Source organism: Acinetobacter junii, assembly GCF_018336855.1.
Taxonomy (GTDB): domain Bacteria; phylum Pseudomonadota; class Gammaproteobacteria; order Pseudomonadales; family Moraxellaceae; genus Acinetobacter; species Acinetobacter junii.
In genome coordinates this window covers 1,038,086-1,095,756 of record NZ_CP059558.1, presented here as the reverse complement: position 1 = coordinate 1,095,756, position 57,671 = coordinate 1,038,086, and the positions used below count along the sequence as shown (strand labels likewise).

Here is a 57,671-nt window from a genome sequence, read left to right as displayed (position 1 = left end):
GTATTACCTTGTGCTGATTGTGAAGGTATTGAAACTGAATTAGAGTTAAATTCAGATAAAACATATGAAATTAAAGAAACATATCTCGGTAAAGGGGATGGTAAACCTTTTGAAAGTAAAGGTAGTTTCCAATTCGATAGCAAAAGCCCTTCAGTGATTGAACTAGACCAAGCAGGTGATGGACGCAAATATTTTGTCGCTGAAGGTTATCTTAAAGCTTTAGATTTAGAAGGTAATGAAATAACAGGCGAGTTAGCTGATAAATATCAATTGAAGAAAGAAGCTGAATAATAGATTTTCTGCTTAATTATTTTTTTCTAGAAACATAATAAAAAAACCCTGCATAAGCAGGGTTTTTTCGAATCAATCAGAAGCGATTAGCCACCGAATTGGTTCATTGTATTTTTGCTAGCATCACCAGCTTTAAGTGCGTTTTCACCAGCAAAGATTTCTTTGTGATCATCACCGATGTCAGAACCAGCCATTGCTTGGTGTTTAACACATGCGATACCACCGCGGATTTCTTTACGTTGTACGCCAGCAACATAAGCCAACATACCTTCTTCACCGAAGTAACCTTTAGCAAGCTCATGAGTAGAAAGAGCAGCTGTGTGGTAAGTAGGAAGAGTGATCAAGTGGTGGAATACACCTGCTTCACGTGCAGCATCAGCTTGGAAAGTACGGATCTTTTCATCAGCATCAGCAGCTAATTCAGAGTTATCGTACTCAGCGCTCATTAATTTAGCACGGTCGTAACCAGATACATCTTTACCTTCAGCAACCCAACGGTCATACGCTTGTTGACGGAAGTTTAAAGTCCAGTTGAACGATGGAGAGTTGTTATAAACAAGTTTCGCATTTGGAACTTGTTTTTTGATGTCGTTTACGAAACCAGCAATACCAGCAACGTCTGGAGTTGGAGTTTCGATCCAGATCATGTCAGCGCCGTTTTGTAAGCTAGTTACACAGTCAAGCACAACGCGGTCGTGTTGAGTGCCTTCACGGAACTGGTACAAACCAGAAGCTAAACGAGTTGGGCGGTGTAATTTGCCATCACGCTTGATAAGGATTTCGTCATCAGAAGCTTCAGAAATATCGATTTCTTTAGTGTCTAAGTAGCTGATGTATTGAGAAGCTAAATCACCTTTCTCTTTAGATACAGGGATCTTTTGAGTTAAGTCAGCGCCTTCAGAGTCAGTACGTGCAACGATAACACCTTCGTCAACACCAAGCTCAAGGAATGCATAACGTACAGCATTGATTTTAGCTAAGAAGTCTTCGTGTGGAACAGTTACTTTACCAGCTTGGTGACCACATTGTTTAGCGTCAGAAACCTGGTTTTCGATTTGGATTGCACAAGCACCAGCTTCGATCATTTGTTTAGTTAACAAATAAGTTGCTTCTTCGTTACCGAAACCAGCATCGATGTCAGCAATAATTGGCACAACGTGAGATTCAAAGTTGTCGATTTGTGAAATGATTTCAGCAGCTTTAGCAGAATCACCAGCTTGTTCAGCTTTTTGTAAAGCACGGAACAAATCATTTAATTCTTTAGCGTCAGCTTGACGTAAGAATGTATAGATTTCAGCGATTAGTTTAGGCACAGAAGTTTTTTCGTGCATAGATTGGTCAGGAAGTGGACCAAATTCTGAACGAAGAGCAGCAACCATCCAACCAGAAAGGTAGATGTAACGCTTGCTTGTAGTACCGAAGTATTTTTTGTTCGCAATCATTTTTTGTTGCGCGATGAAACCGTGCCAGCAACCTAATGATTGAGTGTATTTGCTTGAATCAGCGTCATATTCAGCCATATCTTTACGCATGATTGCAGCTGTATATTTAGCGATGTCTAAACCAGTGTGGAAACGGTTTTGAACCATCATACGAGCAGCATCTTCTGGGCGAATCGCACCCCAAGTACCACCTAATTTTTCTTTAACGGCACGAACGTGCTCTAAAGCTGATTGATATGTCATGATATTTTCCTTTCAGGGATTGGCATCGAATGCACGCTGAAAACCATGCTTTTTTATAGGCTAGATTTCAAGCACTTCATCAATATGTTGCACAGCTTAGTCTTTGCCAAGAGATTAATCCAATATTCTTGGGTAATTTTCGGTATTTTTTTTTGAAATATACCTTTGAACATGAATTTATAGCGAGTCCGAGTCATTACAAACCATTGTTTTAAATAATATTTAATTAAGCTTAATAATTAGATTAGAAAATCAAAATTTTTAAAAATGAATATCTTTTAATCGCTCATCTTTCAGAGTTCCACCCCTAAAATTTTATCAAATTGACATTTTTTGCCATTTAATAGGTCATTTATTTTGTTATTTACTAAACGATTATGCTTGATATCTTTGGCTAACTCTAAACCAAATTTAGATGTACTTTAGTTTTTCTCAAATTGCGTTTTTAACTGCGCTTTTTGGCGGATTAAATTACACAAAAGCCTTTAGATATGTCATAATTCAACACAATTTAAATATTTTATTCTCGGTATTTTTTTTATGAATCTGGAGCGGGTCGATCTCAATTTATTAATTTATCTTGATGTACTACTTCGTGAAAAAAATGTCACACGCGCAGCAGAACAATTAGGTGTTACTCAGCCTGCGATGAGTAATATTCTAAGAAGATTGCGTAATCTATTTAATGACCCCCTGCTTATTCGCTCTTCAGAAGGTATGACTCCAACTGAACGTGCCTTAGAACTACAACCCCGTATTCGTGATGCCCTTTCTGATCTATCAATGATCTTAGAGCCGCGAACTGAATTTAGACCCTATACAAGTAATCGCGTTTTCCGAATCATGACATCGGACTATGCTGAAGCAACTTTAGTACCGAGATTAGTTAAAGCTCTTCGATCTGAAGCACCAAACGTTGTACTCGACTTTTTAACTCCAAGTGATGTTTCATATCGTGATATGGAACAAGGTAAAGTTGATTTAGCAATTAACCGTTTTAATGAAATTCCTCAAAGCTTCCACCAAGTCTTAGTTTGGCGTGATAGCTTTAGCTGTATCCTTAATGACAAACATCCAGCTGTCACCCACCTCAATTTAAAAAGCTATTTAGATGCTCAACATATTTGGGTTTCTAAAACTGGCATGGGCGTGGGTTTTGGCGTTAACCCCGATAAACAAGCTGGTTTGGGCTGGATTGATCAAGCCTTAGAGCGGATTGGTCAACGACGTAAAATTTCAGTATTTACACGTCATTATCAAATGCCAGCGCTTTTAGCTCAAAATGTAGATTTGATTGCGACGCTACCAACACGTATGGCGCGCCTTCAAACTCAAAATCCGAAATTAGTCATCAAAGACCCTCCATTTTATATTCCAGAATTTGAATTAAAAATGGCATGGTGTCCTTTACTCCACCACCATCCTGCACATCGTTGGTTAAGACAATTAATTTTATTTGTCGCACGCCAAATGATTGAGGAAGAAAACCGTGAATTTTTTATAAATAATTCACAATTTTCACAATACTAAAACAAGCTATTGTAAAAATATTGCGAGTTTGTTGAAATATCAGCAGATTCTACTTCTTTTGAGAATATGCTGTTTTCATAAATAAGATTATTACACTGAGGTAAGGATTGAGTTACCTCAGTGCTTTTTTTGTGTTACAACATATTCATAATAATGATGAACCACAGGTGATATGTGAGTCTCTTCCAAAATATTATAGTTATTATTCTACTGATTTCAGCAGCAGGTTTTTTATCACTTACTGAAATTGCACTTGCAGGTGCTCGAAAAGTTAAATTAAAAATCCTCGCTGAATCAGGTGAAACTCGCGCACAAAAAGTTTTGGATTTACAAGAACAATCCGCTGATTTCTTTGCCGCATCACAAATTGGTTTAAATGCAGTTGCTATTCTGGGTGGTATTTTAGGTGAAGCAGCTTTTCGTCCATTTTTTGTAGAAATGATTAAAGGTTTTTATGCTGGTCCTTGGTTAGAAACCATTGGTTTTGCCCTATCATTTACTATGGTCACTTCACTATTCATTTTATTTGCTGATTTAATGCCAAAACGCTTGGCAATGATCGCTCCAGAAAAAATTGCAATTAGCGTTATTGATCCCATTCAAGTTTTTATCAAGGTTTGCAAACCCTTAGCTTGGGGAATTAATGCGATTGCAAACTTGTTATTTCGCTTATTTAAAGTAAATACCATTCGTGATGACAACATCACCTTTGATGATATTTCTGCGGTCATGGATGCAGGTGCACAAGCGGGTGTCTTACAAAAGCAAGAACATCACTTTATTGAAAATGTATTTGAACTTGAAGAACGAACTGTTCCCTCAAGTATGACTACACGTGAAAACGTGGTTTATTTTACTTTGACGGAACATGAAGATAGCATCCGTCAAAAGTTAGCTGAATATCCTTATTCAAAATTTGTCGTGTGTAATGAACATATCGACCAAGTTATTGGGTATGTCGATGCTAAAGATATCCTGATTCGTATCTTAAACAAGCAATCCTTCACACAATTGAATGAATCAACTATTCGTAATGTACTCATTATTCCAGACACACTCACCTTATCTGAACTACTAGACCGTTTTCGCTCAACTAAAGAAAAATTTGCTGTTGTTATCAATGAATATGCTTTAGTCGTTGGTGTTATCACCCTGAGCGACATTATGATTACCGTTATGGGTGATTGGGTCACACCAATGGATGAAGAGCAACAAATTATTAAACGTGATAATCACTCTTGGTTAATTGATGGCAGCACACCAATTGAGGATGTAAAACACGTTCTAGAAATTGAAGAGTTTCCAGAAAATGAAAACTACGAAACGATCGCTGGTTTCATCATGTATCGTTTGCGTAAGATCCCTCGCCCTGCGGATGCGGTAGAATATGCAGGATTTAAATTTGAAGTCGTCGATATTGATCATTATAAAATTGACCAATTGTTGGTGACTCAGATTATGCCAAATCAAGAGAATGCTTTAAAAGATCACGAAGAATAATGTAAATATAAAAAGCCCAATATTGGGCTTTTTATATAAAAATAAACCAAACAAGCATAGCGATTAAAAAAAGAACAGTAACTAAAAACTGAATACCACTGCGACTACGTTGAGCCAATTGTTCTTGTATAAATACTTGCTCATTTGGGTGAGTATCTAAATAACGATCTACTAAATCTTTAGACTCTTTCAGACCTAGACCCGTTTTTTCACGTGTTATTTTTATTGCATCAATTAATTTACCTGACCTTAAGGCAATTAAAGCTTCATGTGGTAACTCTTCCATTTGACTCATGTGCCAAACATCCTTGTTATTCTAATTCATTAATTTATAAAAATTTTTAATTTAGTTACCACCATACAAAGAAATTAGTTCATCTAATGTCGCTTGATAGTGAATAAGAATATCTTCTGATAAAATTTTATATGCATTATCAAATTGCACCATTGGCCAACCTTCTTTCCAAAATGGGAAAATATTATGCAAACCTTCTGTCACAATTGCATCTTCGCGTGTGATAGCTTGAGAAACCTGAGATAAAACTTGAGCTGTTTCTGCCCCATCAATTGCTAAATAATCAATACCACGTACTTTTAAGATTCGGATACGATCTTTTTTATAACGTATTTTTTTGGCCTGTCCTGCATTTAGCCCCAAAGCTAAAGTAACAGCCTCTACAAACTTCTCTTCAAAACTATTATTCAGCGCAACCAAAGCATTTTTGTGTGCTTCTTGACGACCAACTTTCCCACCATTACGAATGATCTCTTTAGCTTCAACATCAAGCTCATCTTTTTTCATAGACTGTAAAATGTCTAAAATTTCGATATCGCTTAAATACTCAGGAGATTGCTCAATCATGGGAGACCTTATACACATAAATAAAGAAACATTGTCTCATAAAAGCGATGTCAAAGCAGAATAAAATTAAAATTGGATTGTATTAACTCACTATCTATTCATAACAAAAAGCAGAGGTTTTCCACTCAATAATCAATTTTTCATTTCCAATTCTTATCACACTCAATCATTGAAGCAACAATCTGCATACCAATCTCGTTTTTTTTTGATTTTTTTTAAACAAGCAATACATTTCTCTTTCAATTCATTAATCATTTTTTGTTGCTTTACTTTACCATTCTCAAAGCTAATCCAAATATCAATTTCATCCATACATTCAATCACATACTTTAAATCATTAGAAATAATTGGAGATTTTAAAATTTCATTAGAAAAACTCGGTCTCGCCAAAGACCATATTCCCACCTCAGGATGAATAACACCTTGTTTCATCCCTTCTAAAAGACCTAAAGCCAATGAAGCAAGATAAAATTCCGCATTTTCATTATTAGTTTCCAACTTCATTAAAATTATTTCCCAAATATCAAATTAAAAAACCCGCTTTCTTATAAAAACGGGTTTTCGTGTTAAATCAAGCTAAGCAATTACAGGCGAACCAATTCCACTATTTTTTCAGCAGCTTCTTCAACAGTTTCAGCCGTAATATCAGTATCTGTACCTTCAACTGCTGTAGTGATTACCACCACACCTGTTTCACGTAACAGTGCAATTTGCTCAGCCGTTAAATTGGCTTTCGCAATCGCGACCACACCTTGCTGAATCAACAAGCTCTCTAAAGCTTGAGCTTTCTCGACTAACTGTGCAGAAATACCTATCACCGCGGGTTTCTGACCTAAACGAGCAGCTCGATCTTCTGCAGTAACTGGATTGCTATGCGCAGTCCACTCAACAGCAGCTTCAACCATACCTGCACCAACCGTAACGTTGCTTAAACGGTCAATAAAGATAAATGAACCTGTATAACGACTGTCTTGGTATTGATCAAATACAACTGGCGCATCAAACTCAATAACCACATCAGCAATTGCATTCAACTCAAGCTCTTCAACTTGTGTATGTTCAAGTGTATTGACATTAACTCGGAAATTAATCGCTGTAACTTTAGCTGGTACAGTTTGTGTACCAATCTTCACGTTATAAAGTTTGCCTTTAACTAAAGGATGTTCAGTCATCCAAACAACTGAAGCACGAACGCTACGTGAAATTAAAGGTTGCTCGCCTGCACGAACCAATACATTACCACGTGAAATATCAATTTCATCATTCAATGTAAGTGTCACTGCTTGACCAGCAGCTGCGCTTTCAAGATTTCCATCAAAAGTCACAATTTCTTTAACTGTTGATTTCTTACCTGACGGTAGTGCTACGATTTCATCGCCTACTTTGATTTCACCAAGCGCAATCGTTCCTGCAAAACCACGGAAATCAAGGTTTGGACGATTCACATATTGAACAGGGAAACGGAATTCATGTTTATTCGATTCACGTTTGATTTCCACTGATTCAAGAATATCCATCAGTGTTTGACCTTTGTACCAAGGTGTACTTACAGATGGATTTACAACATTATCGCCATTGAGTGCTGAAATTGGAACAAAGACGATATTTTCTGGACGACGGTTGCCTAACTGATTTACAAACGCATCATATTCAACTTGAATTTCATTGAATCGAGTTTCAGAAAACTCAACCAAATCCATTTTATTGATCGCAACTACGATATTTTTAATACCAAGCAAACTTGCGATAAAGGTATGACGACGTGTTTGTGTTTGAACACCATATCGCGCATCAATCAAAATGATTGCAAGGTCAGCAGTTGAAGCACCAGTCGCCATGTTGCGCGTATATTGCTCATGCCCTGGTGTATCCGCGATGATGAACTTACGTTTCTCAGTTGAGAAATAACGATACGCAACATCAATAGTAATACCTTGTTCACGTTCAGCTTGTAGACCATCTACAAGAAGTGCAAGGTCAGGTGCATCACCCGTTGTACCTACTTTTTTACTGTCTCGAGTAACTGCTTGCAATTGATCTTCATAGATCAACTTTGAATCGTAAAGTAAACGACCAATAAGCGTTGATTTACCATCATCCACGTTACCGCAAGTCAAAAAGCGTAGCAGGTCTTTATTTTCATGCTGTTTTAAATACGCCAAGATGTCTTGGCTAATAAGATCTGATTGATGAGACATTGCTCAAAACTCCACATATTCTTTAGAAATCATTTTTAATCTCCCTAAATCCCTCTTTTTAAGAGAGAGATTTACTTTAGGAAATTAGAAGTAACCTTCCTGCTTTTTCTTTTCCATCGAGCCAGCTTCATCATGGTCAATCATTCGACCTTGGCGTTCTGAACTAGTGGCCAAAAGCATTTCCTGAATAATTTCAGGCAAGGTATCTGCTTCCGATTCGACTGCACCTGTTAATGGATAACAGCCTAATGTACGGAAACGCACCGATTTCATTTGTGGAACTTCACCCTCTTTTAAACGCATACGCTCATCATCTACCATGATCAACGTACCACTACGCTCTACAACTGGGCGAACAGCTGAGAAATAAAGAGGAACAATTTGAATGTTTTCTAGATAGATATATTGCCAAATATCTAACTCAGTCCAGTTAGATAATGGGAATACACGAATGCTTTCCCCTTTGTTTACTTTACCGTTGTAAAGATTCCAAAGTTCTGGACGTTGATTTTTAGGATCCCAACGGTGTTTCGTATCACGGAATGAATAAACACGTTCTTTCGCACGTGATTTCTCTTCATCACGACGTGCTCCACCAAAGGCAGCATCAAACTGGTATTTATCCAAGGCTTGTTTTAAGCCCTGAGTTTTCATGATATCCGTATATTTTGAACTACCGTGATCAAATGGGTTAATCCCAGCATCACGTCCTTCTTTGTTCTGATGAACAATCAAATCAAAGCCATGTGTTTTCGCCATGTTATCGCGAAAAGCAATCATGTCTTTAAATTTCCAACCCGTATCTACATGTAGTAATGGGAATGGGAGTTTTGCTGGATAGAAAGCTTTTAATGCTAGATGAAGCATAACCGCCGAATCTTTACCAATCGAGTAAAGCATCACAGGGTTTTCAAACTCAGCAGCAACTTCACGAATGATGTGAATACTTTCAGCCTCAAGCTGTTTGAGGTGAGTTAATCTATTCTCAGTCATGTACACTTCCTCCTTTATTCATGCTACCCATAAAATCTATAAGCGGTCTTACACCACCACTTGGAAGACCGTGTGGAGGAACGAGTATCATAACAACTCCAATTTTTCGTGATATCGATGTTATTACCAGAACTTAATTAATGATCTAGTAAGGTTTATTCATTATAATAATTTAGAGAGAGTTCTTTAGCTTGTTTTTTCATATCAATATGCAAAATTATGATATGAATATATAACTTCATTATAAAAGTGAAACCATCTATTTTAATTCTAAAGTAAGAAAAGAAGCCTGTTTCAGCTTCTTTTCTTGGGATTATGATGTTTAAAATTAGAAACGGAACATGTTACGTTCTAATGGAATTTCAACACCTACAGAAACACCACCATCATTGCCATTTAAATCTGAATCACTCAACCAACCATTAATCTTAAGTGGGATTGTTGGCTTTAAATAGTGTGTCCAAGTCAAGTCTAAACCTTTCACAGTATCATCTTTTGGAAATGCAGCATTAATCGTCAAATTAGACTGATTCACTTTGGCATAGATCGCACGCCCACTTAAGCGATTCATTACATCAAAACGAATATCACCGCCGACTGAGTACATTTGTCCATCGCCACCCATTGCATGACCTAATGGGAAACCATGTTGATAATAGCCATCTTTATATATTGAATGGTTGTAAGAAATTTTTCTTACTTCGCCATTTGTACGTGTGTCAGCCCATTCAGCATAAAGTTGATATGGCATATTTTTATAGCTAGAAGAGAAATCTGCACCGCCTAAGTACATATATTTTGCTGGTAGTCCACCTGCTTCATCTTCACCAACAAACTGTGTATATAAACTTACAGGCACATTAAATAGAGGTTGCAAAAATAATCGACCATCGAATCCTGCAATTTGGTTAGAAGGATCAGCCTCGCCAGTTCCTCCATTGTCTTTACTACCTGTCCAAGCATCCAATAATGAGCTTAGACTCTCTGGTCGTCCTTCTCCACCCCATTGAATCGCTCTTGAAGCTCCTAGCTCTAAAGCAGGAAAAGGACGAGCAGTTAAACGTAATCCAATCAGTTTTGCGTCTGGTATAGCTTTATAGTCATCTAATTGACCTGCAAAAGCCTGATATTGCCAAGGTCCAATCCAAGACAACCATTTTGTTTCAAAAGCATCTTGAACTGCACGTTGTACAGTCACACCATATACAGGACGACTTGCATCGCCACGAATTAAGCTACCATCATGACCTGGTCCCCAATAAGTTGGAATTTGACCTGCAATAACCCATTGATTCCAAAGCTTACCAGCTATATAAGAACCCTCTACATTTGCATCATTTCCATTATCAATTAATGGATCTTTTTCACCATTTACACGAAGTTTAGCATCCCAATTGTCACCACCAGCATTCAACTCAGCTGCGATTTGATATTGAGATTTTTGGTTATCACCAAATGCTTGAGGAACTGTCTTTAAATCCGTACCAGCATGCAAACCCACTTTTACAGTTGCATTGTCTGCCTGCAAAGTATTTATCACAGAGTTCACAACTTTTTGCTGTGTATTATTAGTCACTTTCGCTTGTGACAACGCTCTTTGAATTTCATCACCACTTAAGGGCCATGTAGATGTACTGATTTGAATGACGCCTTGCTGATTTAACCAATTTAGATCAGTACGTAAATTTTCATCGTTGAGCACTAAGCCTTGCGCAAAAATAGTCGATGAAAACGAGGCAAATAATGCTATAGAAAGCGATTTTTTTAGAAACATGTCCAAACTGTTCTCAAGTTTATTTATGAGCACATCATCGTTTTTTTAGAGACACATTTCAATCCTCTAACCAAACAATTACATTTCTTAACGCAGAAAACAAAGAAGCCACTCTTAAGAGTGGCTTCTTTTATTAATCAGTCAAATGTTTAGTCTTTACGACGCATATGCGGGAATAAAAGCACATCACGAATACTTGGGGCATTCGCAAACAACATAACTAAACGATCAATACCAATACCTTCACCTGCTGTTGGCGGTAAACCGTATTCTAGCGCTTCAATAAAGTCCGCATCGTAATGCATTGCCTCATCATCACCAGCATCTTTCTCAGCAACTTGGGCTTGGAAACGCTCTGCTTGATCGATTGGATCATTTAATTCCGAGAAACCATTTGCGAGCTCACGTCCACCGATGAAAAACTCGAAACGATCAGTAATATGTGGATTATCATCATTACGACGTGCAAGTGGAGAGGTTTCAGCAGGATATTCGGTGATAAATGTTGGCTGACGCAGCTTAGTTTCAACTGTTTCTTCAAACACGATGGTTTGTAACTTACCTAAACCAAAGCCTGGCTTAACCTGCTCTTTTAATACTTCTTGAGTAAACTTAGCCAAGAAATCACGGTCATTTACATTTTCAGGTGTGAAATCTGGATTGTGTTCAAGAATCGCATCAAACATTGAGATTTTCTTGAATGGACCTTTAAAGCTATATACTTCTTCACCATAAGGTACATCTGTTGTACCCAAGATGTCGATTGCAAGTTTCTCAAGCATATTCTCAGTCAATGCCATCAGATCTTTATAATCTGCATATGCTTGGTAGAACTCAATCATCGTAAATTCAGGATTATGACGAGTCGAAACACCTTCGTTACGGAAATTACGGTTGATTTCAAATACACGTTCAAAACCACCTACCACTAAACGTTTTAAGTAAAGCTCAGGCGCAATACGTAAATAAAGCTCCATATCTAAAGCGTTGTGGTGTGTTACAAATGGTTTTGCAGATGCGCCACCAGGAATAACATGCATCATTGGCGTTTCAACTTCCATGAAACGCTCATTGGTTAAAAATGCACGAATACCTGCAACAACTTTGGCACGAATTTCAAATGTTTTTCTTGTTTCTTCGTTGACAATAAGATCTAAATAACGTTTACGGTATTTTGCCTCGGTGTCAGTTAAACCGTGGAATTTATCTGGTAATGGGCGTAATGATTTGGTTAGTAATTCAAAACCTTCAAGATGCACATATAAGTCACCCTTACCTGAACGACCAATATAACCTTCTGCTGCAATAATATCGCCAAGGTCTAAACTTTTTATTGTTTCTAAAATATCAGCAGCTAAACCTTTACGATCAACATAAAGTTGGATACGGCCAGTCATATCCTGAATCACCATAAATGATCCACGGTTGAGCATGACACGACCAGCAACTTTTACATAAACCTTTTCACCGCCTTCAATTTGCGCTTTATCTAAATCTTTAAATTGCTCTTGCAAATCAGCAGCATAGTGCTCACGTTTAAATGTGTTTGGCCAAGGGCTTTTGCCAGTTTGTTTGGCAGTATCTTGGATTTGCTTTAATTTGGCATGACGCTGTGCGATTAAATCGTTTTCGGAAAGTGTCTGTTCAGAAGTCGATTGAGCGTTTTGTTGCGTCATCTCTGCCTCGATTAAGTAAAAAATGAAGTGACATAGAATAGCAGATCACAACCCATTTTCGTATTGTTTCAACCAGACAATTCAAAAAAATGAAGATTTTATAAAATTTTCAAACTGATACTTTGCAAATTTAGAACAAAAACCCAAGCCGAATTAGACTCATTTTTCTGCTAAATGTTTAACCATCGCCAATCCTTGATCAAAGCCATTATTCATCATCTCTTCGTATTCAGGTTGAATATCGACTTCTACATGAAGTTGCGTTTCTCCATTGTAATCAACCAACAAATATTTTTCTAAAGAGCCAGCCCAAGCTTTCACATCCTCACTATCAAAATCCTCTTGACCATCTTTAATCATCCCGAGGTGCTTGAAAACAATTTCATTCGGCTCATCTATTCGTTCTATTGTCGATACCATCCCATTTCCATCGCCATCAGTAAAATAGGTTTTACCACTCACTTTCCAATCAGACTTCATTTGGGAATCACAAGAAAAGAATTTTGTCCAAACATTATAGGTTTCAGTTCCCCATAATATGTCCCAGACTCTTTCAGGGGTCGCATAAATTTTAATGTTGTAACTCAGCGTTTTCATAAATATAACGTCCTTATTATTGTGATAATTCATCATAACTGATTTTCAAATGTATGTTTTTTATTCAAACCAAACTTATACGTTTCATTATTTTCAGCAAATAATAAAGTCCTCGATATAGAAATAATTAGAGCAATTGCTCAAATAACAAGACTTTCGGCCCAAATTGCCATACCACTTTTTACATAAATGATTAAACTCTTGCATTTACTTTACTTAAATGTCGTTCTGCGTAAAAATCTAACTCCCGATCAACACAAGTTAGTTCTATTGCAGCGATCGTAACGACATTATGGAATAGTTTTACTGAAAGGCAATTTGAGCATACCTATCAGTTTGGAGAGTCACATGAAAAAATATCAATGTATCGTTTGTGGTTGGATTTATGACGAAGCAGAAGGCTGGCCACAAGACGGCATTGCAGCAGGGACAAAATGGGAAGACATCCCAGATGATTGGACTTGCCCAGATTGCGGCGTTTCAAAAGCTGATTTTGAAATGGTTGAAATCTAAATAGAACTAAAAGACCATGATCATCATGGTCTTTTTTTCTTATGTTTTATTTTTAAATTAAAAAAATTGGAGAATGTAATGCATCCTATCGTCATCATCGGATCAGGCATGGCTGGTTATACTGTTGCACGAGAATTCCGTAAACTGAGTCCTGAACAAGAACTCATGATGATCTGCGCGGATGATGCGGTAAACTATGCTAAACCAACATTATCCAATGCTTTTGCAGGTAATAAAGCACCTGAACAAATTGCTCTAGGTGATGCTGCTAAAATGGCAGCCCAACTCAATATGCGTATTGAAGCGGCAACTTTGGTAAAAGAAATTCATCCTGAAAACCATGAAATCACGTTAGAAAAAAATGGTGAGATTTTCAAACAAGCCTATTCAAAATTAGTTCTTGCAGTGGGTGCAAATCCGATTCGTTTAGCAATTGCGGGCGATGGTAGTGAAGATATTCACGTGGTCAACTCATTGGTTGACTATAGTGTATTCCGTGAAAATCTAGCAAAACGCAAAGACAAACGCGTTGTGATTCTCGGAGCTGGATTGATTGGCTGTGAATTTGCGAATGACTTATTGCATAGCAACTATGACGTTACCGTCATTGATTTAGCACCTCAACCACTTGGACGCTTATTACCGACTCATGTTGCTGAAGCATTTAAAACTAACTTAGAAGAAGCTGGGATTAAATTTGCACTTTCAACTACAGTTGAGAAAGTTACCAAAATTAATGATGGTGAAGACTACGCTGTGACTTTGGCGAATGGACAAACTTTGGTTGCAGATATTGTTCTTTCTGCTATCGGTTTACAACCAAACACTGCTTTAGCCAAAGCTGCCGATATTCAAACTAGTCGAGGTATTATCACAAATACACTACTAGAAACTAATCAAGCTGACATCTATGCAGTAGGTGACTGTGCTGAAGTAAATGGGACTTTGCTTCCATACGTCATGCCAATCATGCAACAGGCACGTGCATTAGCAAAAACTTTAAGCGGTCAAAGCACAAATGTTCATTATCCTGCTATGCCAGTTGCGGTAAAAACACCAGCTGCACCTCTTACTGTTTTACCTGCACCAATTGATGTTGAAGTAAATTGGGAAACTGAAGAGTTTGATGATGGTATGCTTGCTAAAGCAACTGATGCTGAAGGGACATTAAGAGGTTTTGTTTTATTAGGTGCAACTGCTGGTAAACAGCGTTTAACTTTAACTAAACTCGTACCGGACTTGATTCCTGCTCAAGCTTAAGGTTTAAATAAGAGAGTTTATTGAGAAATGGGTTCCAGTAAACTCTCTTCCGAAAATAGATAAAAACAATTCAACTTGGAATGAATACCATGAACAGCGCACTTCAATTTAATGTCTCTCCTTATGCTCCATTTATGCAAGAAACCAAAGTTACTTTGGGTAATGGCATTGAGTTACATGTTGAAGTTGGGGGAAATCCTGAGCATCCAACAATTTTGTTGGTGATGGGTTTAGGCGCGCAAATGCTGTTTTGGCCAGATTTTTTTTGCAAATCCCTAATTGATCAAGGATTTCGTGTTATTCGATTCGATAATCGTGATATTGGTTTATCTTCAAAAGTTCGTCATAAAGGACAACGGCTGAATACCATGAAACTCATGAGTCGATTCATGGTCGGATTAACCAATGAAGGTGCGCCCTACACGCTTTATGATATGGCTGATGATGTGGCTATGCTAATAGATCAGCTAGGTTTAGAAAAAACCTATATTATCGGTGCCTCTATGGGTGGCATGATTTCACAAATCGTAGCAGCTAAATATCCAGAAAAAGTTGAGAAAATCGGCCTTTTATTTACAAGTAATAATCAGCCGTTTTTACCACCACCTTTTCCAAAACAGCTTTTTAGCTTAATTGGAAAACCTGAAGCTCATGATGAAGATGCGATCGTCAATCATAGTTTAAAAGTATTTCATATTATCGGCTCTCCTGGATACGTTAACCAAGTAGAAGCAATTCAGACTATTCGTAAATTATATCGTCGTAGTTTCTACCCAGCGGGTGTACTTCAACAATTTTTAGCAATATTATGTACAGGTTCATTGCTGCCACTTAATAAGACTATTAATCAACCAACATTAGTGGTACACGGTTCAAAAGATCGCTTATTACCGCCAAGTCATGGGAAAGCGGTTGCAAAAGCGATTTCTGGTGCTAAGTTTGAATTAATTCATGGAATGGGGCATGATATTCCTGCACATTTCATTCCTCAACTTAGTGGTTTGTTTGCACATCACTTTAAATCATCACACTAGGACACTATGGCTGCATTACCCTCATTAAGACAGCTATCATATTTAGTTACGTTGTCAGAAACTTTACATTTTACTGAAGCAGCTCGTCGATCATTTGTTACCCAATCAACATTATCGGGTGGCATTATGGAATTGGAGCGTCTTTTAGGTGGCGTCTTAGTTGAGCGTGATCGTCAAAACGTCCGTTTGACTCCTCTAGGTGAACAGGTTGTTGCCCGTGCGCGTGTATTACTAGCTGATGCACAAGATTTGATGCGCCTAAGCAGAGAAATGAGCGAACCATTAACAGGTGATTTGCATCTTGGAATTATTCCTACAATCGCACCTTTTATCTTGACGCAACTTTTAGATGAAGTTCATCGTCAACTTCCTAAAATACAACTTCATCTACATGAAGCACAAAGTGAGAAAATTGTCGAAAAATTAGAACACGGCAATTTAGATATGATCGTTCTTGCTTTGCCATTCGATACTCGTGGTTTAAAAGTTGCTGAAATCGCTAAAGAAAACTTATTTGTTGTTTACAATAAAAAAGATAAGAATGCAGCTGAAGCAACTTCATTAGATGATTTAGATTTAACACGTCTCATGCTTTTAGAAGAAGGACATTGTTTACGTGATCATACACTGAGTGCTTGCCCAGTCGGCGAACGTAAAAATGATCACCGTTTAAAAGCGAGTTCACTACCAACGCTTGTTGAAATGGTGTCTTCTGATTTAGGTTTTACTTTATTACCTGAGATTGCTTTGAAGAACAGTATGATTCACTTTAATGAAGAAATTGCTGTCAAATCGATCGGTGATGCCCCAAGCCGCACACTCGCTTTAGTGACTCGCAAAAGTACTCCACTACAAAGCGAGTTCGATGTGATTTTTCAGATTTTGAAGAAAATCACTGCGCATCTAGAATGAAATAAAATGCCTGTAATATGAATTACAGGCATTTTTTAAAGAAAAACAGTAAAAAATTCTATTTTATTTCCAATAAATTTACTTGCTCAACCTGTACATCACTCATGCGTCGACCTTGATCTAATAATTGGTCAAAATAAGATTCAACCACTTTGGCTTGATCAGCTGTATTTTCAACTTTATACATGTTTTGACGAAATTCGTTGCTAGAGCGTAAACCTTTCGTATACCAAGCAATATGTTTACGGGCTATGCGGCATCCAGAGTATTCACCATAAAATTGATATAGTTCGGCTAAATGCCCCATTAAAACTTGTTTCACTTCTACAATTTCTGGTGCCGCCAAGTGTTCCCCTGTCTCAAGATAATGCGCAATTTCTCTAAAAATCCATGGTCGTCCCTGAGCAGCACGCCCGATCATAACAGCATCAGCACCAGTATAATCTAAGACATATTTTGCCTTTTCAGGACTATCGATATCGCCATTCGCAATCAAGGGAATATTTATGTTGTCTTTAACTTCACGAATTAGTTCATAGCGAGCAGTATTTAAATACATATCTTCACGTGTACGACCATGTAAAGCTAAAGCTGCTATACCTGAATCCTCGGCACGCTTCGCGACACGAAGAATATTTTCCTCACCATTTAAAAAGCCAAGGCGTGTTTTTAAAGTTACAGGTACATCCACTGCTGCAACGACAGCATCTAAAATCCTTGCCACGAGATCTTCATCTTGCAGTAAAGCCGAACCCGCGAGTTTATTACATACTTTTTTCGCAGGACATCCCATATTAATGTCAACGATTTGCGCACCATTCGCAACCTGATATCGTGCAGCTTCAGCAAGTTGCTCTGGATCAGAGCCAGCTATTTGTGCTGAAATTGGAGCAAGTTCACCGTCAAAATTAGCTCTGTACAAACTTTTTTTGCTCATGCGAAGCGTTTTATCAGCGGTCATCATTTCACTAACCGCATGACCTGCACCAAAGTATTTACATAAGGTTCTGAACGGCCTATCGGTTACACCCGCCATAGGTGCGACAATCAAATTATTTGACAGTTGATATGGACCAATATACATATATTTTCTTACAAATTCTGATCAACATAGTATACTTCATTCGCCCATTCAGCTCATCTTTTTATGCGGTGTTGCACTGATTATGAATAAATCGACTTCGACCCGTCCCTTTTTCAAAACTATTAGCATCTTAACTGCATGCATAAGCTTAGCCGCTTGTGGTGATAATGCTTGGTGGTCAAGTGACAAAGATCCTGAGATGGAGGCTGATCAAATCAGAAAGGTCATTCCTGCACGTGTAAATGATCGTGAATCTTGGTCTCAAGATATTTTCGATATTATGCAAGAGCTAAGCATTCCTAAAACCAAGCAAAATGTATGTAGTATTGTCGCTGTAGTCGATCAAGAATCGAACTTTGTTGCTGACCCTACAGTACCTGGATTAGGTGCAAAAGCGGTTGAGGAAATTAACTCAAGACTAAAAGAAAAGTTCGAAGCAAAACTTGGCGAAAAAATTGGTGGCACAGTCGCTGGTTATTTTGAAGATGTACTCAAAAACCAACCTTCACCAGAAAACAACTATATGAGCCAGATGCGTAAAGTACAAACTGAACGCGAATTAGACTTACTCTATCGAGAAATTTTCGATTACATGGCTCAACATTATCATGTGAGTGCATTAACAGGCGCAGCCAAACTGGTTGGGCAAGACATTGGTGAGAAGTTAAATCCAATCACCACATTAGGCTCAATGCAAGTACATATCAATTATGCCAAAGAACATAAACGTAAAGCTGGAGGCATAGCCGAGTTACGCAATGATCTTTACACTCAGTATGGTGGTCTATACTACGGTATTCATCGTTTAATGGAATACCCTGCTGATTATGATGAAGCAATTTATCGTTTTGCAGATTATAATTCTGGGATGTATTCGAGCCGTAATGCTGCTTTCCAAAAAATGCTAGGTGCATTAACAGAAGCTGATATTAGTTTAGATGGTGACTTACTCCTATACAATAAAGACGGTGATGTAAAATCCACACAAAGCCAAACTGAAAAAGAATTAATTGCTGTTTTTGCTCAAAATAATGTATTGGTAACTCCACGACAAATTCGTGCCGATCTGAAAAAAGAAAAAGAGAAAAAATTTGAAGATACTCAAACTTACTTAGCTGTTCAAAAACTTTATCAAAAGAAAACCAACAAAGAACCAATGTATGCTGTCATGCCTCAAGTGGTCATTTCAGGGCCTAAATTGAGTCGTGATTACAACACAAATTGGTTTGCAAGTCGTGTTAACGGGCGTTATGAGCAATGCATGCAAAAAGCAAAAAGAATCAAACTATAAATCTTGCACTCTTTGATTTTGACGGGACTTTATATCCCAAAGATAGTTTTACTGGGTTTATCTTTTACACCCTTTCAAAACGACATATTGTAAAAAATGGCTTGAAAATTCTGCCATGGATTCAAGCCTATTATTTAAATTTATATCCAGCACATGCAATGAGACCAAAACTTTATCAAAGCATGTTCAAAGATATTCCCGTCGATTTTGTAGATCAACTCTCACAAGATTATGCAAAAAAAATAATTAAAAAACTTGATTCAAATTTAATGAAACAATTGCATAAACATCAACAACGTGGCGATGATATTGTGCTGGTTTCAGCTTCAATTGATTTATACCTTAAATATGTTTGTAAATTTTTAAATATCGAACTTATTTGTACAGTAACTGAAATACAAAATGGTCATTTAACTGGTTTTTATCAGTCAGAAGATTGTAGTCGAGAGCAGAAGAAACGACGTATATTGGATCAATATAATCTCTCTAATTATCAACATATTTATGCGTATGGTAACAGTGAAGAAGACTTAGAAATGCTATCTATTGCTGATTTTACCTATATGGTTGGCGAAGATAAGCCATTACCAAAAGTCGATGATTCTAAAGACCATGACATATGGAAGAATGTTAAACAAATATAAAAAAAGGCCCGCTTGAAGCGAGCTTTTTTATACAGCAAAATAAATTAATAAATCGCCATGTGATCACGATGGATCATTTCTAGTGAACGTGCTTCACCAAGTACTTGGTAGACTTTTTCAGAAGACAGTCCCTTAACCATTTCAGCTGAGCGCGAACTAAAATTCACACGACCAACGGCAATTCTAGCGCCACTCTTATCTACACATTCAACAACATCACCGCGATCAAAATGCCCTTCTATCGCCTTGACACCTACAGGTAATAAACTACGATGTTTAAGTTTGATCGCTTCAACTGCACCGTCATCTATAACTAAACGACCCGCTGTTTGCAAATGCGCAGCCAACCATTGCTGATGTGCTGTGACACGGTCATTATCAGTCGTAAATAAAGTGCCCAACATTTCACCCGCCATCAAACGAGCAAGTACATTTTCACTTTCACCACTGGCAATTAAAGTTGGACAACCAGACTTTGCAGCAAGGCGAGCTGCACGAACCTTGGTAACCATACCACCACGACCAAGTACGCCGCCACCGCCTGCCATTTCAAACAGCGTGTCATCTAATGCACGAACAGATGAGAATAATTTAGCATTAGGGTTACTGCGTGGATCTGAATCAAACATCCCTTGTTGATCAGTCAAAATAATCAACAATTCAGCCTGAACTTGCCCCGCAACCATTGCTGCTAAAGTATCATTATCACCAAAACGAATTTCGTCAGTTGATACTGTATCATTCTCATTAATTACAGGAATGACTCGCCAATCGATTAAATTCTGTAGAGCATCACATGAGTTTAAATAGCGACGTCTGTCAGCTAGATCATCATGTGTAAGGAGTACTTGTGCAGTTTGGATACCATGCTGATCAAGTACGCTAGACCATGTATGAATCAGTCCCATTTGACCAATTGCAGCGCAAGCCTGCAGACTGGGTAGATCAGTGGGTCGACTCGCAAGCTTCATGCGTACCATCCCTTCTGCAACTGCTCCTGAAGACACAAGTATAATCTCGTGTCCAGCATTGTGTAGATCAGCAATTTGCTTCGCCCAGTGGGAGATCGCATTCAGATCTAAACCTTGACCATTTGCAGTGAGTAGAGATGATCCGATTTTAACAACGATTCGTTTACACGCATTGAGCTGACGTTGCCCATCGACCACTTCTATCATTTTATCCTCGGTTCACTAATCACGAACGTAGATACTTTCTACGCCGCCTTCATCTTCATCATCATCAAAATCTTCATCATCGTCCAAGTCAGCTTCACGCTGAGCTTTACGCATAGCACGATATGCTTCTTTTGCTGCGATGGTTTGTTCACGCGTTTCAGCTTCAAGCTGTTCACGTAATGCTTTAATTTCTGCAGCGTACTCTGGATCTTCAACTTCACGCTCACGTTGTTGCTCGATTTGATCCATTAAGTAATAAACAACTTCCTTAGTACCTTCTGCCATCAAACCAGAAGTTTTAAATACAGGACCAGTCCACTGCAATTCATCTAGAATGTGCTGACACCACTCATCTCTCGATTCTTCAGGAAGTTGATCAAGTTTATTTAATACAAGAACAATCGGAAGTTTTGCTAATGTCGGAGAGAATTTTTCTAATTCAGCTAAAATTGCACGTGCATTATAAGCTGGATCTGAACCATCAATTGGTTGTACATCAACAATATGCAGAAGAATACGTGTACGTGCCAAGTGCTTTAAGAAGCGAATCCCTAACCCTGCACCTTCAGCTGCACCTTCGATTAATCCAGGAATATCAGCCATAACAAATGAACGATGACGATCTGCATCTACAACACCAAGATTCGGAACCATCGTTGTAAATGGATAGTCAGCAACTTTTGGTTTTGCCGCACTTACAGCACGAATAAATGTCGATTTACCAGCATTCGGCATACCGAGCAAACCTACATCTGCTAAAACTTTCAATTCTAGACGAACTTCACGGTACTCACCTTTGATCCCGTGTGTACATTTACGTGGTGAACGATTGGTAGATGATTTGAAGTGAGTATTTCCCAAACCACCATCGCCACCGTTTGCCACTTTTACACGTTGACCGTCAGCAACTAAATCACCAATGATGTCGCCTGACTCGGTATCTACAATTGTTGTACCAACAGGTACTTTTAAAATAATGTCTTCGCCACCACGACCTGAACAGTTCGCACCTGAACCATTCTTACCACGTTCAGCACGGAAACGTCGTGTGTAACGATAATCAACTAGGGTGCTGGTATCATCATCGGCTTGAATATATATACTTCCGCCACGTCCCCCATCGCCCCCATCAGGGCCACCAAAAGGGACAAATTTTTCACGGCGAAAACTGGCTACGCCATTGCCACCGTCGCCAGCCTCTACGGTTATGACTGCTTCATCAACAAAGCGCATGTGCCAATCCTCTAAAATCTTAAAAGCGGACTATTTTGCCACATTTTAATAAATTTCTCGAATAGAATAATCAGCAAATGCATATCAAACGCTAAAAAAGAGTTTTTTGTTACCTTTAAGGCTTTACATTCTTCAATGGCAAATCCATTTTCATATCTAAATTCGCTTTTGTATCTTGCACTGAGTTATACATGATTGCGTTGAATGAGGAAATATTACTCATATTGATAGCATCATTCATATAAAAGCTTGGCTTAAATTGATGTTTTACAGGAAGTGTAACCGATTCATCGAATCCAAAATGAACGGGACCATCAAACACAATTTTAACTGGAATGGTATATGTCCGCTTTAATTCAAATGGTATGTCTAACTTAACTGGCACATTCAATTTGAGTGGAAATTTAGGCAATAATTTATTTTGATAAATTAAATCAGTGGATGTTTCAATAGGCATAAGTTCATCCACTTTCAACATCGTTTGATAATTAATGTTGACTGTAATTGGTGTTTCAACTTCAAAACTCAAATCCGCTAAATATTTTCCTTTTAACGGCAATTGCAATGTGCGATCAATATCTAAAGTAGTTTGTAATTGACCTTCAGACCGAACTCGTAAATGTTCCCCTACCTGAATTTTGGTTCCTAAAGATTCAGGCAATCGAATATCAGCTTGTTCAGCCGATACAATCAAAGATGCCTGAATATTCAGATAAAACCAAAATAAAATCGCCACTAACGTAGTGAGAATCACAAAACTGATCAATAAACTTTTAAGTGATTTGGTGATATCCATTACTCACCTATTTTAACGTCATGAGGTGATGCAGGCTCATCAACAGGTTGAGTTTTCACACGATCTAAATACATTGTAGATAGTGGAATTTTCAACTCACCGTCTGCAATTTTTACAGGAAGTGTATTTTTCACATCTACCGATGCACTTAACTCAGAAGTAATCGGTACGTTTAATTTTCCTTGAATTGGAATATTGGCATCAAGCTGTGCTTTTAGAGGAATATTTAGATTTTCTTTAAGCACTGTTCGTACAGGCGCATCAAATTTCAAATGAACTTTTTGATGTAAAGGAACTTGAATATCTATCGGCACAGCAAGTTTTAATGGAATCGTGCCTTTTAATGGCAACGTGACATCATTACCTAATATTTTAACTTGAACTTTGGTATCAATTGGTAAATTTTGATTTACCTGAATCGTTTCTTTAACTGGAATAGTTGTACTAATTGGTACGAGATTATCAAAATAAACTCTTGGTGTAAGTGTTTGTGTTAAAGGAACATTAAGCTGCTCATCTATTGGGATTTTTGCATTGACTCGACCATCAACATCTACATTAAGTGCATCTTTTACTTTTACACGGACTTGCAATGGTTCTTGTAAATCAATCGCAACATCTTGATCTTTTAAAGGTATATAAATATTGAAGTGTTTAAATACCCACATTGCAATATAAACACCACATAGGTTTGCAACAATGATAAGACCAAATATCGCCAATAAACGTCTAAACTGCAACAATGAAGTAATCCTAACTAATCCTATCCCTTTGTGATTATTTTCGTCTATTTTAATGTTTTAATCTGCATAGATTCTGTACAGTCAATTAAAAAGCCCAGTCTAAACTGGGCTTTTATTGTATAGCTTTGCTAACAAATATTATGCATTTGTTTCAGCAGGAACTTTTGCATAGCTCACGCCACACATTTGTTCAGCAATACGTAAAACTTGACAGCTATAACCCACTTCGTTGTCATACCAAACATAAGCAGTTAAACGGTTACCAGAAGTGATTGTTGCTTGCGCATCAAATACACCAGCAGTACGAGAACCGATAAAGTCACTAGATACAACCTCAGTTGAGTTTGTATAGCCAATTTGACCTTGTAGATTAGAGTTGATCGAAATTTGACGAATGTATTCGTTTACTTCTTCACGATCTACTTCTTTCTCTAACGTTAAGTTCAAGATCGCAAGAGAAACGTTTGGTGTAGGTACACGTACTGAGTTACCAGTTAATTTACCTTTAAGTGCTGGTAAGGCTTTAGCAACAGCTTTAGCAGCACCAGTTTCAGTAATAACCATGTTTAGTGTAGCTGCACGACCACGGCGATCAGCCTTGTGATAGTTATCAATCAAGTTCTGGTCGTTAGTGAATGAGTGAACTGTTTCAACATGACCATTTAATACTTTGTATTTGTCATCTAAAACTTTTAATACAGGTGTAATTGCATTCGTTGTACAGCTTGCTGCTGAGATGATTTTGTCTTCATCTAAGATATCAGCTTGGTTCACACCAAATACAACGTTCTTCATGTCACCCTTACCAGGTGCAGTCAACACAACACGAGCAACGCCAGCGCATTGTAAGTGTTGGCTTAAGCCATCAACATCACGCCATTTACCTGTGTTGTCGATAAGAAGAGCATTATCAATACCGTAAGCTGTGTAATCTACTTCGCTTGGGCTTGATGCATAAATCACCTTGATGAATTGACCATTTGCAATGATTGCTTCGTTTTCTTCATCAACTGAGATTGTGCCGTCGAATGTACCGTGAATTGAATCACGACGTAACAAAGAAGCACGTTTTGATAAGTCACCATCAGATGATTTACGCACAACAATCGCTTTTAAACTTAAGCCACGACCTAAACCAGATTGACTGATGATTAAACGCGCTAAGATACGGCCAATGCGACCAAAACCGTAAAGTACAACATCTTTTGGCTCAGCAGCTTCTGAATTACCTTGGATTGAAGAAACAGCGTTTGCAACAAAAGCGTCAACATCACCACCTTGGTTTTTATATTCAACAGCAAGTTTGCCGATATCAACTTCTGCAGAACCAATATTTTCAACTTTCATCAACGCTTCCAAGATTGGGAAGGTATGAACAACTGAAAGTTCAACGTCTAACATACGTGTACGACGATGAGTTTTTAAAATTTGGATCACTGAACGGTTAATTAAAGAACGACCGTAAACAGAAACAACAATATTTTTCTCACGGTATAATTGACCAATTAAGGTAATCATACGTTCCGCGATTTCTTCACGGTTTTTCCAACGACCTTGGTGTTCTGCGTGTAAGGCAATGATAGTTTCTTTGCTCACAGTTACGTCCTCTAATTTATATATACTGGGCGTGAATTTTAAAACGCCACAATTGTAATAGAATTATCATCAATATTGAATCAAAAGCTGCTAATCGGGCTAAGATTTTGTCCCAATTGACTATAAATTCATAAAATACCTATAATTATTTTTATGATTATTAGAAAATCATTTGTATTCAAGCATTACTTTTATCAATTCACTCACTCATAATCTTCTTAGCTCACCAAAACAACTACTCCTACTTCGTTATTCTACTTCATCGTTTGGTTTTATACGTTTGGGATAGTGCTTGAGGTTGACCTCAAGTTGATTCTGACGTCGCTTCTGCTCCAAGAGATGTAAAGTACCTTCTAAAATTAGCACCAATACTGCCAACCAAATTGGAATATAAGTCAGCCACTCTTCCGCACCAATTTTTTCACCAAGTAATAAAGACACAAGCGCCAATAAAACAGGCTCTAAATAGCCCAATAGACCAAAAATAATTAATGGCAAATATCGACTAGCTAAAATGTAACTCCCCAGACCAATTGCACTAAGTAAACCTAGACCACTAACCACAAAAAATAAACTTGGAGACTCTAAAAACTTCACATACGGTGTTGCTCCAGTATGCGTAAGAAAAATAGCAATTGGCAGTATCAACAATAAATCCCACCAAAAACCACCCAAATTATCGGTATGTATCTGCTTTCTTAAAATAAAATAAGCAGCATACCCTATCGCTACAAATGCGGTTTCCCAAGCAATACTTCCGAGTCGCCAAACCTCATGCCCCACACCAAATACGGCTAGTAAAACTGCGACCCACTGAAATTTTGAGAGTTTTTCGCCATAGAGAATACTTCCCGCTAGCACTAAAACCAAAGGAAGCAGGAAATAACCTAATGAAACTTGTAACCCCCGACCATGCATTGGCCCCCATAAAAATAACCAAAGTTGCGCTGAGGTAAGTATCGAAGTAATTATTAATAATAGAATTAAACTTGGCTTAGCTAATATTCTTTGAAAGATCGATTTGATATGAACCAAATCGCCACTCATCCACATAAATAAAGTTAAAAAAGGTAATGTCGCAATAATACGCCAACCAAAGGTTTGCTCACTATCAAGCGCACCCAAAAACTGAGTATAAAAATATAAAACACCGAACGTTACTGAAGCCAAAATAGAATAGGCTATTCCTTTAAACATTTTGAACCTCAGCGTTATTAGACGCTTTAATAAATACTTGACTTATCCACTATATAAAAATAAAAAAACCATGCAAGCATGGTTTCGTGTAAGTATAACTTATTTATCGATGGTCAGGAAAAATTACATCGCTAACATCAAAACCTAGAGATTTTGCATAGTTTAAATATTCTAAGATGGTTTCTTTTTTAGGGTTAGGTGTTCTAGATAATACCCATAAATATTTACGTCTCGGTTCACCAACTAAAACTGTTTGATATTCTTCATCCAATTTCAAAATCCAGTAGTCGCCACGTGCTAAAGGAACCCATCGAACACCTTCTGGTAAAAAACTCACACTTAATTTTGTGTTAAATGGAGCATTTACGACAAAGGCTTCACCTATACTTTGCTGTAAATTTCCATCTTTATCATAACATTTATTATCAACAACAATATTGCCATTTTCGTTAAGTGTATAAGTCGCTGAAACGTTGTAGGCACATTTACGTTCAAAGAACATAGGTTTGCGTGCAACTTCGTACCATACTCCCAAATACTTATCCAACTCCACCTTATCAACAGTTGCTAAAGGCTTTGTTTGAGCATATGCAATTGTGCCAGCAGCCAAACCTGTTAGAACAACACCACCCACTGCAATTTTAGCTAGTCGCCAACTCGCTTTTGGAAAAGTTTTAATAAATGGCATGGGAAATCCTCAAAAACAGAAATTTGTTATAAATAGTCATATAGTTAGCTTAGTAACATAGCCCAATTTATAAACAAAAACTGTTGCGATATGTATCATCTAACAGGATTTATCTCCACAATTATGACTGCAACATATGCGCTTTCATTCGAACAATCTCATCACGTAATCGAGCTGCTTGCTCAAACTGTAACTCTTTCGATGCTTTCAACATTTCCTTTTCCAATTTAGAAATATGTTTTGCAAATAACTTTGGATCAGAAAGTAAATACTGTTCATCTGCACTGATTGACTGAGCTTGCTCAAGCACTTTTTCATCGATTTCATCATCACTAAGCACTTCGCCAGTATCAATTTCTTTAATGGTTTGTCGCACAGCACTGCGTGGTGTAATACCGTGAAGCTCATTGAACTCAATTTGCTTATTGCGACGACGCTCAGTCTCATCCATAGCCTTACGCATAGAATCTGTAATGCGATCAGCATATAAAATTGCCTTACCCTTCACATTACGGGCCGCACGACCAATAGTTTGAATCAATGACCGTTCTGAACGCAAGAACCCTTCTTTATCCGCATCTAAAATAGCGACTAAAGAGACTTCTGGCATATCCAAACCTTCACGCAACAAGTTGATCCCAACCAGTACATCATGCACGCCTGTGCGTAATTCATGAATAATCTTTACACGCTCAACCGTATCAATATCAGAATGCAGATAAGCTACCTTGACACCATACTCTTTTAGATATGAAGTTAAATCTTCAGCCATTCGCTTGGTCAGTGTGGTCACAAGGACACGTTCATTGACTTGTTTACGGACGTTAATCTCAGATAAAACATCATCCACTTGCGTCAACACTGGACGCACTTCAATTTCAGGATCAATTAACCCTGTAGGACGAACCACCTGCTCAACAATTTGTTCTGACTTTTCCAACTCGTATTGCGCTGGTGTTGCACTTACAAATACCGTCGTCGGAACAATACGCTCCCACTCCTCAAACTTCATTGGACGGTTATCCAAAGCACTCGGTAAGCGGAAACCGTAATTCACTAAGTTCTCTTTGCGCGAGCGGTCTCCTTTGTACATCGCCCCAATTTGAGGAACAGTTACATGGGATTCATCGATAATCAGCAAAGCATCTTCAGGAATATAATCAAACAAGGTGGGTGGTGCCTCACCTGCTCCTCGACCTGAAAGATGACGTGAGTAATTCTCAATCCCGTTGGTATAACCAAGCTGTTGCATCATTTCTAAATCATAGCGTGTACGTTGCTCAATACGTTGAGCTTCGAGCAATTTATCATTGTCTTTAAAAAATTTAAGCTGATCTTTTAATTCATCTTTAATCGTATCAATCGCGCGGGTTAGATGATCTTTTGGTGTTACATAATGACTTTTCGGATAGATTGTTACACGAGGAACTTTACGCACCAATTTACCTGTCAAAGGATCAAACCATCGAATAGAGTCAACCTCATCATCAAACAGTTCAACGCGAATGGCATCTTGATCAGATTCAGCAGGAAAAATATCAATAATTTCACCACGGATTCTATAAGTACCGCGTAAAAACTCTAACTCGTTGCGTGTGTATTGCATTTCAACTAGTCGACGAATAATGTCATCTCGACTGACGCGATCCCCTTGCACGATATGCAATAGCATTTGCATATAAGCATTTGGATCCCCCAAACCATAAATCGCCGATACTGAAGCAACAATAATTGCATCTCTGCGTTCTAATAATGCACGAGTTGCAGAAAGTCGCATCTGATCGATGTGATCATTGATCGCTGAGTCTTTTTCAATAAACGTATCTGAAGAAGGAACATAAGCTTCAGGTTGATAATAATCGTAATAACTTACAAAGTACTCAACCGCATTGTTTGGAAAAAAGGCTTTAAATTCTCCATAAAGCTGTGCTGCAAGGGTTTTGTTATGTGCCATCACGATGGTTGGGCGTTGTGTTTGAGCAATCACATTTGCCATCGTATAGGTTTTTCCAGAACCTGTTACCCCTAACAACAATTGATTGCGAAAACCTTGCTCAATTCCTTTGACTAATTTTTCAATCGCCTGTGGTTGATCCCCCGCGGGTTGGTAATTTGTCACTAAATCGAAAGGTTGATTTTCGCTCACAAGTACACTCTTTGATAAAATTTAAAAATAGTTTAACAAATCAATCTGGGCTAGTTACTGCTTTTCAAGTTTAGTTGCATTTTATTAATAAGGTAACAACTGCCCATCCCAATTTAATAATTTCCCATGCTGATGTTTAGATAAGTTGTTCATCACGGCAATTAATCGATCGGCAGTTTGCTCAGCACTATATAATTTTTCTGGCGAAATATTGCGTTGGAATGGTTTAGATAATTCTGAATCCGTTGTTCCTGGATGAATACTTGCCACGAGAATATTTGACGATTTACGTGCCCATTCGATACTTAAATTTTTAATGAACATATTCAGTGCAGCTTTGGTCATTCGATAGCTATACCAACCTCCTAAACTATTATCCTCCAAACTCCCGACTTTAGCCGACAAGGAGAGCCATTTTAGATCATAATTTTTATTTAGAATTGGAGCTAAGGCTTGTGCAAGATGGACATGGGTCATTACGTTTTGTGATAAAGATTTATAAATCCATTCATCTCGAATTTGACTTAACATTTTCTCAGGCATATTGATATCTTCATGCAATACACCAGCACAACAATAAATTTCTGAAACCTGAATATGATCCAAAAATTCTCGCACATGGTCTATTTGATTAGGATCTGATAAGTCAGCTTGTAAATCACACTCTCTAAGCTTCTGGCGACTAATAGCATAAATTTGCTTTGTAGGTTGATGAATTAACTGTTTAAAAAGTGCATGACCAATTCCACCTGAAGCCCCAGCAATAACGATACTCATTTGGATCACCTAAAGATTAATCATTTTTCAAACTTGAGCTTAGACAATAAGATGTGAATTTCATGTCACGAGAATTTTATCGCAATTCCCTTAACTGATTTGAAATAAAAAAGACACTTAAGAATTTGAAATTCTTAGCATAACAATTAAATATTTTTTTACTTGACCCTATTACAAATCAATAGCAACATGGTTACAACGACAACGCAAAATACGAATTCCAATGACATATCAATACCATGACGAAACAATCATTACAGAGCTTCCAGAAGACACTGTTTTTGTTTTTGGAAGTAATTTAGCAGGTATTCATGATACTGGAGCTGCACGTATAGCTGCACAACATTTTGCGGCGGTAAAAGGTGTTGGTCGTGGTTGGGCTGGTCAAAGTTTTGCTATTCCAACGCTCAATGAACATTTGCAACAAATGCCTCTTCCACAGATCGAACATTACGTTAATGATTTTAAAATTTATACAAAAAATCATCCCAAAATGAAGTATTTTGTGACTGCTCTTGGATGTGGGAGTGCAGGTTATAAATTTTCGGAAATTGCACCATTGTTTGAAGGCATTTCAAATAACGTGATTTTCCCACAATCTTTCAAACCCTATTTAGAACCTGACCGCAAAAGACTTTTCCCAACGTTGACTCAAGAATGGGTGAAAGCTTTTATCAAAAATGAAGTTATTTTTTTTGATGAATACGGTTATGAATCTTATGAAGAAGCTCTCAACACGACTTCGTTGTCACCTGAACAGCAACAAATTGCATTACAAATTTTAAAAGAACCGATGTACCCATGTGATCGGTATGATCGTGGTCGTGAATATGAAATTAACGATACGCTCAAACATTTATCTAGCTTATTTAATTTCGATGAAAATGACGAAAAACCGATGATTTTCATTGGGACGATTATTGCATTGATGGAACTATACGAATTTGATGAAGATGACTTCATTCACCTATGGAATGGAGACATCCAAATTGATCATAGTGTAAATCGTTAATTGATAAGATCAGCTAAACCAAATCCCACAACAATTACAAATACAAGATTTGGTTTACATGGTTCTCTATTTGATAACTGATACACATTGCTTTGTGTATATTTGATTTACATCAATATTATTACAAAAAAATTTTAGCTTTCATCACACTGACTTATTTCTTTCATACTTTATCCGCCTATAATCAACATCTGATGAATAAAAAGCACACATAATAAGGATCAGATTGTGTGATTAAACTTAATCAATAGGGACATCTGAATGAAAGCTCAATCTCGTAAATTTATTGTTGCAAGCTCTGCAATTTCGATCATGGCTTTAAGTTATGCTGCGTTTAATCAAAGCAATACAAATCCAACTGCTCCAGTTAAAACCAACTCGATCAATCAAAGTACAACAAACTCTCTATCTACAACTTCATTATCAGTCGCAACACCCAAATTAAAAAGTACGATTCAAGCTCCAACAAATTCAAATACACCGATTAAAAATCAATATATTGTGGTTTTAAATCCATTATCCGAGTTACCGAGTACAGCTGCCAAAAATATCGCTCAACAATTTGGTGGAAAAATTCTATTTGTTTATTCAAAAGCAGTTCGTGGCTTTGCGATCAGTATTCCTGAAACAGCAAGTGAGCAATTTATTCAAGCAATGCAAAGAAATCCTCAGGTTAATTTCATTGAGCAAGATGCTGTCATACAAACTAATCTAACCACTCAGTCAAATCCTTCATGGGGCTTGGATCGAATTGATCAAAACAATCTACCACTCAGCAAAAGCTTCAGTTATGAAAATACTGGTGCAGGTGTTAATGCCTATGTTGTAGACACAGGAATCTTGTCAACACATCAGGAATTTACAGGCAGAATTCAAAATGGTTTTAGTGCGATCAATGATGGTCGAGGGACAGAAGATTGTGATGGTCATGGCACACATGTAGCTGGAACTTTAGCAGGCACCACATATGGTGTAGCTAAAAATAGTCTTATCACCCCAGTGCGCGTTCTAGACTGTAATGGCTCTGGTGCAATGAGTGGCGTCATATCAGGCTTAGACTGGATTATTCAAAATGGTCGCAAACCCGCTGTAGTGAATATGTCACTGGGAGGTAGTGCATACAGCACATTAGATACTGCAGTTGATAATCTCGTGAATAACGGTTTCGTTACTGTGGTCGCTGCAGGTAATTCAAATACCGATGCGTGTAATAGCTCACCTGCACGAGCGGCAAAAGCAATTACAGTTGCAGCAACAGACAGTAGTGATAATCGTGCAAGTTATTCAAACTACGGAAGCTGCGTAGATTTATTTGCACCTGGTAGCAATATTGCATCAGCATGGATTGGTAGCAACACAGCGACAGCCAATTTAAATGGTACGTCGATGGCATCACCTCATGTGGCTGGTGTCGTGGCAACTTTATTAGAAAGCTCCCCTACAGCTACTGTTCAAACAATAACAACTCAGTTACTCAGTTCTGCTACTGCGAATGTTGTATTAAACGTTGCTGGTAGTCCAAATAAGCTTCTTTACAACACTGTGTCGAGCGTAACTCAGCCGACTACTCCGACTTCGATTGTTAGAATTAGCCAATTAACTGGTTCTTCTGTAATCGTTTCAAAGTTAGGAACATGGCGCGCTAATGTCATCGCAACTGTGACTGATTCAAACAATTTACCAATCGCAAATGCGACAGTAAGTGGAGGTTTTAGTGTTGGAGGAACATCAGTAAATTGCACGACAAATTCACAAGGTCAATGCCAATTGAACAGTGGTAATATCAGCCGATTTACGAGCAATACCAAATACAGTGTCAAAAATATTTCAGGTACCAATATGACTTACGCTTCTAGTAGCAATATCGTAAGCTCAGTTACCATTTATCGTTAATAGATAGAACGATAATAAAAAACCTCGCAAGCTGCGAGGTTTTTTATTTCAATCACACTGTGACTTGATTAACGCTTGCCCATTGAACGACGTGTGCCACGTGGTGGCATCCAAGTACGATCAGCATACTGTTCAGGTTTTGGTCTCACCTGATTGTGTGTTGACTGCTCATCTGAGTCATCTTGCGCAGATGGCATCGGGAAAGGTAATTTCACCAAAGCTTTTTTGGCTTTTGGTTGTTGCGTACTCATTAAAATTCTCTCGAAATCTAAATTTCTAGCGGCTATTGTAAAGGATTTTTGATATTTTGATAAAAATAAAATATGTAAAAAACAAAATCCTATAAATCTCCAGTATTTGGTAACTTTTTATTCGATTAAGGCAACTTTCGACCACACCTCATCGTATTTGAGCTAAAATATGATGCTTTTTATTTTTTAATCCCATAAGAAGGAATAATGCCGTGGACGTACGTCTATCTGATCGTGTAAATGCTATCAAACCGTCCCCTACACTAGCAGTTACGAATAAAGCTGCAGAGCTTAAAGCTGCTGGTAAAAACGTGATTGGTTTAGGTGCAGGCGAACCAGACTTTGATACACCTCAACACATCAAAGATGCCGCAATTGAAGCGATTAACAAAGGCTTTACAAAATACACAGCAGTTGACGGCACTCCAAGTTTAAAAAAGGCGATTATTGCGAAATTAAAACGTGATAACAATTTAGATTACCAACCTAACCAGATTTTGGTATCTTGTGGTGGTAAGCAAAGTTTCTTTAATTTGGCTCTTGCGCTCCTAAATAAAGGCGATGAAGTCATTATCCCTGCACCATTTTGGGTAAGTTATCCAGATATGGTGATCATCGCTGAAGGTACGCCAGTGATTGTAAAATGTGGTGAAGAACAACGTTTCAAAATCACACCTGAACAATTAGAAGCTGCGATCACACCAAATACTCGTTTGTTAGTACTTAATAGTCCTTCAAACCCAACAGGTATGATTTATACCAAAGCTGAGTTAGAAGCTCTTGCTGACGTTCTACGCCGTCATCCGCAAGTTTTAATTGCATCAGATGATATGTATGAACCAATCCGTTGGGAAGATGAATTCTATAACATTGCGACGATTGCTCCTGATTTATACGACCGCACTATCGTACTCAATGGCGTATCTAAAGCTTATGCAATGACAGGCTGGCGTATTGGTTATGCTGCAGGTCCAGCAAAACTAATCGGTGCGATGAAAAACATTCAATCACAATCTACATCAAACCCAACTTCAATTTCACAAGTAGCAGCTGAAGCCGCATTAAATGGTCCACAAGATGTTCTTCAACCGATGATTGAAGCATTTAAGCGTCGTCATGACTTAGTTGTGAATGGTCTGAATGAAATCAAAGGTATTTCTTGCTTACCAGCAGATGGTGCATTCTACGCATACGCAAACATTCGCCCATTGATTCGTGCTAAAGGCTTAAAATCTTGCACTGAGTTTTCTGAATGGTTGCTCGAAGAAACTGGTGTAGCTGTTGTACCAGGTGATGCATTTGGTTTAGGTGGCTTTATGCGTATTTCATATGCAACTGCTGATGAAGTGTTGGTAGATGCTCTAACGCGTATTAAAAATGCTGCTGATTCAATCGAAGGCGTTGATGCAGCAATTGCTTCTATTGAAGCAGAGAAAATAGCTTAAATATTAAAAAATAAAAAAGACCTGTCTTGTACAGGTCTTTTTTATTTCAGAAATTTTAAACACGTTTTGGACGACTTAATGTCAAATAATGACAATAGAAAGGGAAACTTTCGTTCAAAGCAATTTCTTGGACTTTATTTTCTAAAGTATTCCAAGCATATGCATAGGCTTGTTTAAATAAACTATTCTTTTTAAAAGCGAAAAGAAATAAAGAGTTTTGACCATTTCCCCCATCTTGTGTTGGCAACAAATAATGCGATTTTGCTAAGGTCTTGAGCTGATGCTCAGTCCATTTATCACCAAGCCAAAGTTGCAATAAATCACCTAAATATAAGCGCTCATCACTAAAACTTGCGAAATGAATATTTGCACTCTCTACGACCTGATAATATTGGGAAGGATCGTTAATTATATTGAGATAATTTTGCTTATAGAAAGAAAAATTAGAAAAAATAGATTCAATACGAAGAATAGTCATTTCGACCTCCGATTTAGCCATTTTAGTGCTGGCAAGTTGGGTTAAATCCACACTGTTTAGACTGATCTAAACACTTTTGTTAAATCAAAATCTAACAACAGCCCCATCAAAATTCAAGTTTTTTTTATAGACTTTGCTTAACTGTGCAAATAAAAAGCATCCAACATCAAAATATAAGAAACTTGATGTTTTTCGCTTGACCGATTTTAAAACCCGCCTATAATGGCACTCAGATTCTCCCATAGCTCAGTCGGTAGAGCGACGGACTGTTAATCCGCAGGTCCCTGGTTCGAGCCCAGGTGGGAGAGCCAAGATTCAAAAAGCCTTTATCTTTGATAAGGGCTTTTTTATTACAGATATAAAATTTAAATGCCCCTATTTCTAGAGGCATCTTGGTCAATTCATTTTTTTAAGCGGCAATATTTGCAGGAACGCCACTATGAAAACGGAAAGTATCATCTGGAGTTAAAATCAGGTTCTTTTCCACTTCACGGATATGTTCAATCCGCTGCTGAATATTTTCTTCAGGGTCTTTCAATTTTGCTGTTTTAGCTACATCTAAAGCCAGCGCTAAATAATCTTCAAAATGACGAGACTCTGATTTAAGCAAATATCGATAATAACGCCCTAACTCATCATCAACCTTCGGTGCGAGTGAGTAAAATCGCTCACAAGAACGCGCCTCGACAAATGCACCAATGATCATCACATCAATCAAAGCCTCAGGCTCATAAGTACGAATTTCTTTGCGTAGCTCCCCAGCATACCGCCCCGCACTTAAGCCTTTCCACTCTAAACCACGTTTAGTCATGAACTCTAACACTTGCTCATAGTGCAGCATTTCTTCACGAACTAATTGAGCTAACTTTACTTGCAGATCAGTAAAAAAACTATAACGGAACATTAAGTTCATCGCTGTTCCCGCAGCCTTTTTTTCACAATTCGCATGGTCTTGCATTAAGATATCTAAGTGATTAACAGCTTCATCTAACCAAGCTTGAGGAGTCGTACAACCCAAGAAATCAATAACAGGTTGCATTAACTCATCGTAATTTAAATTACTCATCCAATTATCTCTCAGCCGCCTGAATTGCTGCTTTCATATCTTTGACTGCTTGGGCTAAACCTACAAATATACTATCAGCAATAATTGAGTGCCCAATATTGAGTTCATGAATTTGTGGAATCGCAGCAATCGGTGCAACATTATTTAGATTCAAGCCATGTCCTGCATTCACAACTAGCCCTTTAGCTGCTGCATATTCAGCACCCTTGATAATGCGCTCTAATTCAGCATGTTGTTCTGCTTCAGTTTCAGCATCAGCATAAGCTCCCGTATGAATCTCAATGGTAGGAGCACCACATGCTACTGCTGCATCAATTTGAGCAAAATCAGCATCAATAAATAAAGAAACATCACTACCAATTGCTTTGAGTGCCTCAGTAGCCGCTTTGACCTTATCAAAATGACCTACCACATCCAAGCCTCCCTCAGTCGTTACTTCTTGGCGACGCTCTGGAACAAAACATACATGTTGTGGTTTGATTTCTTTGGCAAACTCAACCATTTCATCGGTAACAGCCAATTCAAGATTCATACGCGTTTTCAATAAAGGACGCATCCGACGAACATCGTCATCTTGTATATGACGACGGTCTTCACGCAAATGCAAAGTGATCCCCTCAGCGCCTGCCTCTTCACAGATTAAAGCAGCTTGAACTGGATCAGGATAAGTAGTACCACGTGCTTGTCTTAATGTCGCAACATGATCAATATTTACACCCAATATTGCAGCCATAAAAATATCCTATAGGTTATTACACAAAGCAGTTCAGATACTGCCTCAAGAGAATTAAGATTGAGTATTTTGAATCCACAATTGCCGACTTTTTAAAGGGCGATCACCCAATAATGCGCTAATCATCTGACGATATAGTTTACTCAATAATTGCAATTGCTCGTTAGCAAAATCCTGTCCAAGTTCATAACTTTGCATCGACGTGATTAAACGTCCTTCTAACGTAGATCTAGATGCTTGCGCAACAGGCATAAAACCATCATTTAGTTGAAATTGGTAATGCTGAAAAGCAAGAATTTCTTGTTGATTTGCATCAATCGAAAAATCTATTGCATAACCAAGTTCTTGCAATAGAACATGTTCAAATTGACGTAAAATCTGTTTCAAAAAAACTGAGGCTTGCGGATGTGAAGCTAATTGTTGTAACTGCAACAATATCACTTGGTATTGTTGAAAAGTTTGCGACATAGCCTCTTCTAGTGGACATAAACGCAATAAAATTTCATTTAAATAAAATCCAGCAAAAAAAGCATCACCATGAAAAAAAACAGGCTGATTTAGAATTTCTAATTTAGTGAAATTTTTGAGTTCCGACTTACCTGAAGCTTGTAAGCGAATTGGCTGGTATTGTGGAGGAGGTATTTGCCTTAAAATTCCATCCACGCGCCCATATTCTTGTGTAAACAAATGCACAATATGACTTTTTTCACGGTATTTACGATGGTGAATTAAATAACCATGTAGAACTTCATTGCGCATCATATGACAAGATCAGTCCTTGTCTTCCTCATCGTCTTTCTGCTCTTCATCATCAGGAATGACTGCACCAACTACAGCAGCAGTGCCTTTTACCACACCTTTAGTGGTCTTGTAGGCAACTTTAACAGGTACGGTTATAAGCTTGTGAATACAACCTTGCAACATGAATACACACATCACGATAGCAAATACATGTATTGATTTTTTCATACCTGTTTCCTTGTACATTATTGCTTAGATGTCACTATAACCCAAGCTTTTGAGCGCACGCTCATCATCAGACCATCCGCCTTTAACTTTCACCCAAAGCGTCAACATGATCTTTTGTTCAAACATTTTTTCCATGTCTGTACGTGCATCCATACCGATACTTTTTAGTTTCGCACCTTTGTCTCCGATGACAATTGCTTTTTGACCTTGGCGCTCCACAAAAATCGTCGCATCAATATAGGTACAAGGTGGTTTTAGACGACCAGTTTTTTCATTTACTGTCGCCTCTTCTGTTTTAAATGATTCAATTTGTACCGTTAAATCATACGGAAGTTCTTCACCTAATTGACGCATAATTTTCTCACGAATAATTTCACTCGCAAGAAAACGTTCCGAACGATCGGTAATTTGATCTAATGAATATAAAGGTGCTTGATAAGGCAAATATTTTTCAATAGTGTCACGTAAATGTTCTAGATTAGCGCCACGTAGTGCCGACACTGGAACAATTTCAGCAAAGTCCATTAATTTGGCACGTTCACGAATTAATGGTAGCGCTTCATTCTTATTTTCAAAAGTATCTAGCTTATTGATCACCAGAATGACTGGCATTTCTGCATTCTTAAGTTTCTCTAAAACCAACTCATCATTTTGAGTCCATTTTTGAGCATCGACCACAAATAAAACTAGATTCACATCTCGTAATGCTGAATGTGCAGCACGATTCATCATTTTATTAATCGCACGCACTTCTTTTTTGTGCATCCCTGGCGTATCTACAAATACAGCCTGAGATTTCTCACGTGAATCAATACCGACAATTTTATGACGTGTCGTTTGTGGCTTACGTGAAGTGATCGAAAGCTTTTGACCTAGCAAGTGATTCATTAATGTCGATTTACCAACATTAGGACGACCAACAATTGCAACGAAACCGCTTTTAAAGTCGGAAGGAATTGTTGTCCCTTGCGAGCTAAAGAACTGATCAATTAAATTATTACCATCTTGCGACTCAATTGCATCTGGCTTATTTTCATCTGAATGAGACATTCGGTTATTGCTCCAATAATTTTAAAATTTCGGCTGCTGCAGTTTGTTCAGCAAAACGCCGACTTGAGCCCTCACCAATAAATTTTGGCATCCCTTCAACATTGCATTCAACTTTGAAATGTTGGTTAGGTGCATCACCTTGAATATCTACAACCTCGTAAACTGGGAGAGGTTTTTTACGTGCTTGTAAATACTCTTGCAGGCGTGATTTCGGATCTTTGAGCTGATCTGTCGGTTCAATATGATCTAGATAAGGCTCATACCATTTTAACACAATGCTTTGCAGTAGATTTAGGTCATTACTATCTAAATAAATCGCACCAATAATTGCTTCCACAGTATCAGCTAAAATAGACTCTCGATGATGTCCACCTGATTTTAGCTCACCTGTACTTAAGATTAATGACCGACTCAGCTGTAAGTCATTCGCAATTTTCCCTAAAGCTTCTTGACGAACCAAAGTCGCACGCATTCGCGTTAAACGCCCTTCATTCTCTTTAGGATATGTGTGATAAAGATAATTAGCGATGATCATCCCTAATAATGAATCGCCTAGAAATTCTAGGCGCTCATAGTTATGCTTATGGCTCACAGAACGATGAGTCAATGCCAGTTTTAACAAATCAAATTGTTGAAACTGATGACCTATTCGATTCTGTAGTCGAGCGTCATTCAGCTTGTTGTTTGGCAGATTTTTGGTCAAAAGTCTTCTCAAAAGTCATAACTAAACTAATATTAAGCATGAAAGGCTTACGCACTTCATACTTTTTCTTAACGATTAAATCATCTTTATAAGTCACGATTGCAACATCTTTAAATCTCAAATCCCGAACGCCATTCATATCTAGACGTTGATCCATTTGCTGAGCAAACTTTGCTGGTGTGATATTTTCTGGACTATCCTTTAATACACCTTCGATTTGAGTATTGATAATTTTATCGTCCCAATACGCTGGCCATATCGCAATAGCAGCTTTAACTGCAACTGCAAAAAGAACCACCCCAAATAAAATAGCAATATATGAAGCCCCTTGCTGAGATTTACGCATTTTATACTTCCTATGTGTTTTTATTAATCAATCTTACCATTTCGGTTAAAACTTGGAAGATTAAAACCAGGCTCTTTATGCATCCAAATATAGAATGCTCGTCCAGTTAAATTTTCTTCCGGTACAAATCCCCAAAAACGACTGTCCGCACTTTGATCACGGTTATCACCCATTGCGAAGTATTGCCCTTTCGGTACAGTTACTTCCCAATCTTGACCATTACTTTGAATGAATACGTCATTTGCTTTTGCAACAAATGGTACTAAAGCTTCAGCACCTTTTAACTGAGCGAATTGATATTGTTCTGCTAGCGGGTTACGCCCATCTAGATAACGAATCAAATGCTGATGCTCACCCAAAGTCTCTTTAAAATAATACACAGTCGGTGTTTCTAATTGATCTTTTGCTCGATTTACTTCAGTGGCAACTTTGGCTATTTGTTTACCATTGATAATCAATTGCCCAGATTTAAACTGGATATGGTCTCCAGGTAATCCAACTACACGCTTAATATAGCTAATTGTGGGCTGTGGCGGGTATCTAAAAACAATTACTTCCCCACGCTTTGGCTCACCAACATCAAGTACTTTTGAGTTCACAATTGGTAGACGCACGCCATAATCAAATTTGTTGACCAAAATAAAATCACCAGTCTCTAAGGTTGGTACCATAGAGTCTGAAGGAATATTAAATGGCTCATATAAAAATGAACGTAAAACCAAAACAACAGCTAAAACTGGCCAGAAGTCATAGGCCCATGTGATAATAAAATTTTCCTGATCACGACCTTTATTTGCACGCTGTTTAAATACAAACTTATCAAGCAACCACACTAGAAAAAAAATCAGTGTAGCAGGTACTAAAATCAAATTAAAATCAAAATCCATGGGTGAGTCCTAATTATTTCTTTATCGTTCGACTTTCAATACAGCTAAGAAAGCTTCTTGTGGGATTTCAACACTTCCCACCTGCTTCATGCGCTTCTTACCTTCTTTCTGTTTTGAAAGTAATTTCTTCTTACGAGACACGTCGCCACCGTAACATTTTGCCAATACGTTTTTACGCATTGCTTTTACAGTAGAACGAGCAATAATTTGTGCGCCAATCGCTGCCTGAATTGCAACATCGAACATTTGACGAGGAATCAAATCCTTCATCTTTTCAACCAAAGCGATTCCGCGATGGCGAGCATCCTGACGGTGGCAAATCATTGCTAATGCATCAACTTTCTCACCATTAATTAATACATCAACCTTAACTAAAGATGAACTCTCAAAACGTACGAAGTTGTAATCGAGCGATGCAAAACCACGTGAGCAAGACTTCAATCGATCAAAGAAGTCCATTACCACTTCAGCCATTGGGATTTCAAATGTGATAGACACTTGGTTTCCAAGGAATTTCATATCCTTTTGCACACCACGACGCTCTACACATAAAGTCATCACATTGCCTAGATACTCTTGAGGAACAAGAATATGACATTCTGCAATTGGTTCACGCAAATCTTCGACTGTTGATCCATCTGGCATTTTTGATGGACTGTCGATATAGATGGTTTCACCTTTTTTGGTGAGTGCTTCATAAATTACAGTAGGTGCTGAACTAATTAAATCTAAATCATACTCACGCTCTAAACGTTCCTGTACGATTTCCATATGCAACATACCAAGGAAGCCGCAACGGAATCCAAAACCTAATGCATCTGAGCTTTCTGGTTCAAAAAACAATGCCGAGTCGTTAATTTGCAGCTTTTGTAATGCTTCACGGAATGGTTCAAAGTCGCTAGAATCAATTGGGAAAAGCCCAGCATAAACTTGCGGTTTAACCTTTTTGAAACCTGGTAGAGTGGCCACATCAGGTGTCGATGATAAAGTAATGGTATCACCCACTGGTGCACCAAAAATATCCTTAATCCCCGCAATAACGAAACCTACTTCACCAGCTTCTAGGATATCGGTCTCAGTATGCTTAGGGTTGAAAACACCAACTGAGGTAACTGGATGTGTTTGACCAGTCGATTTCACTAGCATTTTATCGCCTTTGCGGATACGACCTTGTTTAATACGAACAAGTGAAACCACACCGAGATAATTATCAAACCATGAATCAATGATTAAAGCTTGTAAAGGAGCTTCACGATCACCTTCAGGTGCTGGAATAACGTCAACCAAACGCTCTAAAACACCCTCTACACCCAAGCCAGTTTTTGCTGAACATGTTGGAGCATCAGTTGCTTCAATACCAATGATTTCTTCAATCTCGTGAATAACACGCTCTGGCTCAGCTTGTGGAAGATCAATCTTATTTAAGATTGGTAATACCTCCAAGCCCTGCTCAATTGCTGTATAACAGTTCGCTACAGACTGAGCCTCAACACCCTGTGCAGCATCGACCACTAGTAATGCACCTTCACAAGCAGCTAAAGAACGTGATACTTCATATGAGAAATCTACGTGGCCTGGCGTATCAATAAAGTTAAGCTGATATTCTTGACCATTTGGATGTGTGTAGTACAAAGTAACGGATGCAGCTTTAATGGTAATCCCACGTTCGCGCTCGAGCTCCATTGAATCCAGTACTTGGGCTTGCATTTCACGATCTTGCAAACCACCACACATTTGAATAAAACGGTCAGCCAAAGTGGACTTACCATGGTCAATATGAGCAATGATCGAGAAATTTCGTATATTTTTGATATCTACGGATTTTTTAGCTTGCGCCATGGGTTACCTTGAGAATATTGAACGCTCATAACTTTTTAGTTGCTATAAGCCAAAACGGTTTAACAAAATTGTTGCCGATTATAACAGAAGCCAATTTTAAAGTATTCAAAATAATTATCTTGCTTTCAAAACCTATTGCTTTAGCTTACTCGCGAAGCAACTTAATCTACTTGATGGTACAAAACTGAGAAATCCATAGGATTGAGCTTAGCGGAAATAGGTTGATATGCTTGTGTGAAGCTTGGTGACATACGTTTTGGACGCCCTGTCGAAATTTCAATACAAGCCCACTTAGTATTACCCATAAAAATAATGCTTTGATCTTTAGGTCGATAAAATGCGTACTGACGAAATGAATAAAGTGCATTTAGATCGTCTAGCCAAGTTCTTAAAATAATTTCTTCACCTTCAAGCGCAGCTTTCCGATATTGAACATGATGCTCGACTGCCACCATCGCATGCTTAAGTTCAAAATACTGTTTTAACCCCAAACCTAAAGCTTCGATATGTGCTGCAGCTACGTCTTGCATCCATTGGACATACATCACATTGTTAACATGACCCAATACATCTATATGCTTAGCTTCTACTTGAATTTTTAAATCAAAAATTGTGCTCATATTACTTATTAATCACTAAATTCAACGATCATGGCATACACTAGTGCAATCTAGTTCCAATTTCAAAAATAAAAACCACCCAAAATTTGGGTGGTTTCAAGACCATTAATCTTATTTAAGGTAAGCGTAAACCTAAAATTGCACGTTGCCCCTGACGAATAATTGCAACTCGCGCAACGCTATTTTTTGGTAAAGCAGCTACCGTTTTTGCAAACATCTGACTGTTTGTGATCGGAGTTCCGTTCACCTGAATAATCACATCACCCGCGACGATATTAGACAATGATGCTAATCCACCACGCTTAACATCTTGAACTAGAATTCCACCATTAACATCCAAGCGAGTTTGCTCTGCTTGAGTTAAATTACGGATACTCATCCCTAAACCACTTGTTGGATTATTCTTATCTTCTGCAGCTGGCGTATCATCTGGCGCGGTGCCGAGTGTTGCCGATATAGTACGAGTTCTATCATCTCGTAAAACATCTAATTGAATCGTTTGGTTCGGGGCTACCCGATTAAGCACATTTAACAAATCACTTGTGCGCAGAATTGAATTTCCATTGATTTTCAAAATCACATCACCCGACTTCAGACCTGCTTTTTCAGCTGGCGATTTAGGTGTAACTTGTGTGATGAGAGAACCTTCAGGTTTTGGTAATTTATAAGCCTCTGCTAGGTTACGATCAATATCTTGCAACATCACACCAAGATAAGAACGTGTCACTTTACCATTCACTTTTAATTGCTGAACAACATCCATCGCAACATCAATAGGAATAGAGAATGACAATCCCATATAACCTCCAGTTCCACTGAAGATACGAGAGTTAACACCAATCACCTCACCTTGTTGATTGAACAAAGGGCCACCAGAGTTACCTGGATTTAAAGCGGCATCTGTTTGAATAAATGGAACAGAAGTTTCACCACTCATATTTCGAGACTTTGCACTCACAATTCCAGCTGAAGCTGAATAATCAAAACCAAATGGCGAACCAATCGCGAGAACAGGCTCACCAACTTTGAGTCGATTCACATCACCGATTTTTAATTCAGGAAAATTATTGCCATTCACTTTGAGAACAGCAACATCTGTTCGCTCGTCACTTCCCACTAAGGTTGCATCGAGTTCACGACGATCATTTAGGGTGATACTAATTCTGGATGCATTCTCAATTACATGATGGTTGGTAACTAAATAACCATCTTTACTAATGAAAAATGCGCTGCCGTAAGCAGTTTTTTCTTGTGGTCCCTGCTGCTGCGGGATAATGATCTGATTACCAAAAAAACGACGTAGTATTTCTGGTACTTGTTGCTGTAACAACTCTTCCTGAGTCATTTTCTTGACAACATTTACACTCACTACCGCAGGACTAACCTGTTCTACGAGGTTTGAAAAATCTACTGGTGACGCAGCATTTACTTGTGCAGCTGCTACTGTAAATACCGCAGTGAACAATCCTTGTTGTATATATCGACTTTTCATAGAAGCAAGAACCTACATACTGATGATCGAATAGAAATTTAAGCTAATGTTTTATCATAAGCTACATTTTTATTTCGTTAAAAAATGTTTGTATTTTCGAGGTATACAGACAAATTTAAAAATAAAATTATGGAGAAAATGTGGAGAAATATATTCTTCCTAATTACAGCTTGAGTTTCTATTGAATTACTTAAATAGAAATTAAAACCATGTTGCTTCACGTAACTTATGTTCAATCTATGTGAAAAGTTTAATTCTTGGCATATAGACTAATTATCTGGTTATTCGCTAAAAATTCACGCAATTCTAAGCAGAATAGCACTTGCCTTTTTTACAAAAAAGCGGTGTCATTAGCGAACGTTTGATATTGAAGCAGATCGACATGCCTGATTTAGAAACAATTCATCATTTTGACGTGATTATTGTGGGCAGTGGTGGTGCAGGTTTAAGTCTCGCACTTTCTTTACCTCATCATTATAACATTGCAATCTTAGCTAAGGCTGAACTAACTGAAGCTAGCACTTACTATGCTCAAGGTGGTGTTGCTGCAGTATTGGATGAGACTGATTCAATTCAACAACATATTAATGACACTATGATTGCAGGCGGACATCTTTGTGAGCTAGATGCTGTCAAACATACGGTTGAAGGTGGTAAGCCTTCTGTAGATTTCTTATTAAAACAAGGCGTCCAGTTCACTCTAGACGATGATGAACAACTTCATCTCACCCGTGAAGGTGGCCATTCGCAGCGTCGAATCATTCACTCGGCTGATGCAACTGGTAAAGCCATTTCAACGACCCTAGTTGAACGTGCGCAAGAACGTAAAAATATCACTATCTTTGAAAACTACATTGCAATTGATCTTATTACCGTGCACAAACTTGGTCATCTAGATCAAACCAACCGTGCAATAGGGTTATATGCTCTCAATGAAAAGACTGAGCAAGTTCATACTTTCTTAGCACCTTTTACTGCATTAGCATGTGGCGGTGCAATGAAAGCATATCTCTATACATCTAATCCTGATATTGCAACAGGTGATGGTATTGCGATGGCGTATCGTGCAGGCTGTCGTGTAGCAAACATGGAGTTTAATCAATTCCACCCAACGTGTTTATACCACCCTAAAGCACGCTCTTTCTTAATTACTGAAGCAATGCGTGGTGAAGGTGCGTACTTACGCCTACCTGACGGCGAGCGTTTTATGCTTCGTTTTGATGAACGCGCTGAACTGGCGCCACGCGATATTGTGGCACGTACCATCGACCATGAAATCAAACGTCTAGGTATTCGTCATGTGTGGTTAGACATCACACATAAATCACCTGAATTTATTATTGAACACTTCCCTACGCTATATGCTCGCTTGCTTGAACTCGGAATTGATATTACCAAAGACATGATTCCTGTTGTTCCTGCTGCTCACTATACCTGTGGTGGTGTAGTTGTTGATTCTAATAGCCAAACTGATCTTGATGGTTTGTATGCGATTGGTGAAACTTCTTATACAGGTTTACACGGCGCAAATCGTATGGCGAGTAACTCGTTACTTGAATGTTTCGTTTATGGTATGAGTGCAGCAGAAGACATTCAAAGCAAACATAACCTGAGCTTTGAATTTCCAAACGTACCATCTTGGGATGAATCACAAGTGACTGATGCTGACGAAGATGTTGTTATCTTACAAAACTGGGATGAACTACGTTCAACCATGTGGAACTACGTCGGTATTGTTCGTACGACTAAACGTCTACAACGTGCGTTACATCGTATCGAGATGTTGAAGCGTGAAATCAATGAATACTATCAAGATTACCGAGTCAGTAAGAACCTGATCGAATTGCGTAACCTCGTTTTAGTTTCCGAAATGATTGTACGTTGTGCGATGGAACGTAAGGAATCACGTGGTTTGCATTACACGCTTGATTACCCAGAGCTTTCAAACGAAATTCGTAAGACAGTGTTAACCCCACCAAACTTTAAAGTGGAACAGCCATTGGTGAATGAGTGATACTTTCACATTTTTTGATATTCTCAAGATAACTTATAGTTATTATTTACTATCGAGGTAGGTGACATGGATGTCGCCTGTTGAGCTGCGGTATCAAGGATGTACCGTCAGCTCAACAAAGGATTTTTGTTACTTTTCATCCGTGAAAAGTAAGGCATAAGAAATAAAACCAAAACATCACCCAAACTTTTCGACAATGCAGGTTGAGTGTATAACCGTATTTACTTCAAATACTGCAAAGCATCTTCAAATACAACATCGGCATTTTGTGTTGCATCCAAACGCTTGATCCGTTCAGGCTCTGCTTGCCATAAAGTCTCATAACCAGCACGTACCTTGGCAAAGAAGCTCAATTTTTCTTGTTCAAAACGATCTAATGCACCACGCTCTCGAGCACGGGTCATGCCCAACTCAATCGGTGCATCCAACCAAAAGGTAATATTCGGCATTTTTGCCACAAAAGTTTGATTTAACAATTGCAGCTTTTCCTGACTTAAACCACGACCAGAACACTGATAAGCAAAGCTGGCATCAGTAAAACGATCACTCAACACAATTTTTCCCGCCGCTAATGCAGGTAAAATCACTTGTTGTAAATGTTGAGCTCGTGCAGCATAAATCAGTAATAGCTCAGTATCATGGCTCATTTGCTCATCATGATTTACTGCCAATAATAATGTACGAATCTGTTCTGCTAATGGTGTGCCGCCAGGCTCACGGGTCAGTACAACTTCTTTACCTTGCTGTTCAAAGTACTGATGAATTTTACGAATCAGAGTGGTTTTCCCTACACCTTCCGTACCTTCAAAACTAATAAACATCATTCACCTTGATTTTTCTTTGAGCGGAGTACAGACAAGTAATCTTGTACTGCACGATTATGCTCTGCTAGAGAAGCACTAAATTTATGTCCACCATTTCCTGTTGCGACGAAATAAATATTTTTTGAATCGTCTGGATGCATCGCTGCTTCAATCGCTTTTTTGCTTGGTAACGCAATTGGGGTTGGCGGTAAACCATTAATTGTATAAGTATTATATGCGGTTGGTGTCCTCAAATCATTACGTGTGATATTACCTGTGTAACGATCCCCCATACCATAAATTACAGTTGGATCGGTTTGTAAGCGCATACCAATTTTTAAACGACGCACAAAAACACCTGAAACTTGCTCAAGCTCACGATCTAAACTGGTTTCTTTTTCAATAATTGAAGCCATAATTAATGCTTCATATTTATCTTTATAAGGAAGATTGGCTGCTTTATTCGCCCAAGCTTCATCTAAAGACTTCATTTGACGATGATATAAATCCGTTAAGATTTTTTTATCAGTTTCGCCTTTGGCAAAGAAATATGTATCTGGTGCAAACAAGCCTTCAGGATGTGAATAAGGAATATCAAGTTCTTTTAATAATTGATCCTGAGGTAAATCCAATATTGTTTTAGTGACATTTGAATCTTTTTTAAGATTGTTAATCAATTGCTTAAATGTCGTGCCTTCTATCACTAAAATTCGATTCATTTGAGCATTTTCAGCATTGGATAACATTTCCAAAACTTGACGAACACTCATACCTTGCGTGACTTCATAAACACCTGCTTTCATCGTGTCATGAATCATGAACTTTTGATAGAGTTTCAAAAGAATCGGAAAATTCACTTTATTTTCTTCAGCTAAACGGTCGATAAAACCAGAATAGGTATCTCCAGAAGAAATGACCAAAAGCTGTTTTTTGTTTTGAACAGGGTAATTCTTGAATAAACTTGACCAGAAAACACCAAAGATCACAATCAAAAAAGCGATGACTGCAATGATAAAAAACTTAATAGAAAACTTAGCTTGTGATTTGGCTTTAGGCTTTTTCTTAGTCTTGCTTGGATTCGGAGGTTTCGGCATATTTAGTCAATCTGGCTAAGTTTTAAAGAATTAAATAAATCAAGATAAGGTTGCTGCTGCATTGTTCGACCTTGAAATCGAACTACAGCTTTCATCGGATGCAAAGCATTACAGAAAAATATGTTCTGGATATGCGCGATCTGATCCATTTCAATACAACGTTGTTCACATGAAATATGATTTTGTTGCATACGAGATAGAATGTGCGCACGCATTACACCGTGCACACCATTATAGCGAAGTTCTGGAGTAATCCATTGATCATTTATACGAATAAAACAATTACTGCTTACACCTTCAACAATATACCCTTGCACGTCCGTAACTAATGCTTCTAGCCAACCTCGCTGATCTGCTTCTTGCTTCAACACAACTTGCTCTAGTCGATTCAAAGTCTTCAAACCAACCAAATGAGGCATATCCAAACCTATAGCATGATTCAGTAAACCACTTTCAATCCATTCAGGCTCTAAATGTTGCCATTGTTTAGGATAAAACCACACATATACATCGGCTGGGTGTAAAGGAAGACTATATCCTCGGTCACCTTCTCCGCGACTGATTACAACCTTCAACGTACCATTCAAGTTTTTTTCATGTTGTGGCAATTGATCTAATGCTTGGTCTATAAAAGATAAATCAGCATCCAAACTTAAATTTTTGCAAGCATAATTCAAACGAGCAATATGTAGTTGTTTTAGTTCCATTCTACCATGCACTAATCGTGCTGTTGTAAAACACCCATCACCATAATGAAACGCACGATCCAATAAAGGAATTGAATCAATCAACTGCCCATTTTTATAGCATTGCATAAGTTAAAGATCCTTTAGGATACATTCATCGAAGCTATTAATTTTAATAACCTATTGATTTTAAATAATTATAACAACTTCACTCATAAAATAAAAATTTCTTATTTATCAGTTATTCAGCATAACTTATCTCTTTTATGTATTTCTTAATTTTTCATATCAAATTCGATTTTAATTATTTTTTTTGCAAAAAAACTGCAGTTATGCTGCGTACATATTCCAAACAATGATTTAATTTTTGAGGGGTCTCCATGCGTTTATCTCAGGTCAAAGTCGGTGTAATTGCAGCATTACTTTCAGTTTCTTCTTTTGCTGCGCAAGAGTTTTTAAATGTGTCTTATGATCCAACACGTGAACTCTATACAGATTTCAATAAACAATTCGGTGCTTACTGGAAACAGCGCACAGGACAAGATATTGACTTCAAACAATCACACGGCGGCTCAGGCAAACAAGCACGTGCTGTCATTGATGGTTTAAATGCTGATGTCGTAACACTAGCACTTGCTGCTGATATTGATGAAATTGCTGAAAATGCAAAATTACTTCCAGCAGACTGGCAAAAGAAATTACCAAATAACTCTACGCCATATACATCAACGATTGTATTCCTTGTTCGAAAAGATAACCCAAAGAAAATCAAAGACTGGGGTGATTTAGTCAAACCTGGTGTTGAAATCATCACACCAAATCCAAAGACCTCAGGTGGTGCTCGCTGGAATTATTTAGGTGCATGGGCTTGGGCAAAACATCAAAAAGGCGGCAATGACGCGAAAGCTCAAGAATTTGTGCGTCAAATTTATAAGCAAACCAAAGTGTTGGATTCAGGAGCACGCGGCGCAACAACTACATTTGCTGAACGTGGTATCGGTGATGTGTTGTTGGCTTGGGAAAATGAAGCTTTCCTTGCCGTTCGAGAGCAACCAGGTAAATTCGAAATCATCACACCGTCTCTTTCTATTTTGGCTGAACCACCTGTTGCCGTAGTAGAAAAAAATGCTCAGAAAAAAGGTAACGCCCAAATTGCACGCGGATATTTGAATTACTTGTACTCTCCTGCTGGTCAAGAAATTGCAGCGCGTAATTTCTATCGTCCTCGTAATGCCGCGGTATTAAAGAAATACAGCAATGTATTCAAACCACTGAAACTAGTAACAATCGATAAAGAATTTGGTGGTTGGGCAAAAGTACAAAAAAACCATTTTGATAATGGTGGAATTTTCGACCAAATCGTCAAGATCAATAGCACAGGTAAATAATCCAACTAAGTCCCACTTTTTCTAAGAGGGACTTTCTCACTTTCATAAAGCAAGGTTGGGAAGGATTCTAAGGAGATTAGACATGACTCATACCGTAATTGTTCCTGGTGTAGGTGGCAGCGAGGCTCAACACTGGCAGTCTTGGCTACAACAAAAACTCATGTCTAGTTCTCGTGTTCAACAGAAACACTGGGATCGTCCAGTCTTGCAAGAGTGGGTTGATCAGTTTGTCAAAACTGTTTCATCTGTAAATGAACCTGTTCAGATCGTTGCTCATAGTTTTGGATGCTTAACCAGTGTAGCGGCTCTCGCCGAGCACCCTGAACTAAATGTCCAAGTAAAAAATTTAGTTTTGGTTGCACCCGCAAATCCAGCACGTTTTGGTGAGGCAGGTTTCGCTCGTCATAGTCTAACTGACTATAAAGCATATTTTCATGGACTCAGTATTGATGTGCCAACGACGTTATTAATTAGTGAGAATGATCCATGGCTTGGTTATGTCGATGCTTTACAGCTCGCAGAATCATGGAAATTAACACCAATTAATTTAGGACCTGTTGGCCACATCAATGTTGCTTCAGGGTTTGGTCCATTCCCTGAGATCCTGAATTATTTATTACCTGAAAAAAAGAGCTTACCTACCGCTCTAATGAAGGTCGCAAATTTTAATATGAAATTTGCCTAGCCCCATCTTCACCGTATTTTTTGATTTTAGTTTCGTTTATTTGCTTATTTAGCAAATATTTCTCTTTGAGGAAATGTCATGTCGCAGCGTTCCCGAGTGCTGCCAGGGTTTGGTCTCTCGTTAGGCTTTACTCTCGCTTATGTATCTTTGATTGTGCTTATTCCTTTATCTGCTGTATTTATCCGATCTTTAGGAATCGGATGGGATGGTTTATGGGAAATCTTAACTTCAGAACGAATCCTAAAGTCACTGCAACTTAGTTTCAGTGCGGCATTGATTGCTGCGCTAGTGAATGTGATTTTTGGATTATTATTGGCATGGTGCTTAGTTCGCTATAGTTTTCCAGGTAAAAGAATTGTCGATGCATTAGTCGATTTACCTTTTGCTCTACCAACAGCTGTAGCAGGGATTGCGCTCACTTCTTTATATGCTCCAACAGGTTGGATTGGTCAATATTTGGAACCGTTAGGGATTCAAGTTGCATATACCCCTATTGGTATTACTCTTGCCCTGATTTTTATTGGATTACCCTTTGTTGTTCGAACAGTACAACCAGTTCTCAGCGATATTGAATCTGAATTAGAAGAAGCAGCTTCTGCACTTGGTGCAAATCGCTGGCAGACCATTACCAAAGTCATACTTCCAATTTTGTTTCCAGCGTTGCTGACAGGATTTGCTTTGGCATTTGCTCGTGGTGTTGGTGAATATGGCTCTGTCATCTTTATTGCAGGCAATCAACCGTATAAAACAGAGATTGCTCCCCTCATGATCATTTCTCGTTTAGAAGAATATGATTATGCAGGCGCAACAACGATCGCTGTAGTCATGCTCATTCTCTCATTTGCCATCTTATTTTTAATTAATTTAGTTCAAGCATGGGCAAGCCGTCGTACAGGGAGAGTTGCACAATGAGTTTGAATACAAACAGCAATGCTTTGGCACTCAAATTACAAGCAAGAGATGCCACTCGAGAACCGACATGGGTTCGTTATAGTCTAATTACTGTCGCATTAATCTTTTTCTTAAGTTGCTTGGTTCTACCCCTAATTTTGGTTTTTGTCGAAGCATTTAAACAGGGTCTAGAAGTCTATGTAAACGCATTAACTGACTCAGATACGCTATCGGCTGTAAAGCTCACCTTAATCACTGCTGCGATTGCTGTACCGATTAACGTTGTATTTGGTGTTGCAGCAGCTTGGGCGGTAGCTAAGTTCCAGTTCCGTGGTAAAGCCATTTTGACCACCATTATCGACATGCCATTCTCAGTTTCACCTGTTATTGCAGGTTTAATGATTGTTTTAATTTTTGGCTCTCAAGGTTGGGTTGGCGGATGGTTCATGGATAATGACATCAAAATCCTATATGCCGTTCCAGGTATTGTTTTAGCTACTATTTTCATCACTGTTCCATTTGTTGCACGCGAACTCATTCCGCTCATGGAAGCTCAAGGTACTGAAGAAGAAGAAGCTGCAATCGTACTTGGTGCATCTGGTTGGCAAACTTTCTGGAAAGTAACACTTCCAAATATTAAATGGGGTTTGATCTATGGTGTGATTCTATGTAATGCACGTGCAATGGGTGAGTTTGGTGCTGTATCGGTCGTTTCAGGACACATTCGTGGTGAAACGAACACATTACCTTTACATGTAGAAATTCTATACAACGAGTATACCTTCAGTGCTGCATTTGCAGTGTCATCTTTACTGGCATTCTTAGCAATCATCACTTTGATTTTAAAAACTTGGTTAGAGATGCGCCAAGACCAAAGCAACGAACATCAACATAATCCATCTAGCCACTGAGGAATGTACAAATGAGTATTCAAGTTAAAAATATTGAAAAACACTTTGGCGCATTCCACGCGCTTAAAAATATCTCTTTAGATTTTCCAGAGGGCGAGTTAGTAGCTTTACTTGGTCCATCGGGCTGTGGAAAAACAACGCTTTTGCGAATTATTGCAGGTTTAGAATCAGCCGATGGCGGACAAGTATTGCTTGAAGGTGAAGATGCAACTGACATTCATGTGCGTGAGCGACAAGTTGGTTTCGTTTTCCAACATTACGCTTTATTTCGCCACATGACCGTATATGACAATATTGCTTTTGGTTTACGTGTACGACCACGTGCAACACGTCCATCAGAAGCTGAAATTAAAAAACGAGTTACGCGTTTACTTGATTTAGTTCAACTTGGCTTTTTAGCTGATCGTTACCCTGCGCAACTATCGGGCGGTCAACGTCAACGTATCGCTTTAGCACGTGCTCTAGCAGTTGAACCTCGTGTTTTATTACTGGATGAACCTTTTGGTGCTTTGGATGCTAAAGTTCGTAAAGAACTGCGTCGTTGGTTACGCACACTACATGATGAATTGCACATCACCTCTATCTTTGTAACCCATGACCAAGAGGAAGCTTTAGAAGTTGCTGATCAAATCATTGTCATGAATAAAGGTGATGTAGAACAAATTGGTTCGCCTCGTGAAGTTTATGAAAAACCAGCGACACCATTTGTATTTGATTTCTTAGGTCAAGCAAATCGTTTTGAAGGTGAACATCATGAAGGTATTATTCGTATCGGAGATGATCGCATTCAACTACCAAATGATTTGCAAGCACCGCAAGGAAAAGTCATCGCTTTTGCTCGACCAAATGAATTACATATTCATGCGCAGCCTCAACCGAATACTGTTCAAGCGACTTTTTTACGTGAAGTCTGGATTGCAGGTAGAGTGATCGCTGAATTACAAGATCGTAGTGGGCGTACTATCGAAATTTTACTAAGTGTAGAAGAAGCTAATTTGCATCAATTCAGACCAAACCAAACCGTCTGGATTAGTGCAGCTCAACTTCATTTATTTGCAGACCCAACAACGCAAGTTGCTTAAAATAATACTTGATGACGGCTAAACTACCCATATGGAACTTTAGCCGTTCCTCATCCTATATGCGGAAATAATGATTATGAACTTCCAACAACTCAGAATTATTCGAGAAACAGTTCGTCAAAACTTTAATTTAACTGAAGCTTCAGCGGCACTTTATACCTCCCAATCTGGTGTCAGTAAACATATTAAAGATTTAGAAGATGAATTAGGCGTACAACTTTTTGTGCGTAAAGGTAAACGATTACTTGGTCTCACTGAACCAGGACAGTCCTTATTGAGTATTGTCGAGCGCATGTTAGTTGATGCTGATAATATCAAACGCCTTGCTGACGATTTCAATAAAGTTGATGAAGGTACTTTAACGATTGCAACAACACACACCCAAGCTCGTTATGTATTACCTCCAATTGTGAATCAATTTAAGAAGCTTTTTCCTAAAGTGCATTTGGTTTTACAACAAGCAAGTCCTGTTGAAATCGCTGAAATGCTACTTCAAGGTGAAGCTGATATTGGAATTGCGACAGAATCTCTCACCACAGAGGAAAACTTAGCAAGCGTGCCTTACTATGAATGGCACCACAGTATTATTACACCTAAAGACCACCCTTTAACGAAATTAGACAACATCAGTCTCGATCTTTTAGCAGAGTATCCGTTGATTACATATCACGGAGGTTTTACAGGTCGCTCTAAAATCGATAAAGCATTTGAAGATGCACATTTGCATGCAGATATCGTAATGTCAGCGTTAGATGCCGATGTTATTAAAACCTATGTTGAACTCAATATGGGTGTCGGGATCGTCAATGATGTCGCATATGATGCCGAACGTGACTATCGTTTACAGCAAATAAAAACTCACATTTTTGGTACTAACACCACGTGGATTGCTGTACGAAAAGGTCATTTATTACGTGGTTATGGTTATGAGTTTATCTCGCTTTGCTCACCTAAAACCGATATTAAAGCACTTAAAAAAGTCGCTTACCCTGAGGAATAAAAAATATGGCTCTTAAAGAGCCATTTTTTATATCTGGGAAAAGGATATTTAAACGAAAAAACGAGCTTTACAGCTCGTTTTCTCTATGTGCTCGTTCAGCTTAGAAACTGAAACTTACACCAACTTTACCAACTGGCAACCATTCATATTTGTTGTCATTAGCAATTTTATTAGCTTCAGCATTAACCGCTTCTGTTAGAGATTGGTTACCTTCAGTAGTCGCAGTACCTGTTGAAGTTAAAGTAACCTTAGGATTACCTGTGTAGTACGCACCTACTTCACCAAACACACCAATGTTCTTATAAACTTTAGGTGCAAAACCAAAACCTAAGTATGGTGCGATGTCATTTTTGTATTCCATCTTACCATTAATCTTAACGCCATCTGCTCCCGCTAAGAAGTCTTGGTTATTTACACGGAATGCACGAGTAGCATTAACATTACGAGTTAAATCATAGTCATTATCTAAATACGCTACACCAGCGGCAACATACAGTGATTTAGCAAAAAGATTATCACTTGTTCCCCATGGACGCATTTCAGCATTTAAATAAACATTATTATTTTCCATATCGAGGTCGTAAGTAGAGCCATTTACTTTGACATCATCAGACCAAGAAATGTCACCACCGTTATAACCCAATGTTACACCTACATAAGGGTTAGCATCATAAGTAATCGCACCACCATAACCTGTAGTACCCACTTCAGCACGAACTGAAACTGGATCTAAGTACGAAGGAAACGTAGAACCTGATTCCTTCACAACTTGTTCATCTGCTGCTAAAGCAGAACCTGCAATCGCTGTTAATGCACCTGCAGCTAAAATAACGCGCAAAGCTTTCATTGAAGTCTCCTCAAAAAATACTTTTATCTAAGGTATAGTTGTTACTGTAATAAAATCTTAAAAGAATGATTGATATCTTTTTATACAGAAACTGATTACTTTTTGTTATTTTTTGATACAAATTCAGAATAATTGTATATTTCGAAATAATGGATAAAAAACAATTAAATCCGAATTTATTACAATTTTATTGCTTAATTTTAAAACACTTTATTGTAACGACTTTTTTCAAAGCTTCTTGGTTCAATTTAGTGTAAAATCTTCAAAATTTTTTTGGATGAAGGAAGATCATGTCTCAGCTTTCTACGATCATTGAGCAAGCATTTGAAGACCGTGCAAATTATTCAGCTACGGACTGCCCTACAGAAATTCGTCAAGCCGTTGAAGAAGCATTAACTGGTTTAGACAACGGTACACTTCGTGTGGCTGAAAAGATTGATGGTGAGTGGGTTGTTCACCAATGGTTAAAAAAAGCAGTTTTACTTTCTTTTAAACTCAATGACAATCAGCCTATTGAAGCTTGTGATCTACAGTTTTATGACAAAGTTGCAACTAAATACTCAGGTTGGACTGAAGAGCAATTTAAAGCAGCAGGTGTACGCGTAGTTCCTCCAGCTGTTGCTCGCCGTGGTAGCTTCCAAGCTAAAAATGTGATCTTGATGCCATCTTATGTCAACATCGGTGCATATGTTGATGAAGGCACAATGGTTGATACTTGGGCAACTGTTGGTTCATGTGCGCAAATTGGTAAAAATGTACATTTATCTGGTGGTGTAGGTATTGGCGGTGTATTAGAGCCATTACAAGCAAACCCAACGATCATTGAAGATAACTGCTTCATCGGCGCGCGTTCTGAAATTGTAGAAGGCGTAATTGTTGGTGAAGGCTCTGTAATCTCTATGGGCGTATTCATCGGTCAATCGACTAAGATCTATGATCGTGAAACTGGTGAAATTCACTATGGTCGCGTACCTGCTGGTTCAGTTGTAGTTGCGGGAAGCCTTCCTTCTAAATGTGGAACTTATAGCCTTTACGCAGCAATCATCGTGAAAAAAGTTGATGCTAAAACACGTGCTAAAACAAGTTTAAATGATTTATTACGTGCTGACTAAGTTGTAATACTACGGAGCTTACACTGCTCCTCGTCTCTACGATTATCACTGATCGTAGAGATTTTTGTTTTTTAATAGCTTGCTGATTTTGTGGTAACTCTTTATGACTTCCTTACGTTCCTCTGCAATTCCTGTCTCTGATCCTGCTGCTGGTTTGCGTATCACAGAGATTTTTT

At 38.2% G+C, this 57,671-nt stretch carries 57 protein-coding genes and 1 tRNA gene (2 of these 58 running past the window's edge); 22 read left to right on the top strand and 36 right to left on the bottom strand.

Annotated elements, in window-relative coordinates; all coding sequences use genetic code 11:
* Positions 1-291, top strand: the 3' portion of a protein-coding gene (locus H2677_RS05260) for a copper resistance protein NlpE (RefSeq protein ID WP_129262343.1). It extends 189 nt beyond the left edge of the window; the window shows 291 of its 480 coding nt (coding positions 190-480); its start codon lies beyond the left edge, outside the window; its stop codon occupies positions 289-291.
* An 86-nt stretch (positions 292-377) separates the two neighbouring features.
* Here H2677_RS05260 and H2677_RS05255 read toward each other — a convergent pair whose 3' ends face one another.
* Positions 378-1,979 carry an isocitrate lyase gene (locus H2677_RS05255; RefSeq protein ID WP_035338572.1) on the bottom strand — a complete coding sequence of 534 codons (1,602 nt, stop codon included), beginning with the start codon at positions 1,977-1,979 and terminating at the stop codon, positions 378-380.
* Between the two features lie 537 nt (positions 1,980-2,516).
* Between H2677_RS05255 and H2677_RS05250 the strand changes: the two genes are divergently transcribed.
* Together H2677_RS05250 and H2677_RS05245 are read left to right on the top strand one after the other, a co-directional pair.
* Positions 2,517-3,506: a LysR family transcriptional regulator gene (locus tag H2677_RS05250; protein WP_004913372.1), complete on the top strand. Its 990-nt coding sequence runs from the start codon at positions 2,517-2,519 to the stop codon at positions 3,504-3,506.
* 174 nt (positions 3,507-3,680) lie between these two features.
* Positions 3,681-5,006: a hemolysin family protein gene (locus tag H2677_RS05245; protein ID WP_004913375.1), complete on the top strand. Its 1,326-nt coding sequence runs from the start codon at positions 3,681-3,683 to the stop codon at positions 5,004-5,006.
* Positions 5,007-5,037: 31 nt separating this feature from the next.
* On the opposite strand, the gene H2677_RS05240 is transcribed toward H2677_RS05245, so the two are convergent.
* From H2677_RS05240 to H2677_RS05205, 8 genes are all read right to left on the bottom strand, one after another.
* Positions 5,038-5,301, bottom strand: coding sequence for a ribosomal protein L7/L12 (locus H2677_RS05240; protein ID WP_212639287.1), 264 nt, complete (start codon positions 5,299-5,301; stop codon positions 5,038-5,040).
* A 51-nt stretch (positions 5,302-5,352) separates the two neighbouring features.
* On the bottom strand, positions 5,353-5,868 hold the full coding sequence (locus H2677_RS05235) for a hypothetical protein (RefSeq protein WP_125298362.1): 516 nt from the start codon (positions 5,866-5,868) through the stop codon (positions 5,353-5,355).
* A gap of 162 nt (positions 5,869-6,030) precedes the next feature.
* Positions 6,031-6,372: a hypothetical protein gene (locus tag H2677_RS05230; protein WP_212639286.1), complete on the bottom strand. Its 342-nt coding sequence runs from the start codon at positions 6,370-6,372 to the stop codon at positions 6,031-6,033.
* 80 nt (positions 6,373-6,452) lie between these two features.
* Positions 6,453-8,066: a sulfate adenylyltransferase subunit CysN gene (gene cysN, locus H2677_RS05225; RefSeq protein WP_212639285.1), complete on the bottom strand. Its 1,614-nt coding sequence runs from the start codon at positions 8,064-8,066 to the stop codon at positions 6,453-6,455.
* 84 nt (positions 8,067-8,150) lie between these two features.
* On the bottom strand, positions 8,151-9,059 hold the full coding sequence (gene cysD / locus H2677_RS05220; protein WP_004913386.1) for a sulfate adenylyltransferase subunit CysD: 909 nt from the start codon (positions 9,057-9,059) through the stop codon (positions 8,151-8,153).
* Between the two features lie 328 nt (positions 9,060-9,387).
* Positions 9,388-10,833 carry a capsule assembly Wzi family protein gene (locus H2677_RS05215; protein WP_212639284.1) on the bottom strand — a complete coding sequence of 482 codons (1,446 nt, stop codon included), beginning with the start codon at positions 10,831-10,833 and terminating at the stop codon, positions 9,388-9,390.
* Positions 10,834-10,982: 149 nt separating this feature from the next.
* Positions 10,983-12,509, bottom strand: coding sequence for a lysine--tRNA ligase (gene lysS, locus H2677_RS05210; protein ID WP_004953121.1), 1,527 nt, complete (start codon positions 12,507-12,509; stop codon positions 10,983-10,985).
* Between the two features lie 159 nt (positions 12,510-12,668).
* Positions 12,669-13,106, bottom strand: coding sequence for an SRPBCC family protein (locus H2677_RS05205; protein ID WP_099949483.1), 438 nt, complete (start codon positions 13,104-13,106; stop codon positions 12,669-12,671).
* A gap of 348 nt (positions 13,107-13,454) precedes the next feature.
* Between H2677_RS05205 and rubA the strand changes: the two genes are divergently transcribed.
* The 4 genes from rubA to oxyR all read left to right on the top strand — a co-directional run bounded on the left by rubA (position 13,455) and on the right by oxyR (position 16,825).
* Positions 13,455-13,619 (top strand): rubredoxin RubA, encoded by a 165-nt coding sequence (gene rubA, locus H2677_RS05200; protein WP_004678010.1) that lies wholly within the window; start codon positions 13,455-13,457, stop codon positions 13,617-13,619.
* Positions 13,620-13,697: 78 nt separating this feature from the next.
* Entirely contained in the window at positions 13,698-14,879 is a 1,182-nt protein-coding gene (gene rubB / locus H2677_RS05195; RefSeq protein ID WP_004953119.1) for a rubredoxin reductase RubB, read from the top strand.
* An 89-nt stretch (positions 14,880-14,968) separates the two neighbouring features.
* A complete protein-coding gene (estB, locus tag H2677_RS05190) occupies positions 14,969-15,913 on the top strand; it encodes an esterase EstB (protein ID WP_004913400.1) in 945 nt (314 codons plus the stop codon).
* A gap of 6 nt (positions 15,914-15,919) precedes the next feature.
* Positions 15,920-16,825, top strand: coding sequence for a LysR family transcriptional regulator OxyR (gene oxyR / locus H2677_RS05185; protein WP_004953118.1), 906 nt, complete (start codon positions 15,920-15,922; stop codon positions 16,823-16,825).
* 58 nt (positions 16,826-16,883) lie between these two features.
* Here oxyR and dusB read toward each other — a convergent pair whose 3' ends face one another.
* Positions 16,884-17,909, bottom strand: coding sequence for a tRNA dihydrouridine synthase DusB (gene dusB / locus H2677_RS05180; RefSeq protein ID WP_212639283.1), 1,026 nt, complete (start codon positions 17,907-17,909; stop codon positions 16,884-16,886).
* 82 nt (positions 17,910-17,991) lie between these two features.
* Here dusB and H2677_RS05175 point away from each other — a divergent pair, with 82 nt between their 5' ends.
* Both H2677_RS05175 and H2677_RS05170 read left to right on the top strand, forming a co-directional pair.
* Entirely contained in the window at positions 17,992-19,200 is a 1,209-nt protein-coding gene (locus H2677_RS05175) for a DUF1615 domain-containing protein (protein ID WP_212639282.1), read from the top strand.
* On the top strand, positions 19,167-19,844 hold the full coding sequence (locus H2677_RS05170; protein WP_125298370.1) for an HAD family hydrolase: 678 nt from the start codon (positions 19,167-19,169) through the stop codon (positions 19,842-19,844). The genes H2677_RS05175 and H2677_RS05170 overlap by 34 nt, the downstream gene beginning before the upstream one ends.
* A gap of 44 nt (positions 19,845-19,888) precedes the next feature.
* On the opposite strand, the gene proB is transcribed toward H2677_RS05170, so the two are convergent.
* From proB to H2677_RS05125, 9 genes are all read right to left on the bottom strand, one after another.
* On the bottom strand, positions 19,889-21,022 hold the full coding sequence (gene proB / locus H2677_RS05165) for a glutamate 5-kinase (protein ID WP_004913414.1): 1,134 nt from the start codon (positions 21,020-21,022) through the stop codon (positions 19,889-19,891).
* Positions 21,023-21,037: 15 nt separating this feature from the next.
* Positions 21,038-22,255 (bottom strand): Obg family GTPase CgtA, encoded by a 1,218-nt coding sequence (gene cgtA, locus H2677_RS05160; RefSeq protein ID WP_004913416.1) that lies wholly within the window; start codon positions 22,253-22,255, stop codon positions 21,038-21,040.
* 115 nt (positions 22,256-22,370) lie between these two features.
* Positions 22,371-23,051 (bottom strand): hypothetical protein, encoded by a 681-nt coding sequence (locus H2677_RS05155; RefSeq protein ID WP_004913418.1) that lies wholly within the window; start codon positions 23,049-23,051, stop codon positions 22,371-22,373.
* The gene (locus H2677_RS05150; RefSeq protein WP_004959703.1) at positions 23,051-23,794 is read right to left on the bottom strand and encodes a hypothetical protein; all 744 of its coding nucleotides are present in this window, start codon (positions 23,792-23,794) and stop codon (positions 23,051-23,053) included. Before H2677_RS05150 ends, H2677_RS05155 begins: the two co-directional genes overlap by 1 nt.
* Positions 23,795-23,932: 138 nt before the next feature.
* Positions 23,933-25,390 (bottom strand): glyceraldehyde-3-phosphate dehydrogenase, encoded by a 1,458-nt coding sequence (locus H2677_RS05145; RefSeq protein WP_004953105.1) that lies wholly within the window; start codon positions 25,388-25,390, stop codon positions 23,933-23,935.
* Between the two features lie 249 nt (positions 25,391-25,639).
* Entirely contained in the window at positions 25,640-26,587 is a 948-nt protein-coding gene (gene rarD / locus H2677_RS05140; RefSeq protein WP_212639281.1) for an EamA family transporter RarD, read from the bottom strand.
* 103 nt (positions 26,588-26,690) lie between these two features.
* Complete coding sequence (locus tag H2677_RS05135; RefSeq protein WP_004953101.1) at positions 26,691-27,275, bottom strand: lipocalin family protein; 585 nt, start codon at positions 27,273-27,275, stop codon at positions 26,691-26,693.
* 121 nt (positions 27,276-27,396) lie between these two features.
* On the bottom strand, positions 27,397-29,421 hold the full coding sequence (gene uvrB, locus H2677_RS05130; RefSeq protein ID WP_130576120.1) for an excinuclease ABC subunit UvrB: 2,025 nt from the start codon (positions 29,419-29,421) through the stop codon (positions 27,397-27,399).
* A gap of 84 nt (positions 29,422-29,505) precedes the next feature.
* A complete protein-coding gene (locus H2677_RS05125) occupies positions 29,506-30,198 on the bottom strand; it encodes an SDR family NAD(P)-dependent oxidoreductase (RefSeq protein ID WP_212639280.1) in 693 nt (230 codons plus the stop codon).
* A 223-nt stretch (positions 30,199-30,421) separates the two neighbouring features.
* Here H2677_RS05125 and H2677_RS05120 point away from each other — a divergent pair, with 223 nt between their 5' ends.
* Together H2677_RS05120 and H2677_RS05115 are read left to right on the top strand one after the other, a co-directional pair.
* Positions 30,422-31,210, top strand: a complete 789-nt coding sequence (locus H2677_RS05120; protein WP_004913430.1) for an A1S_2505 family phage non-structural protein — start codon at positions 30,422-30,424, stop codon at positions 31,208-31,210.
* Positions 31,211-31,471: 261 nt separating this feature from the next.
* Positions 31,472-33,103, top strand: a complete 1,632-nt coding sequence (locus tag H2677_RS05115) for a S8 family peptidase (RefSeq protein ID WP_212639279.1) — start codon at positions 31,472-31,474, stop codon at positions 33,101-33,103.
* Positions 33,104-33,171: 68 nt separating this feature from the next.
* On the opposite strand, the gene H2677_RS05110 is transcribed toward H2677_RS05115, so the two are convergent.
* The gene (locus H2677_RS05110) at positions 33,172-33,354 is read right to left on the bottom strand and encodes a hypothetical protein (RefSeq protein ID WP_004913435.1); all 183 of its coding nucleotides are present in this window, start codon (positions 33,352-33,354) and stop codon (positions 33,172-33,174) included.
* Between the two features lie 212 nt (positions 33,355-33,566).
* On the opposite strand from H2677_RS05110, the gene H2677_RS05105 reads away from it, so the two are divergent.
* Complete coding sequence (locus tag H2677_RS05105; protein ID WP_075696288.1) at positions 33,567-34,799, top strand: pyridoxal phosphate-dependent aminotransferase; 1,233 nt, start codon at positions 33,567-33,569, stop codon at positions 34,797-34,799.
* Positions 34,800-34,854: 55 nt separating this feature from the next.
* Here H2677_RS05105 and H2677_RS05100 read toward each other — a convergent pair whose 3' ends face one another.
* Entirely contained in the window at positions 34,855-35,277 is a 423-nt protein-coding gene (locus H2677_RS05100) for a hypothetical protein (RefSeq protein WP_212639278.1), read from the bottom strand.
* A 235-nt stretch (positions 35,278-35,512) separates the two neighbouring features.
* Here H2677_RS05100 and H2677_RS05095 point away from each other — a divergent pair.
* A tRNA-Asn gene (locus H2677_RS05095) sits at positions 35,513-35,588 on the top strand.
* 98 nt (positions 35,589-35,686) lie between these two features.
* Here the strand turns inward: H2677_RS05095 and miaE are convergent.
* From miaE to H2677_RS05040, 11 genes are all read right to left on the bottom strand, one after another.
* A complete protein-coding gene (miaE, locus tag H2677_RS05090; protein ID WP_212639277.1) occupies positions 35,687-36,343 on the bottom strand; it encodes a tRNA-(ms[2]io[6]A)-hydroxylase in 657 nt (218 codons plus the stop codon).
* A 4-nt stretch (positions 36,344-36,347) separates the two neighbouring features.
* A complete protein-coding gene (gene pdxJ, locus H2677_RS05085; protein WP_004913445.1) occupies positions 36,348-37,076 on the bottom strand; it encodes a pyridoxine 5'-phosphate synthase in 729 nt (242 codons plus the stop codon).
* Positions 37,077-37,130: 54 nt separating this feature from the next.
* A complete protein-coding gene (gene recO, locus H2677_RS05080; RefSeq protein WP_212639276.1) occupies positions 37,131-37,838 on the bottom strand; it encodes a DNA repair protein RecO in 708 nt (235 codons plus the stop codon).
* A gap of 9 nt (positions 37,839-37,847) precedes the next feature.
* Complete coding sequence (locus H2677_RS05075; protein ID WP_212639275.1) at positions 37,848-38,045, bottom strand: NF038104 family lipoprotein; 198 nt, start codon at positions 38,043-38,045, stop codon at positions 37,848-37,850.
* Positions 38,046-38,069: 24 nt separating this feature from the next.
* Positions 38,070-39,095, bottom strand: coding sequence for a GTPase Era (era, locus tag H2677_RS05070; protein ID WP_087540055.1), 1,026 nt, complete (start codon positions 39,093-39,095; stop codon positions 38,070-38,072).
* A 4-nt stretch (positions 39,096-39,099) separates the two neighbouring features.
* Entirely contained in the window at positions 39,100-39,798 is a 699-nt protein-coding gene (gene rnc / locus H2677_RS05065; RefSeq protein ID WP_004913454.1) for a ribonuclease III, read from the bottom strand.
* On the bottom strand, positions 39,764-40,144 hold the full coding sequence (locus H2677_RS05060) for a DUF4845 domain-containing protein (RefSeq protein WP_125298380.1): 381 nt from the start codon (positions 40,142-40,144) through the stop codon (positions 39,764-39,766). Before H2677_RS05060 ends, rnc begins: the two co-directional genes overlap by 35 nt.
* A gap of 23 nt (positions 40,145-40,167) precedes the next feature.
* Positions 40,168-41,031 (bottom strand): signal peptidase I, encoded by an 864-nt coding sequence (gene lepB / locus H2677_RS05055; RefSeq protein WP_075696287.1) that lies wholly within the window; start codon positions 41,029-41,031, stop codon positions 40,168-40,170.
* A gap of 21 nt (positions 41,032-41,052) precedes the next feature.
* Positions 41,053-42,870, bottom strand: a complete 1,818-nt coding sequence (lepA, locus tag H2677_RS05050; RefSeq protein WP_004913460.1) for a translation elongation factor 4 — start codon at positions 42,868-42,870, stop codon at positions 41,053-41,055.
* Positions 42,871-43,031: 161 nt separating this feature from the next.
* Positions 43,032-43,490, bottom strand: a complete 459-nt coding sequence (locus H2677_RS05045; protein WP_212639274.1) for an acyl-CoA thioesterase — start codon at positions 43,488-43,490, stop codon at positions 43,032-43,034.
* Positions 43,491-43,605: 115 nt separating this feature from the next.
* A complete protein-coding gene (locus tag H2677_RS05040; RefSeq protein WP_004913465.1) occupies positions 43,606-44,982 on the bottom strand; it encodes a Do family serine endopeptidase in 1,377 nt (458 codons plus the stop codon).
* 376 nt (positions 44,983-45,358) lie between these two features.
* Here H2677_RS05040 and nadB point away from each other — a divergent pair, with 376 nt between their 5' ends.
* A complete protein-coding gene (gene nadB / locus H2677_RS05035) occupies positions 45,359-46,996 on the top strand; it encodes an L-aspartate oxidase (RefSeq protein WP_212639578.1) in 1,638 nt (545 codons plus the stop codon).
* Positions 46,997-47,217: 221 nt separating this feature from the next.
* Here nadB and tmk read toward each other — a convergent pair whose 3' ends face one another.
* From tmk to pabC, 3 genes are read right to left on the bottom strand one after another with little or no spacing between them, the layout of a single operon-like run.
* Complete coding sequence (gene tmk / locus H2677_RS05030) at positions 47,218-47,817, bottom strand: dTMP kinase (RefSeq protein WP_004913474.1); 600 nt, start codon at positions 47,815-47,817, stop codon at positions 47,218-47,220.
* Positions 47,817-48,893 carry an endolytic transglycosylase MltG gene (gene mltG / locus H2677_RS05025; protein WP_087540061.1) on the bottom strand — a complete coding sequence of 359 codons (1,077 nt, stop codon included), beginning with the start codon at positions 48,891-48,893 and terminating at the stop codon, positions 47,817-47,819. The genes tmk and mltG overlap by 1 nt, the downstream gene beginning before the upstream one ends.
* A 2-nt stretch (positions 48,894-48,895) precedes the next feature.
* Positions 48,896-49,708: an aminodeoxychorismate lyase gene (gene pabC, locus H2677_RS05020; protein ID WP_212639273.1), complete on the bottom strand. Its 813-nt coding sequence runs from the start codon at positions 49,706-49,708 to the stop codon at positions 48,896-48,898.
* Between the two features lie 251 nt (positions 49,709-49,959).
* Here pabC and H2677_RS05015 point away from each other — a divergent pair, with 251 nt between their 5' ends.
* The 6 genes from H2677_RS05015 to H2677_RS04990 all read left to right on the top strand — a co-directional run bounded on the left by H2677_RS05015 (position 49,960) and on the right by H2677_RS04990 (position 55,536).
* The gene (locus H2677_RS05015; RefSeq protein ID WP_212639272.1) at positions 49,960-50,967 is read left to right on the top strand and encodes a sulfate ABC transporter substrate-binding protein; all 1,008 of its coding nucleotides are present in this window, start codon (positions 49,960-49,962) and stop codon (positions 50,965-50,967) included.
* An 82-nt stretch (positions 50,968-51,049) separates the two neighbouring features.
* Positions 51,050-51,652, top strand: coding sequence for an RBBP9/YdeN family alpha/beta hydrolase (locus H2677_RS05010; protein ID WP_099948324.1), 603 nt, complete (start codon positions 51,050-51,052; stop codon positions 51,650-51,652).
* A 78-nt stretch (positions 51,653-51,730) separates the two neighbouring features.
* Positions 51,731-52,564 (top strand): sulfate ABC transporter permease subunit CysT, encoded by an 834-nt coding sequence (gene cysT, locus H2677_RS05005; protein WP_004913489.1) that lies wholly within the window; start codon positions 51,731-51,733, stop codon positions 52,562-52,564.
* On the top strand, positions 52,561-53,454 hold the full coding sequence (cysW, locus tag H2677_RS05000; protein ID WP_151707723.1) for a sulfate ABC transporter permease subunit CysW: 894 nt from the start codon (positions 52,561-52,563) through the stop codon (positions 53,452-53,454). The genes cysT and cysW overlap by 4 nt, the downstream gene beginning before the upstream one ends.
* Before the next feature lie 11 nt (positions 53,455-53,465).
* Entirely contained in the window at positions 53,466-54,536 is a 1,071-nt protein-coding gene (locus tag H2677_RS04995) for a sulfate/molybdate ABC transporter ATP-binding protein (RefSeq protein ID WP_129262293.1), read from the top strand.
* 76 nt (positions 54,537-54,612) lie between these two features.
* Positions 54,613-55,536, top strand: a complete 924-nt coding sequence (locus H2677_RS04990) for a CysB family HTH-type transcriptional regulator (RefSeq protein ID WP_004953047.1) — start codon at positions 54,613-54,615, stop codon at positions 55,534-55,536.
* Positions 55,537-55,636: 100 nt separating this feature from the next.
* On the opposite strand, the gene carO is transcribed toward H2677_RS04990, so the two are convergent.
* A complete protein-coding gene (carO, locus tag H2677_RS04985; RefSeq protein WP_004953045.1) occupies positions 55,637-56,383 on the bottom strand; it encodes an ornithine uptake porin CarO in 747 nt (248 codons plus the stop codon).
* Positions 56,384-56,673: 290 nt separating this feature from the next.
* Between carO and dapD the strand changes: the two genes are divergently transcribed.
* Complete coding sequence (gene dapD / locus H2677_RS04980) at positions 56,674-57,495, top strand: 2,3,4,5-tetrahydropyridine-2,6-dicarboxylate N-succinyltransferase (RefSeq protein WP_004913502.1); 822 nt, start codon at positions 56,674-56,676, stop codon at positions 57,493-57,495.
* A 103-nt stretch (positions 57,496-57,598) separates the two neighbouring features.
* Positions 57,599-57,671, top strand: partial view of a 7-carboxy-7-deazaguanine synthase QueE gene (queE, locus tag H2677_RS04975; RefSeq protein ID WP_212639271.1) — the beginning only. 638 nt of this gene lie beyond the right edge of the window; 73 of the gene's 711 nt are visible here — the first part of the coding sequence; its start codon is at positions 57,599-57,601; the stop codon falls past the right edge of the window.

Excerpts from the sequence above, each read along its gene's own strand:
- H2677_RS05250 (WP_004913372.1), top strand. The coding sequence starts at position 2,517 with ATGAATCTGGAGCGGGTCGATCTCAATTTATTAATTTATCTTGATGTA.
- H2677_RS05240 (WP_212639287.1), bottom strand. The coding sequence starts at position 5,301 with ATGAGTCAAATGGAAGAGTTACCACATGAAGCTTTAATTGCCTTAAGG.
- H2677_RS05235 (WP_125298362.1), bottom strand. The coding sequence starts at position 5,868 with ATGATTGAGCAATCTCCTGAGTATTTAAGCGATATCGAAATTTTAGAC.
- H2677_RS05230 (WP_212639286.1), bottom strand. The coding sequence starts at position 6,372 with ATGAAGTTGGAAACTAATAATGAAAATGCGGAATTTTATCTTGCTTCA.
- cysN (WP_212639285.1), bottom strand. The coding sequence starts at position 8,066 with ATGTCTCATCAATCAGATCTTATTAGCCAAGACATCTTGGCGTATTTA.
- cysD (WP_004913386.1), bottom strand. The coding sequence starts at position 9,059 with ATGACTGAGAATAGATTAACTCACCTCAAACAGCTTGAGGCTGAAAGT.
- H2677_RS05215 (WP_212639284.1), bottom strand. The coding sequence starts at position 10,833 with ATGTTTCTAAAAAAATCGCTTTCTATAGCATTATTTGCCTCGTTTTCA.
- lysS (WP_004953121.1), bottom strand. The coding sequence starts at position 12,509 with ATGACGCAACAAAACGCTCAATCGACTTCTGAACAGACACTTTCCGAA.
- H2677_RS05205 (WP_099949483.1), bottom strand. The coding sequence starts at position 13,106 with ATGAAAACGCTGAGTTACAACATTAAAATTTATGCGACCCCTGAAAGA.
- rubA (WP_004678010.1), top strand. The coding sequence starts at position 13,455 with ATGAAAAAATATCAATGTATCGTTTGTGGTTGGATTTATGACGAAGCA.
- rubB (WP_004953119.1), top strand. The coding sequence starts at position 13,698 with ATGCATCCTATCGTCATCATCGGATCAGGCATGGCTGGTTATACTGTT.
- estB (WP_004913400.1), top strand. The coding sequence starts at position 14,969 with ATGAACAGCGCACTTCAATTTAATGTCTCTCCTTATGCTCCATTTATG.
- oxyR (WP_004953118.1), top strand. The coding sequence starts at position 15,920 with ATGGCTGCATTACCCTCATTAAGACAGCTATCATATTTAGTTACGTTG.
- dusB (WP_212639283.1), bottom strand. The coding sequence starts at position 17,909 with ATGTATATTGGTCCATATCAACTGTCAAATAATTTGATTGTCGCACCT.
- H2677_RS05175 (WP_212639282.1), top strand. The coding sequence starts at position 17,992 with ATGAATAAATCGACTTCGACCCGTCCCTTTTTCAAAACTATTAGCATC.
- H2677_RS05170 (WP_125298370.1), top strand. The coding sequence starts at position 19,167 with ATGCATGCAAAAAGCAAAAAGAATCAAACTATAAATCTTGCACTCTTT.
- proB (WP_004913414.1), bottom strand. The coding sequence starts at position 21,022 with ATGATAGAAGTGGTCGATGGGCAACGTCAGCTCAATGCGTGTAAACGA.
- cgtA (WP_004913416.1), bottom strand. The coding sequence starts at position 22,255 with ATGCGCTTTGTTGATGAAGCAGTCATAACCGTAGAGGCTGGCGACGGT.
- H2677_RS05155 (WP_004913418.1), bottom strand. The coding sequence starts at position 23,051 with ATGGATATCACCAAATCACTTAAAAGTTTATTGATCAGTTTTGTGATT.
- rarD (WP_212639281.1), bottom strand. The coding sequence starts at position 26,587 with ATGTTTAAAGGAATAGCCTATTCTATTTTGGCTTCAGTAACGTTCGGT.
- H2677_RS05135 (WP_004953101.1), bottom strand. The coding sequence starts at position 27,275 with ATGCCATTTATTAAAACTTTTCCAAAAGCGAGTTGGCGACTAGCTAAA.
- H2677_RS05125 (WP_212639280.1), bottom strand. The coding sequence starts at position 30,198 with ATGAGTATCGTTATTGCTGGGGCTTCAGGTGGAATTGGTCATGCACTT.
- H2677_RS05120 (WP_004913430.1), top strand. The coding sequence starts at position 30,422 with ATGACATATCAATACCATGACGAAACAATCATTACAGAGCTTCCAGAA.
- H2677_RS05115 (WP_212639279.1), top strand. The coding sequence starts at position 31,472 with ATGAAAGCTCAATCTCGTAAATTTATTGTTGCAAGCTCTGCAATTTCG.
- H2677_RS05110 (WP_004913435.1), bottom strand. The coding sequence starts at position 33,354 with ATGAGTACGCAACAACCAAAAGCCAAAAAAGCTTTGGTGAAATTACCT.
- H2677_RS05100 (WP_212639278.1), bottom strand. The coding sequence starts at position 35,277 with ATGACTATTCTTCGTATTGAATCTATTTTTTCTAATTTTTCTTTCTAT.
- miaE (WP_212639277.1), bottom strand. The coding sequence starts at position 36,343 with ATGAGTAATTTAAATTACGATGAGTTAATGCAACCTGTTATTGATTTC.
- pdxJ (WP_004913445.1), bottom strand. The coding sequence starts at position 37,076 with ATGGCTGCAATATTGGGTGTAAATATTGATCATGTTGCGACATTAAGA.
- recO (WP_212639276.1), bottom strand. The coding sequence starts at position 37,838 with ATGATGCGCAATGAAGTTCTACATGGTTATTTAATTCACCATCGTAAA.
- H2677_RS05075 (WP_212639275.1), bottom strand. The coding sequence starts at position 38,045 with ATGAAAAAATCAATACATGTATTTGCTATCGTGATGTGTGTATTCATG.
- era (WP_087540055.1), bottom strand. The coding sequence starts at position 39,095 with ATGTCTCATTCAGATGAAAATAAGCCAGATGCAATTGAGTCGCAAGAT.
- H2677_RS05060 (WP_125298380.1), bottom strand. The coding sequence starts at position 40,144 with ATGCGTAAATCTCAGCAAGGGGCTTCATATATTGCTATTTTATTTGGG.
- lepB (WP_075696287.1), bottom strand. The coding sequence starts at position 41,031 with ATGGATTTTGATTTTAATTTGATTTTAGTACCTGCTACACTGATTTTT.
- lepA (WP_004913460.1), bottom strand. The coding sequence starts at position 42,870 with ATGGCGCAAGCTAAAAAATCCGTAGATATCAAAAATATACGAAATTTC.
- H2677_RS05045 (WP_212639274.1), bottom strand. The coding sequence starts at position 43,490 with ATGAGCACAATTTTTGATTTAAAAATTCAAGTAGAAGCTAAGCATATA.
- H2677_RS05040 (WP_004913465.1), bottom strand. The coding sequence starts at position 44,982 with ATGAAAAGTCGATATATACAACAAGGATTGTTCACTGCGGTATTTACA.
- tmk (WP_004913474.1), bottom strand. The coding sequence starts at position 47,817 with ATGTTTATTAGTTTTGAAGGTACGGAAGGTGTAGGGAAAACCACTCTG.
- mltG (WP_087540061.1), bottom strand. The coding sequence starts at position 48,893 with ATGCCGAAACCTCCGAATCCAAGCAAGACTAAGAAAAAGCCTAAAGCC.
- pabC (WP_212639273.1), bottom strand. The coding sequence starts at position 49,708 with ATGCAATGCTATAAAAATGGGCAGTTGATTGATTCAATTCCTTTATTG.
- H2677_RS05015 (WP_212639272.1), top strand. The coding sequence starts at position 49,960 with ATGCGTTTATCTCAGGTCAAAGTCGGTGTAATTGCAGCATTACTTTCA.
- H2677_RS05010 (WP_099948324.1), top strand. The coding sequence starts at position 51,050 with ATGACTCATACCGTAATTGTTCCTGGTGTAGGTGGCAGCGAGGCTCAA.
- cysT (WP_004913489.1), top strand. The coding sequence starts at position 51,731 with ATGTCGCAGCGTTCCCGAGTGCTGCCAGGGTTTGGTCTCTCGTTAGGC.
- cysW (WP_151707723.1), top strand. The coding sequence starts at position 52,561 with ATGAGTTTGAATACAAACAGCAATGCTTTGGCACTCAAATTACAAGCA.
- H2677_RS04995 (WP_129262293.1), top strand. The coding sequence starts at position 53,466 with ATGAGTATTCAAGTTAAAAATATTGAAAAACACTTTGGCGCATTCCAC.
- H2677_RS04990 (WP_004953047.1), top strand. The coding sequence starts at position 54,613 with ATGAACTTCCAACAACTCAGAATTATTCGAGAAACAGTTCGTCAAAAC.
- carO (WP_004953045.1), bottom strand. The coding sequence starts at position 56,383 with ATGAAAGCTTTGCGCGTTATTTTAGCTGCAGGTGCATTAACAGCGATT.
- dapD (WP_004913502.1), top strand. The coding sequence starts at position 56,674 with ATGTCTCAGCTTTCTACGATCATTGAGCAAGCATTTGAAGACCGTGCA.